Annotated in this window: 57 protein-coding genes (2 of these 57 only partly in view); 51 read left to right on the plus strand and 6 right to left on the minus strand. The window is 32.6% G+C overall.

Translation table 11 applies throughout. The annotated features are described in order from the left end of the window. From ACHRV3_RS10045 to ACHRV3_RS10280, 48 genes are all read left to right on the plus strand, one after another. A protein-coding gene (locus tag ACHRV3_RS10045; RefSeq protein WP_395434517.1) for a Wzz/FepE/Etk N-terminal domain-containing protein crosses the window boundary here: on the plus strand, positions 1-195 show its final stretch. It extends 885 nt beyond the left edge of the window; 195 of the gene's 1,080 nt are visible here — the last part of the coding sequence; its start codon lies off the left edge, out of view; it ends in the stop codon at positions 193-195. Between the two features lie 50 nt (positions 196-245). Beyond that, the gene (gene wecB / locus ACHRV3_RS10050; RefSeq protein WP_395434518.1) at positions 246-1,367 is read left to right on the plus strand and encodes a non-hydrolyzing UDP-N-acetylglucosamine 2-epimerase; all 1,122 of its coding nucleotides are present in this window, start codon (positions 246-248) and stop codon (positions 1,365-1,367) included. A gap of 2 nt (positions 1,368-1,369) precedes the next feature. After that, the gene (locus ACHRV3_RS10055; RefSeq protein ID WP_395434519.1) at positions 1,370-2,767 is read left to right on the plus strand and encodes a lipopolysaccharide biosynthesis protein; all 1,398 of its coding nucleotides are present in this window, start codon (positions 1,370-1,372) and stop codon (positions 2,765-2,767) included. After that, the gene (locus ACHRV3_RS10060) at positions 2,764-3,330 is read left to right on the plus strand and encodes an acyltransferase (RefSeq protein WP_395434520.1); all 567 of its coding nucleotides are present in this window, start codon (positions 2,764-2,766) and stop codon (positions 3,328-3,330) included. Before ACHRV3_RS10055 ends, ACHRV3_RS10060 begins: the two co-directional genes overlap by 4 nt. Positions 3,331-3,446: 116 nt before the next feature. Next, positions 3,447-5,108: an FAD-dependent oxidoreductase gene (locus ACHRV3_RS10065; RefSeq protein WP_395427713.1), complete on the plus strand. Its 1,662-nt coding sequence runs from the start codon at positions 3,447-3,449 to the stop codon at positions 5,106-5,108. A gap of 13 nt (positions 5,109-5,121) precedes the next feature. Further along, complete coding sequence (locus ACHRV3_RS10070) at positions 5,122-6,198, plus strand: polysaccharide pyruvyl transferase family protein (protein WP_395434521.1); 1,077 nt, start codon at positions 5,122-5,124, stop codon at positions 6,196-6,198. A gap of 141 nt (positions 6,199-6,339) precedes the next feature. Beyond that, the gene (locus ACHRV3_RS10075; RefSeq protein ID WP_395434522.1) at positions 6,340-7,371 is read left to right on the plus strand and encodes a hypothetical protein; all 1,032 of its coding nucleotides are present in this window, start codon (positions 6,340-6,342) and stop codon (positions 7,369-7,371) included. Positions 7,372-7,416: 45 nt separating this feature from the next. Further along, positions 7,417-8,265 carry a glycosyltransferase family 2 protein gene (locus ACHRV3_RS10080; protein WP_395434523.1) on the plus strand — a complete coding sequence of 283 codons (849 nt, stop codon included), beginning with the start codon at positions 7,417-7,419 and terminating at the stop codon, positions 8,263-8,265. Beyond that, positions 8,252-9,322 carry an EpsG family protein gene (locus ACHRV3_RS10085; RefSeq protein WP_395434524.1) on the plus strand — a complete coding sequence of 357 codons (1,071 nt, stop codon included), beginning with the start codon at positions 8,252-8,254 and terminating at the stop codon, positions 9,320-9,322. Before ACHRV3_RS10080 ends, ACHRV3_RS10085 begins: the two co-directional genes overlap by 14 nt. A gap of 10 nt (positions 9,323-9,332) precedes the next feature. Next, entirely contained in the window at positions 9,333-10,418 is a 1,086-nt protein-coding gene (locus ACHRV3_RS10090; RefSeq protein WP_395434525.1) for a right-handed parallel beta-helix repeat-containing protein, read from the plus strand. A 96-nt stretch (positions 10,419-10,514) separates the two neighbouring features. Then, the gene (locus ACHRV3_RS10095; protein ID WP_395434526.1) at positions 10,515-11,666 is read left to right on the plus strand and encodes a glycosyltransferase family 4 protein; all 1,152 of its coding nucleotides are present in this window, start codon (positions 10,515-10,517) and stop codon (positions 11,664-11,666) included. Continuing rightward, positions 11,659-12,261 (plus strand): sugar transferase, encoded by a 603-nt coding sequence (locus ACHRV3_RS10100; RefSeq protein ID WP_395434527.1) that lies wholly within the window; start codon positions 11,659-11,661, stop codon positions 12,259-12,261. Before ACHRV3_RS10095 ends, ACHRV3_RS10100 begins: the two co-directional genes overlap by 8 nt. A 1-nt stretch (position 12,262) precedes the next feature. Next, entirely contained in the window at positions 12,263-12,868 is a 606-nt protein-coding gene (locus tag ACHRV3_RS10105; protein ID WP_395427705.1) for an acetyltransferase, read from the plus strand. Continuing rightward, positions 12,861-14,000: a DegT/DnrJ/EryC1/StrS family aminotransferase gene (locus ACHRV3_RS10110; RefSeq protein WP_395434528.1), complete on the plus strand. Its 1,140-nt coding sequence runs from the start codon at positions 12,861-12,863 to the stop codon at positions 13,998-14,000. The genes ACHRV3_RS10105 and ACHRV3_RS10110 overlap by 8 nt, the downstream gene beginning before the upstream one ends. A gap of 45 nt (positions 14,001-14,045) precedes the next feature. After that, entirely contained in the window at positions 14,046-14,594 is a 549-nt protein-coding gene (rfbC, locus tag ACHRV3_RS10115) for a dTDP-4-dehydrorhamnose 3,5-epimerase (RefSeq protein WP_395434529.1), read from the plus strand. Further along, positions 14,594-15,439 (plus strand): dTDP-4-dehydrorhamnose reductase, encoded by an 846-nt coding sequence (gene rfbD, locus ACHRV3_RS10120; RefSeq protein ID WP_395434530.1) that lies wholly within the window; start codon positions 14,594-14,596, stop codon positions 15,437-15,439. Before rfbC ends, rfbD begins: the two co-directional genes overlap by 1 nt. A gap of 72 nt (positions 15,440-15,511) precedes the next feature. Then, on the plus strand, positions 15,512-16,387 hold the full coding sequence (gene rfbA / locus ACHRV3_RS10125) for a glucose-1-phosphate thymidylyltransferase RfbA (RefSeq protein ID WP_395434531.1): 876 nt from the start codon (positions 15,512-15,514) through the stop codon (positions 16,385-16,387). A 96-nt stretch (positions 16,388-16,483) separates the two neighbouring features. Continuing rightward, entirely contained in the window at positions 16,484-18,451 is a 1,968-nt protein-coding gene (locus tag ACHRV3_RS10130) for a nucleoside-diphosphate sugar epimerase/dehydratase (protein ID WP_047774232.1), read from the plus strand. 181 nt (positions 18,452-18,632) lie between these two features. Further along, a complete protein-coding gene (locus tag ACHRV3_RS10135; protein WP_047774231.1) occupies positions 18,633-19,499 on the plus strand; it encodes an ABC transporter permease in 867 nt (288 codons plus the stop codon). 36 nt (positions 19,500-19,535) lie between these two features. Next, positions 19,536-20,801 carry an ABC transporter ATP-binding protein gene (locus ACHRV3_RS10140; protein ID WP_047774230.1) on the plus strand — a complete coding sequence of 422 codons (1,266 nt, stop codon included), beginning with the start codon at positions 19,536-19,538 and terminating at the stop codon, positions 20,799-20,801. 32 nt (positions 20,802-20,833) lie between these two features. Further along, on the plus strand, positions 20,834-21,733 hold the full coding sequence (locus ACHRV3_RS10145) for a glycosyltransferase family 2 protein (protein WP_395434533.1): 900 nt from the start codon (positions 20,834-20,836) through the stop codon (positions 21,731-21,733). Continuing rightward, entirely contained in the window at positions 21,730-22,722 is a 993-nt protein-coding gene (locus ACHRV3_RS10150) for a glycosyltransferase family 2 protein (RefSeq protein ID WP_395434535.1), read from the plus strand. The genes ACHRV3_RS10145 and ACHRV3_RS10150 overlap by 4 nt, the downstream gene beginning before the upstream one ends. Beyond that, positions 22,722-23,561, plus strand: a complete 840-nt coding sequence (locus tag ACHRV3_RS10155) for a glycosyltransferase (RefSeq protein ID WP_395434536.1) — start codon at positions 22,722-22,724, stop codon at positions 23,559-23,561. The genes ACHRV3_RS10150 and ACHRV3_RS10155 overlap by 1 nt, the downstream gene beginning before the upstream one ends. Continuing rightward, positions 23,558-24,481 carry a glycosyltransferase family 2 protein gene (locus tag ACHRV3_RS10160; protein ID WP_395434538.1) on the plus strand — a complete coding sequence of 308 codons (924 nt, stop codon included), beginning with the start codon at positions 23,558-23,560 and terminating at the stop codon, positions 24,479-24,481. The genes ACHRV3_RS10155 and ACHRV3_RS10160 overlap by 4 nt, the downstream gene beginning before the upstream one ends. Further along, on the plus strand, positions 24,482-25,336 hold the full coding sequence (locus tag ACHRV3_RS10165) for a glycosyltransferase family A protein (RefSeq protein WP_230003291.1): 855 nt from the start codon (positions 24,482-24,484) through the stop codon (positions 25,334-25,336). Positions 25,337-25,352: 16 nt separating this feature from the next. Next, the gene (locus ACHRV3_RS10170; RefSeq protein ID WP_395434539.1) at positions 25,353-26,210 is read left to right on the plus strand and encodes a glycosyltransferase; all 858 of its coding nucleotides are present in this window, start codon (positions 25,353-25,355) and stop codon (positions 26,208-26,210) included. Between the two features lie 10 nt (positions 26,211-26,220). Next, positions 26,221-26,412 (plus strand): hypothetical protein, encoded by a 192-nt coding sequence (locus tag ACHRV3_RS10175; RefSeq protein ID WP_395434541.1) that lies wholly within the window; start codon positions 26,221-26,223, stop codon positions 26,410-26,412. Beyond that, positions 26,409-27,356 carry a glycosyltransferase family A protein gene (locus ACHRV3_RS10180; protein ID WP_230003286.1) on the plus strand — a complete coding sequence of 316 codons (948 nt, stop codon included), beginning with the start codon at positions 26,409-26,411 and terminating at the stop codon, positions 27,354-27,356. The genes ACHRV3_RS10175 and ACHRV3_RS10180 overlap by 4 nt, the downstream gene beginning before the upstream one ends. Before the next feature lie 13 nt (positions 27,357-27,369). Further along, positions 27,370-28,269, plus strand: coding sequence for an alpha-1,2-fucosyltransferase (locus tag ACHRV3_RS10185; protein WP_395434542.1), 900 nt, complete (start codon positions 27,370-27,372; stop codon positions 28,267-28,269). Continuing rightward, the gene (locus ACHRV3_RS10190) at positions 28,266-29,408 is read left to right on the plus strand and encodes a glycosyltransferase (protein WP_395434544.1); all 1,143 of its coding nucleotides are present in this window, start codon (positions 28,266-28,268) and stop codon (positions 29,406-29,408) included. Before ACHRV3_RS10185 ends, ACHRV3_RS10190 begins: the two co-directional genes overlap by 4 nt. Then, the gene (locus ACHRV3_RS10195; RefSeq protein WP_395434546.1) at positions 29,409-30,443 is read left to right on the plus strand and encodes a glycosyltransferase family A protein; all 1,035 of its coding nucleotides are present in this window, start codon (positions 29,409-29,411) and stop codon (positions 30,441-30,443) included. It begins immediately after the preceding gene. Next, the gene (locus ACHRV3_RS10200) at positions 30,436-31,554 is read left to right on the plus strand and encodes a glycosyltransferase family 4 protein (protein ID WP_395434547.1); all 1,119 of its coding nucleotides are present in this window, start codon (positions 30,436-30,438) and stop codon (positions 31,552-31,554) included. The genes ACHRV3_RS10195 and ACHRV3_RS10200 overlap by 8 nt, the downstream gene beginning before the upstream one ends. After that, positions 31,551-32,621 carry an acyltransferase family protein gene (locus ACHRV3_RS10205; RefSeq protein WP_395434548.1) on the plus strand — a complete coding sequence of 357 codons (1,071 nt, stop codon included), beginning with the start codon at positions 31,551-31,553 and terminating at the stop codon, positions 32,619-32,621. The genes ACHRV3_RS10200 and ACHRV3_RS10205 overlap by 4 nt, the downstream gene beginning before the upstream one ends. 107 nt (positions 32,622-32,728) lie before the next feature. Beyond that, complete coding sequence (locus ACHRV3_RS10210; protein WP_395434549.1) at positions 32,729-33,793, plus strand: acyltransferase family protein; 1,065 nt, start codon at positions 32,729-32,731, stop codon at positions 33,791-33,793. A 16-nt stretch (positions 33,794-33,809) separates the two neighbouring features. Then, positions 33,810-34,481, plus strand: coding sequence for a cytidylyltransferase domain-containing protein (locus ACHRV3_RS10215; RefSeq protein WP_395434550.1), 672 nt, complete (start codon positions 33,810-33,812; stop codon positions 34,479-34,481). 14 nt (positions 34,482-34,495) lie between these two features. After that, entirely contained in the window at positions 34,496-35,539 is a 1,044-nt protein-coding gene (gene neuB, locus ACHRV3_RS10220; RefSeq protein WP_395434551.1) for an N-acetylneuraminate synthase, read from the plus strand. A gap of 8 nt (positions 35,540-35,547) precedes the next feature. Next, positions 35,548-36,339 (plus strand): glycosyltransferase family 2 protein, encoded by a 792-nt coding sequence (locus tag ACHRV3_RS10225; protein ID WP_395434552.1) that lies wholly within the window; start codon positions 35,548-35,550, stop codon positions 36,337-36,339. Beyond that, positions 36,339-37,460 (plus strand): UDP-N-acetylglucosamine 2-epimerase, encoded by a 1,122-nt coding sequence (gene neuC / locus ACHRV3_RS10230; RefSeq protein WP_230003266.1) that lies wholly within the window; start codon positions 36,339-36,341, stop codon positions 37,458-37,460. The genes ACHRV3_RS10225 and neuC overlap by 1 nt, the downstream gene beginning before the upstream one ends. A 163-nt stretch (positions 37,461-37,623) precedes the next feature. Next, complete coding sequence (locus ACHRV3_RS10235; RefSeq protein ID WP_395434553.1) at positions 37,624-38,265, plus strand: CatB-related O-acetyltransferase; 642 nt, start codon at positions 37,624-37,626, stop codon at positions 38,263-38,265. A 53-nt stretch (positions 38,266-38,318) separates the two neighbouring features. After that, positions 38,319-39,752 (plus strand): MBOAT family O-acyltransferase, encoded by a 1,434-nt coding sequence (locus ACHRV3_RS10240; RefSeq protein WP_395434554.1) that lies wholly within the window; start codon positions 38,319-38,321, stop codon positions 39,750-39,752. Beyond that, positions 39,752-40,636: a hypothetical protein gene (locus ACHRV3_RS10245; RefSeq protein ID WP_395434555.1), complete on the plus strand. Its 885-nt coding sequence runs from the start codon at positions 39,752-39,754 to the stop codon at positions 40,634-40,636. The genes ACHRV3_RS10240 and ACHRV3_RS10245 overlap by 1 nt, the downstream gene beginning before the upstream one ends. Before the next feature lie 44 nt (positions 40,637-40,680). After that, a complete protein-coding gene (locus ACHRV3_RS10250) occupies positions 40,681-42,060 on the plus strand; it encodes a UDP-glycosyltransferase (RefSeq protein ID WP_395434556.1) in 1,380 nt (459 codons plus the stop codon). A 1-nt stretch (position 42,061) separates the two neighbouring features. Beyond that, on the plus strand, positions 42,062-43,216 hold the full coding sequence (locus tag ACHRV3_RS10255; RefSeq protein WP_395434558.1) for a glycosyltransferase family 4 protein: 1,155 nt from the start codon (positions 42,062-42,064) through the stop codon (positions 43,214-43,216). Further along, positions 43,217-44,320 (plus strand): glycosyltransferase family 4 protein, encoded by a 1,104-nt coding sequence (locus ACHRV3_RS10260; protein ID WP_395434559.1) that lies wholly within the window; start codon positions 43,217-43,219, stop codon positions 44,318-44,320. It abuts the gene before it with no gap. A 69-nt stretch (positions 44,321-44,389) separates the two neighbouring features. Beyond that, on the plus strand, positions 44,390-45,508 hold the full coding sequence (locus ACHRV3_RS10265; protein WP_395434560.1) for a glycosyltransferase family 4 protein: 1,119 nt from the start codon (positions 44,390-44,392) through the stop codon (positions 45,506-45,508). Beyond that, positions 45,505-46,605, plus strand: coding sequence for a glycosyltransferase (locus tag ACHRV3_RS10270; protein WP_395434562.1), 1,101 nt, complete (start codon positions 45,505-45,507; stop codon positions 46,603-46,605). Before ACHRV3_RS10265 ends, ACHRV3_RS10270 begins: the two co-directional genes overlap by 4 nt. A gap of 7 nt (positions 46,606-46,612) precedes the next feature. Next, positions 46,613-47,962, plus strand: coding sequence for an O-antigen ligase family protein (locus ACHRV3_RS10275; protein WP_047774198.1), 1,350 nt, complete (start codon positions 46,613-46,615; stop codon positions 47,960-47,962). Positions 47,963-48,023: 61 nt separating this feature from the next. Continuing rightward, on the plus strand, positions 48,024-49,418 hold the full coding sequence (locus ACHRV3_RS10280; protein WP_395434563.1) for an exopolysaccharide biosynthesis polyprenyl glycosylphosphotransferase: 1,395 nt from the start codon (positions 48,024-48,026) through the stop codon (positions 49,416-49,418). Between the two features lies 1 nt (position 49,419). Here ACHRV3_RS10280 and ACHRV3_RS10285 read toward each other — a convergent pair whose 3' ends face one another. Both ACHRV3_RS10285 and ACHRV3_RS10290 read right to left on the minus strand, forming a co-directional pair. Further along, positions 49,420-50,556 carry a DUF4105 domain-containing protein gene (locus ACHRV3_RS10285; protein WP_395434564.1) on the minus strand — a complete coding sequence of 379 codons (1,137 nt, stop codon included), beginning with the start codon at positions 50,554-50,556 and terminating at the stop codon, positions 49,420-49,422. Between the two features lie 37 nt (positions 50,557-50,593). Beyond that, positions 50,594-51,577 (minus strand): PorV/PorQ family protein, encoded by a 984-nt coding sequence (locus ACHRV3_RS10290; protein ID WP_395434845.1) that lies wholly within the window; start codon positions 51,575-51,577, stop codon positions 50,594-50,596. Between the two features lie 276 nt (positions 51,578-51,853). On the opposite strand from ACHRV3_RS10290, the gene ACHRV3_RS10295 reads away from it, so the two are divergent. Together ACHRV3_RS10295 and ACHRV3_RS10300 are read left to right on the plus strand one after the other, a co-directional pair. Further along, the gene (locus ACHRV3_RS10295; protein WP_395427671.1) at positions 51,854-52,564 is read left to right on the plus strand and encodes a CDP-alcohol phosphatidyltransferase family protein; all 711 of its coding nucleotides are present in this window, start codon (positions 51,854-51,856) and stop codon (positions 52,562-52,564) included. 14 nt (positions 52,565-52,578) lie between these two features. Then, entirely contained in the window at positions 52,579-53,433 is an 855-nt protein-coding gene (locus tag ACHRV3_RS10300; protein ID WP_395434565.1) for a glycoside hydrolase family 25 protein, read from the plus strand. A 67-nt stretch (positions 53,434-53,500) separates the two neighbouring features. Here ACHRV3_RS10300 and lptB read toward each other — a convergent pair whose 3' ends face one another. From lptB to ACHRV3_RS10320, 4 genes are all read right to left on the minus strand, one after another. Then, on the minus strand, positions 53,501-54,241 hold the full coding sequence (gene lptB / locus ACHRV3_RS10305) for an LPS export ABC transporter ATP-binding protein (protein ID WP_026982881.1): 741 nt from the start codon (positions 54,239-54,241) through the stop codon (positions 53,501-53,503). A gap of 237 nt (positions 54,242-54,478) precedes the next feature. Then, complete coding sequence (locus ACHRV3_RS10310; protein ID WP_047774189.1) at positions 54,479-54,829, minus strand: carboxymuconolactone decarboxylase family protein; 351 nt, start codon at positions 54,827-54,829, stop codon at positions 54,479-54,481. Beyond that, positions 54,822-55,637, minus strand: coding sequence for a twin-arginine translocase subunit TatC (gene tatC / locus ACHRV3_RS10315; protein ID WP_047774187.1), 816 nt, complete (start codon positions 55,635-55,637; stop codon positions 54,822-54,824). Before tatC ends, ACHRV3_RS10310 begins: the two co-directional genes overlap by 8 nt. After that, on the minus strand, positions 55,637-56,602 hold the full coding sequence (locus ACHRV3_RS10320) for an SIS domain-containing protein (protein ID WP_047774466.1): 966 nt from the start codon (positions 56,600-56,602) through the stop codon (positions 55,637-55,639). Before ACHRV3_RS10320 ends, tatC begins: the two co-directional genes overlap by 1 nt. Positions 56,603-56,688: 86 nt before the next feature. On the opposite strand from ACHRV3_RS10320, the gene recQ reads away from it, so the two are divergent. Further along, a protein-coding gene (recQ, locus tag ACHRV3_RS10325) for a DNA helicase RecQ (RefSeq protein ID WP_395434566.1) crosses the window boundary here: on the plus strand, positions 56,689-57,671 show its start. The gene runs 1,213 nt beyond the window's last position; the window shows 983 of its 2,196 coding nt (coding positions 1-983); the start codon lies at positions 56,689-56,691; the stop codon falls past the right edge of the window.

Raw genomic sequence — 57,671 nt, forward strand, 5'->3', positions numbered from 1 at the left:
CAATCTGAATTAGCTAAAGTAACATTAAGAAAAGAAACACCCTTAATTCAGATTATTGATAAGCCAATTTTGCCTTTGAAAAAAGACAAATTGGGTAAGTTTAAAGGGATGCTAATTGGATCTTTTCTTTTTGGATTCATTTGTGTTTTGTTCCTTATGGGCAAAAAGTATATTAGGGAATCCCTTTCTTCATAGTTGGTTGTTTAGCTATGTTTCATTTAATTTAAAGCAAGAATAGTATTAAGATGAAGATTAAAAATTTAATCATATTTGGCACAAGACCGGAAGCAATCAAAATGGCGCCTTTGGTAAAAGAATTTCAGAAAAACACTAATGATTTCGAAACTAAAGTTTGTGTAACTGCACAGCACAGGGAAATGTTAGATCAAGTATTGGAGTTTTTTAAGATTATTCCCGATTATGATTTAGATTTAATGAAAGCAAATCAAAATTTATATTCTTTAACTGCAGATATTATTACGGAGTTAAAAATTGTTTTAGAGGATTTTAAACCAGATTATGTTTATGTCCATGGAGATACAACTACTACTATGGCGGCTAGTATTGCGGCCTTTTACTCCGGGGCAAAAGTTTGTCATGTAGAAGCAGGTTTACGCACGCATAATAAACGATCTCCATTTCCTGAAGAAATTAATCGACAGGTAACCGGTCGCATTGCAGATTTTCATTTCGCTCCTACAACAGCCTCCCAAAATAATTTATTAGCAGAAAATGTTAATGCGAAAAGCATATTAGTAACAGGAAATACGGTTATAGATGCTTTATTGGAAAGCGTATCTATAGTTGACACTGTTGAGAATGAGGAAATCGACTATTTGAAAAATATTGTTGATTTTTCGAGAAAAATAATTTTAGTGACAGGTCACCGACGTGAAAATCATGGACAAGGATTTATCGATATTTGTGCAGCTTTAAAAGAAATTGCGTTGCAGCATCCAGATGTTCAAATCATTTATCCGGTACATTTGAATCCAAACGTAAAAGGGCCAGTTTATGATATTTTGTCAAATGTTTCTAATATTCAGCTGATAAACCCTTTAGCATATCCTGCTTTTGTTTGGCTAATGAAACAGTCCTATTTGATTATTACCGATTCTGGTGGTGTGCAGGAAGAAGCACCTAGTTTGGGCAAGCCCGTTTTGGTAATGCGTGACACTACAGAAAGACCGGAAGCAGTTGATGCAGGAACAGTAATTTTAGTAGGGACTAATAAAGAGAAAATTGTCTCAGAAGCAAATCAGTTATTAATAGATAATGAGCGCTATCAAAATATGAGTGCTCTGCATAACCCATATGGAGATGGTAAGGCTTGCCAAAGAATAGTAGAATTCATACGAACAAATTAAATATGAAAACTTCTTCTTCGGGCCATCTTGGAAAAAATTTGTTTCGAGAAACATTAATTTATTCTATTGGAAGTTTTGGTTCAAAAATATTATCTTTTTTATTACTTCCTTTTTATACCTTTTTACTCACTAAGAAGGATTTAGGAGAGTATGACATATTTATCACAACAATAACATTGTTTGTTCCCTTGGTTTCCTTGCAAATATCAGATGCAGTATATCGATGGTTGATTGATAAAGATAGAGAAGACGAAGTATTGAAAGCACAAATAATATCCAATACAATGATTGCATTTGGTATTGGTTTTTTGTTTTTTTCGATCTGTTTTCTAGTTTATTGCAGTTTTGAAACTTTTCAATATAAAGGATGTTTCTTTGCGCTAATGTTCTTGAATTGCTTATTACCGATTCTGCAAAGTATATTAAGAGGAGAAGGAAATACTAAAAAATTTGCTTTAAATGGTCTTATCACCACATTTTTAGTAATTGTTTTCAATGTGTTTTTTATATACATATTGCGTTTAAAAGTAGAAGGTATTTTGCTTGCTAATATTGTTGCTTATGCAATTGCCTGTCTGTTGATACTTTTTCAGATTAAGATTTTTAAATATTTTTCTTTTCGAAAATTTGATAAAAAATTATTGAAAGAAATGTGTAATTATTCGCTTCCTCTTATTCCTAATTTGATGAGTTGGTGGGTAATAGGGTCTGCAAGTAAGTTTATTATTCTTCATTATTTAGGAGCTGAAGCGAACGGTATTTATGCTATATCTTCAAGATTTCCATCGATCGTAGTAATCATAAATTCGATTTTTGTTTTACCAATTCAAGATGCTTTTCTTAAGAAGGATACTAAAATGGAAGATTTTAGTAAATTGTTAGTTTACTTCATGAAAATAGAATTTAGTATAATTGCTGTTCTAATTGCCGGTGCACCGATCTATACAAAATACGTTGTGAATAGTGAGTTTTATGAATCCTGGAAATACATGTCCTTTTTGTATCTGGGAGTTGGTTTTAATACTATTGCTGCATTAATTAGTCTTGTTTATCAAAAAAGTAGAAGTACTTTAAAGATAACTTTTACTACGGTAATTGGGGGATTAGTTTCTGTTGGTTTAGGTTTTCTACTGGTTGAACGATGGGGGTTATACGGTATATCAATTTCCTATTTTTTTGGTTTTTTTATTATATATTTATTGAGATATTTCGATTTAAAAAAAGAATTAAACCTCATAATAAATGAGTTTTATTATATATTATCTCTCGTTCTTATGGTTGCTTTGATTACTTTAATGAGTATTTTGGAATTTCAATTTCAGCTGCTTTTATTCGTTTTTGTACTAATTTTAATCTTGTTTATTAATAAAAGTTTAATATTAAAATTTTTAAAAAGATGATCATAAAAAGAATATATGAATTTTACCAGAATATTAGATTAAAGCGATTGTTACGTGGTTTGAAACATATTGGAGCTAATAATAAAATTAGTTCTTCTACATTAATTTATTATCCGGATAGAGTATCGCTAGGGAGTTACATATATATCGGACCTAATGCGGAAATTAATGGTTTAGGCGGGATAGAAATTGGGAATGGAGTGATTATAGGTCCCAATTTAGTGGTGCATTCGGCAAATCATTGTTTTAAAAATTCAAAATATATTCCTTACGATGAAACCTTTGATTTTAGAAAAGTAACAATTGAAGAGAATGTTTGGATAGGAGGGAATGTAATAATAACTCCAGGAAGTACTATTGGCGAAGGATGTATAATTGGGGCCGGAGCAGTTGTTTCCGGATCAATTCCTGCTCTTTCAATCGTTGTAGGAAACCCTTGTAAAGTTATTAAAAGTAGAGATTCAGAACATTATTATAGATTAAAGAGCGAGAATAAAATTTATCTTAAAGAAAAAATAGAAAAGAACCTAAAGCCAGATATAAATTTAAATTTTCATATATAAATTTGAATTACGCGAATAATAATTCATTTGTAGAATTAAAGTTGTATAAAAATATATTGCGCTAAAATTAATTATGAGTTTCAATTATTTAAAATTAACTTATTTACTACTATAAAATGGATTTTATAAAATTACGATTGCCAGTTTTTTTGTTATTTAGTTTCCTTTTTTGCTTTTCTTGTGCAGATGATGATTTTCAAGAGGTAAAGCCGATTTTTAATTTTGAAACTACTACGGGAGTTGAGAATGTTGACGTAGCTAAAGAATATGATGTTGTGGTTTATGGAGGAACAGCCGCAGGTATTGTAGCAGCTGCAGAGGTTGTAAAATCTGGTAAAACAGTTCTTTTAATCAAACCTTCAAATACAGCTCTTGGAGGGATGACTACTAATGGACTCGGAATTACAGATGTGGTGAATACAAATACATTAGGAGGTCTAACAAGAGATTTTTATAAATCAATAAAAGAATATTATAGTGATTCTCGAAATTGGTTTGTTGGTAATTCAGGAAATTATGCCAGATACTCATTTGATGGAGATGTAATGATTTGGTTTGAACCAAAGGCAGCCAAGTATATTCTTCGTGATTTTATTGTTAAAAATAATGTCCCGATTTTGCATAACGAAAGACTTGATTTATCTGAGGGGGTTAAGAAAAATGCACAAAATGCAATAGTTTCCATAAAGATGGAGTCTGGTTTAGTGATAAGAGGTAAAATGTTTATTGATGCAAGTTATGAAGGAGATCTAATGGCTAAGTCAGGTGTTTCTTATACTTATGGTAGAGAAAGTAACAGTCAATATAACGAAATAAATAATGGAGTGCAGAGGGTTCCTCACAATGATCGAAACCAGTTACCGGATGGAATAAAAAAGTATAGTTTGGGAGGTTCTTTGAGTTTACCTGGCAATGGAACAGGAGATAGAAAAATTCAGGCCTATTGTTATAGAATGTGCCTTACCAACGTTAGAGGTAATCGTATAGCAATCCCAAAGCCAGTTGATTATAATGAAGATGATTATAACATATTATTTGAGTATCTTAAGACTTACGAAGGGAATACTTTTTTTGATTTAATGCCGTTACCTAATGGTAAAACAGATTCAAATAATTTTGGACCAGTTTCAACGGATTATGTTGGTAAAAACTATAATTATCCGGAAGGAAATTATGAGGAAAGAGAAAGTATTATAGCAGATCATAAACGTTATCAGATTGGGTTATTGTGGACTTTAGCAAATAGCCCGAGAGTACCGGAAAGAATTCGTGATTTTTATAAAGAATGGGGTTTGCCAAAGGATGAGTTCGTTGAGAGTAATAATTGGCCAAATCAACTTTATGTTAGAGAAGGCAGGAGGATGATCGGGGAGTACGTTATGACAGAAAGAAACTGTAATGGCCAGATAAAAGCGGAAAGAAGTATTTCAGTAGGGGATTATCCAATGGACTCTCATATTGTTCAACGCCATATTGATAATAATGAAAATGTTAAAAATGAAGGTCAGCTGATGGCAAGAACACCTAAACCATATCCAATTGACTATCGCTCTATTGTTCCTAAAAGAACAGAATGTACAAATTTGTTTGTTCCCGTTTGTTTGTCAGCTACGCATATTGCATTGGGTTCTATTAGAATGGAACCGGTTTATATGTCGTTGGGTCAAGCTTCTGCGATCGCCGCTGTATTGGCTTTAAACAAAGGGACAACGGTGCAAAATTTGCCATACGAGAATTTAAGAAATGAGTTATTGGATAAAAAACTCATATTGCAATAATATATTTCTAAACATGAAAATTAATATTAGAGGAGCTTACGGAGAAACCAATTTTGGAGATGATCTCTTAATGTGTGTATTTGAAAACTATTTTTTAAAAGAGTTCGATAATGTACAATTAAATTTTGTTGGTGATGAAAATGGTTATGTTGATAAACTTCTAATTGATAGTACTTATTTAGAGCCGGATTTTTTGCCAGATTGGGAGGTATACGGTGGTGGAACACAGTTTTTTGCTTTTCAGAATAAATATGAGACATCTTTGTGGCAAAAAATTAATATTGTTTTAAAGAATCCCGGACTAATAAAAAGGAAATTAAAGAATGTTTTTGGAAAAACCACTTTAAATAATTCTAAAATCGCATTTATAGGATTTGGTATTGGACCATTTTATGAAAATCAGGAAGCAATTAGTAATGCTAAAGAAAAGATTTTAGAAGCTGATTTTGTAGGTGTAAGGGATGAAGTTTCAAGTCAATATTGCGCTGATTGGAATATTCCAGCAACCTTAGGAGCAGATGTAGTTTTCTCTTCCTATTTCATGAAAATTGACTTAAAAAAAGCAATAGATACTAGACCAAAAAAGAAAATTGGAATTATTGTTAGAGATTGGGAATGGGAAGAATCCGGAAGAAATTATATTGATAATCTAATTAAATTCTCTAAATCTTATTCAGATGTTGAAATGCAATTTATTGTTTTTGCTCCTTCGAAAGATAAAGGATGGCTTGCAAAATTAAAAAACGAAAATGCTTTAATTTGGGATCCGCAAAAATATTCAATCAATTTATTTTTAGAAGAATTAAATACATTTGATGGCTTTATAAGTGCACGATATCATGGTGCAATTATAGCAGCTTTATTACAGAAACCTGTTATATGTGTTGAAATAGAGCCAAAATTAAAAATCTTAACCGAGCAGGTAAAAGAAATAAAACTATGGCAAAAACCGTTTGATATTGAGGAATTGGTCAAACTAGTCAATCAGTTAAATTATGATGTTGATTATGCAAATTCTTTAGAAGAGAGAAAAATAAAGGCAGATCATATGTTGTTGGAATTCAAAAAAAGATATAACGAATTGTACTAGATTACCTAGTAATTGATTTTTATTCCGATGAAAAACTTTTCATCGACTTTAAAATTAGCATAAGATTTTAACTTGTAAAAATAGTAATAACGATATGGATATAATCATTATCTATTAATAAGCTATTAAAAAAAGAGATTAATGAGAGCATTTTTTTATCTGCCTGAAAGTGCCATGAATGAGGCAACAGAATACTACACTAATTTAATAATAAAAGCTTTTGAGGGGTATGAGGTAATTATCTCGCAAGAACCTTTTATCGAAGAAGATGTTGATGTTATCGTAACTATACGTGTGGCGGATCAAAATGAATTGAAGTATCAGAACAAACATAAAAAATACTTTTTTGTAAATTGGTTTCAAGGGATTGGTCCAGAAGAATATGAGTTGTTGCACAATTATACATTAAGATCAAAACTTGGTAAAGCTTATTTAAGTTATTTTGAAAAAAAGGGTCTTAAGAAAACAGATTTGTGTCTCTTTGTTTCCAAAGAAATGGAACGCTTCTACAAAAAAAAGTATGATTTAAAGTTTGAAAATAAATCACTTATTATTCCATGTTATAATAAAGCATTGGATGAAGCCTCTTTCTCGGTTGAAAAAAAATATGAAAATTTTAGTTTTGTATATGCCGGAGCATTATATGGCTGGCAATGTATAGAAGAAAGCGTGCAAATATTTAAAAAAGTTTATGAATTTGATCAATCAGCAACATTGACCTTATTAACAGGACAAAAAAGAGAAGCTGAAGAATTGATTAAGAAATATGACTTAAAAAATGTAACAGTTGGTTTTGTAAAACTGGAAAAATTGCAAGATGAACTTATGAAGTATAAGTATGGGTTTCTGTTGAGAAAGGATGATCCAATAAACAATGTGGCAACACCTACTAAAATGAATTCTTATCTCGCGGCAGGGATTATTCCTATATATACAGATGTTGTAAAGGATTTTGAAGAGCATATCAGTTTAGGAGATTATTCTCTTAAATATAGGATAGAAGAGGATACTTTACTAGAGATTGCAAATAAAATTATCGCTTTTAATACAAAGAGTATTAATGTAGAAGAGATAAAAAAGATATATAAAGAGAATTTTGATAAATATTATTCAGATCATAAATACATTAAGCTTATCCAGGATAAATTAATGATCTTATCTAATAAGGTATAGGTAATTCGTTAATTCTGCTCTTGTAAAATTCACCATAAAATAATTATGTTAGTTTCAGTCGGTATCCCAATATATAATGCAGAACAGTATCTTAAATTAGCTATTGATTCTGTGCTACAACAAACTTTTAAGGACTTTGAATTATTATTAGTTAATGATGGCTCTACAGATAATTCCTTAGAAATAATGACTTCATATAATGATTCCAGAATTAAAATTATTAATGATGGTGTTAATAAAGGGTTGATTTTTAGATTAAATGAAATGATCGAGCTTTCAGAAGGGCAATATTTTGTAAGAATGGATGCTGACGATGTGATGTTTCCAGATAGATTACAAAAACAATTGGACTTGTTGAGAGATAATCCGGAAATAGATGTTGTTCATGGAGATGCTGTGAGCATTGATAAGGATAATAGTATTTTGGGCTATAAAAAATCACAAGAAGTAAAATTGAAAAATGATATTCTCAGAGGAATTTTTCCAATACACCCTACCGTAATGGCAAAAAGAGAAGTGTTGTTGAAAAATCCGTACAAAGAAGGTTTCATACAGATGGAAGACATGGAATTGTGGTATAGGCTAATTGATAAATGTAGATTTCAAAACTTAAGTGATCCTTTGTTATTTTATAGAGAAGACAGCAGTAATAATTCTCGAAAACATTTAAAAATGATTAAAGGAAGGTTGAAATTTGCAGAAACTTATCGAACGTCAACAATTAATAAGCTAAAAATTGTATTAGAATCTTACCTCAAATACACTATATATTTGGTTTTAGAAAAAGCGAAGAAAGAGCATATTTTACTTAACAAAAGGTTTCAACAATTACCGCAAACAGCAAAAATAGATTTTAAAAAACAGTTAGATTTGATTATAAGTGGAGCAATATAAAACTATATATTACGTCATTTATTCAATAGCTGCATTGTTGGCTATTTTTACAGCTATCAATATAGATTTTAAAAAAAAGAATTATCAAAGTATAGCTAATTATATAGTTTTGGTATTAATGCTGGCCTATATTTTTTTGTTTGGTTTGCGAACAATAGATGTTGGTACAGATACAGAAATGTATCATTGGCAGTATACTCATCATAATGAAATTACTTTTGGTACAGATGCGCCTGTCGGATATATGTTTAAGTTCTTAAATATCTTTAGTGAAAATCCTCAGATTTTTCTCTTTGTAATGAGCTTTTTATTCGTAATGTTAAATTTTTACGCACTAAAGAAGTACACAAAATTTTATAAATCAAATTTTTTTCTTTCAGTATTTTCATTAATCAGCCTTTTTTTCTTTGAGTCCCTGGGTATAAATGTTATACGACAAGGATTGTCTCTGGCTTTTTTCGTACTGGCAATTATTTTTCGCGATTTTTCGCCTAAGAGAAAATTTAAATGGATTTCGTTTTTAGTATTAGCAGTTTGCTTTCATTTTACAAGTCTCATACCAGTTGTTATATATTTGTCAGTTGCTTATTTCAAGAACGTACGGATGTATTATTATTATGGGATATATATAATTTCTGTTTTTTTGTCTGCGGCCAGTATAAGTATTTTATCTTTCAAAGATTATTTTATTGGGTTTTTATTAATAGATGAAAGAAGAAGTGGTTATTTAGACGGCGATGATTCTTCTTATTTGGTAGGATTCAAGCCTCAGTTTGTTGCATTTAATACGATATTTTTAATTCTATTTATCTATTTAAACAATATTGAGAAGAATGATTTTTATACAAACTTATTGAAATATTATATTGTTATAAGTGCTATATTTTATATGATGTTTCAAATTCCTTACTCTGATAGGTGGGGAGTTATGTCTTGGTGTGTTATTCCTTTTCTATTTGCACCAATGTTTAAAGTTTACCGAAATAAGAAAAGTATGAAAGCTGTTTTCTCTATAGTATTCTTAATATTTATCTTTGTTTTTTTTCAATCTAGATAATTTCAAGCTTATGAAAATTACTCTTTTCCTTAAAACAGTATTCTTTTGTTTTTTTATTTCTAATATAGCAAATGCTCAAGACTATGTCTATGCAACTCCACCAAAGCTACTTGTAAAAAAGTATTATAAGGGCTATCAAAAGTATGTTTTTCCAAAGAACGCCTACTATCTTGAGAAAAGTCTGCCAACAAACCCGAATAAAAAAGCGACAGTTGATTATACAAACAAGCTTCAGGATGCGATTAATAAATATTCAGTGGTCGTGATGCCCAATTTTCCGATTTTAATAAACAGTAAGGGGCTTTTTATTCCTTCAAACCGTAAAATATATTTTAATCAAAATTCAATTATACTATTTAAAGGACCGGCAATAGGAAGATTAAATGATATTATAAAAATTTATAATGCTTCAAATGTAAAAGTGTATAATGCAAATATCATTGGTAGTAGAAATGAGAAAAGTGATCAGAAAGGAGAATGGAGTGCAGGTATTTGTATTTTGAATAGTTCTAATATAGAAATTAACAATTTTCAGATAAAAGATACTTGGGGGGATGGCGTTTTCGTTGGATCGGAAGACGGAAATGTAAGCAGCAACGTGGTTGTCAAAAACGGATTCATTGACCGGGCACGTAGAGATGGTATATCTATTACTTCTGCAGATAATCTACTAGTAGATTCTGTATTTATCTCTAATACGTTTGGAACTTTGCCTATGTCAGGTATACAAATTGAACCTAGTCTTCATAAAGAAACTATTAAAAATATAAACCTAAGTAATATCTATACTTATAACAATCCAGGTGGAATTGTGGTTAATTTGCAATCTTTCTCCATTAAAAAAAGTGCACAAAAGGAAGTAGCCATTAAGGTGCTAAATTATACGGACGAAGGATCTAATTATTCTTTTGGAACATCAATAAATGATGATGAATCAATCAAAAATCCAATGGGTACAATTACGATATCCAATGCAGTTTTTAAAAACCCAAAAAAGGATTTTTATTGGAGAAATTCAAGTAAATATGAAGTAAAGGTTATTTTTAATAAGATAAAGAAATATAAAAATAACGAGTTAATTAATACAAATGATTAGTTTGTGAAAACGTAATTATTGAAAATTTAAAGAGTTGCTGCTTTTTGGAATCAATATTTGAAAAAAAAGTAAAGAAGCTACTGATTAATATAAAAAATGAATAAAATTATTCGATTATCTACTGTTCCATTATCATTAAATGTTTTATTAAAGGGACAGCTAAAGTTTTTAAATAGTTATTATAATGTTTTAGGAGTTTCAGGGAAAGGATTGGATCTGGACGAGGTAGCAAAACGAGAAGGGATTACTGTCCATTCTATTGAGATGCAAAGAAAAATTGCACCATTAAAAGATCTTGTTTCTCTGGTAAGATTGTATTTTTACTTTCGAATAGAACGTCCATTTATAGTGCATTCAATTACACCAAAAGCGGGTCTGTTGAGTATGATCGCAGGAAAGTTAGCCGGCGTTCCAATTAGGATCCATACTTTTACAGGGTTAATTTTTCCATCAAAATCTGGTTTTTTTCAAAAAATTCTTATTGTAATGGATAGATTGTTGTGTCTATGCGCAACAAATGTTTATCCGGAAGGACAGGGGGTTAGTGAAGATTTAGTAAAATACAGAATTACTAAAAAACCATTGAAAGTGATTGGAAACGGAAATGTTAATGGAATAGATACAGAATATTTTGATCCGGGACTATATACTTTAGAAGACAAAATCAAGCTGCGAAAAAAAATAGGGGTTTTTGAAAATGACTTTGTATTTATTTTTGTAGGTCGTTTAGTTAAGGATAAAGGGATTAATGAACTGGTTACTGCTTTTTTAAAACTAGAAGTTAATTTTAAAGAAGTGAAATTAGTATTAGTGGGACCTTTTGAGAATGATTTAGACCCTTTAAATACAGAAACTATATCAGCTATAGAAGAATCTGATGCTATTGTAACTGTTGGTTTCCAACAAGATGTAAGACCTTATTTTGCAATGGCTGATACTTTGGTTTTTCCGAGCTATCGTGAAGGTTTTCCTAATGTCGTAATGCAGGCAGGGGCTATGGAGTTACCAAGTATTGTTACAGATATTAATGGTAGTAATGAGATTATAACAGAGAATGAAAATGGGATGATTATTCCGGTAAAAGATGTTGATGCAATTTACAATTCAATGAAAAAAATAGTGACAAATACAGAATATAGGAATAAACTTGCACACAATGCCCGTTTTAATATTGTCTCGAAATATGAACAGCAATTAGTTTGGAATGCTCTTCTGGAAGAATATAAAAATTTAGAAAAAGATGTATAATAGCTATTTGAAACGGACAATTGATTTTATCTGTGCTTTGTTTGGTATATTGTTACTAAGTCCACTATTATTATTGGTAACAATTGGTCTTTTAATAGCCAACAATGGTAAACCTTTTTTTATTCAAAGAAGACCAGGAAAGAATGGAAAAATATTCCAAATTTTAAAGTTTAAGACTATGAATGACAGGAAAGATTCAGATGGGAAGCTTTTATCGGATGCTGATAGGTTAACTAAAATTGGAAGTTTTGTACGCAAAACTTCGTTAGATGAAATTCCTCAACTTTTAAATGTAATAAAAGGTGATATGAGTCTTATTGGACCAAGACCTTTATTACCAGAATATTTGCCGTTGTATAATGATTTGCAAAAAAGAAGACATGAAGTAAAACCTGGAATTACAGGATGGGCACAAGTCAATGGGCGAAATGCTATAAGTTGGAATCAGAAATTTGAATATGATGTGTGGTATGTAGATCATATTAGTATGAAAACAGATCTAAAAATAATTTTAAAAACAATAAAAAAAGTTTTCATTTCAGAGGGAATAAGTTCAACAGATTCTGTCTCAATGAGACCTTTTACAGGCAATTAGTATGTTTTTATTTGGAGCAAGTGGGCATTGCAAAGTCATAATTGATATGTTTGATTATGGAGAGGTAAGTTTTATTATTGATGATAATCCATTAGTGGATAGTATATTTAATATACCAGTTTTCAGGACGGAAGATAAAACCATTGCATCAGATGAGAGGTGTATTATCGCAATTGGCAATAATTCAATAAGAAAAAAAATAGCAAATAATCTGAATTTAAAATTTGAATCAAAAGCACATCCAAAAGCAATAATTTCTAAATATTCAGAGATAGGAGAAGGGACAGTAGTTTTTGCCGGTGCGATTTTAAATGCCAATTCAGTGATAGGTAAACACTGTATTGTTAATACAGCTGCAGTTATTGAGCATGATTGTATTTTGGCAGATTTTGTTCATCTTAGTCCAAATGCTAGTTTGGCTGGAAATGTTATTATAGGTGAGGGAAGTCATATTGGAATTGGAGCAACAGTAATTCAGGGTGTGAAGATTGGAAAATGGGTGACAGTCGGAGCAGGGGCCGTAGTAACAAAAGATATACCAGATTATGCAGTTGCGGTTGGGATACCCGCAAGAGTTATAAAAATAAATAATAAAGAGGATGAGTAATAAAAAAATATGGCTTTCTTCTCCACATATGGGAGGAAGTGAACAAAATTTTGTAAAAGAAGCTTTTGATACGAATTGGGTAGCGCCATTGGGGCCTAATGTAAACGGCTTTGAAGCTGATTTGGAAAATTACCTCGGAAATGATTCTTTTATTGGAGCGCTAAGTTCCGGAACTGCAGCAATTCATTTAGGACTTATACTTTTAGATGTAAAGCCGGGTGATGAAGTAATTTGTCAAAGTATGACTTTTTCGGCATCTGCAAATCCAATAATGTACTTGGGAGCAACTCCAATCTTTGTTGATAGTGAAATTGAAACATGGAATCTTTGTCCAATTGCTTTAGAAAAAGCAATTGTTGATAGAATATCTAAAGGAAAAAAACCAAAAGCCATAATTGCGGTACACCTTTATGGAATGCCTTATAAGGTTGAAGAAATTAATTCAATTGCAATTAAATATGATATTCCGGTTTTAGAAGATAGTGCTGAGGCATTGGGGAGTCATTTTAAAAACCAAAAATGTGGAACTTTTGGAGAAATTGGAGTTTTATCTTTTAATGGAAATAAAATAATTACAACTTCCGGAGGTGGTGCAATAGTAGCAAAAAATAAAGCAGTAAAAGATAAAGCTGTTTTTCTGTCTACTCAGGCACGTGACAATGCTCCGCATTATCAGCATAGCGAAGTTGGATATAATTATAGAATGAGTAATATTTGTGCTGGTGTTGGTCGTGGACAAATGGAAGTGCTGGATGCTCATATTCAATTAAGAAGAGGAATGAATAGTTTTTACAGTAACTTTTTTAAGAATGTTGAAGGAGTAATTGTTTTAGCAGAGCCAAACGATAATTATTTTTCAAATCACTGGCTTTCAGCAATAACAATTGACCCTGAAAAAACTGGAGGAAAAACAAGAGAGGATTTAAGACTTGCTTTTGAAAAACAAGATATTGAGAGTAGGCCTCTTTGGAAACCAATGCATTTACAGCCAATATTTGAACAGTATCCATATTATGGAGAAAAAATAGCTGAAGGTTTGTTTGAAAATGGATTGTGCTTGCCTTCAGGATCTAATCTGACCAATGAAGACAGAGATAGAATAAAAGAAGTAATGGTTGCTTTTTTTAAATAAATTAAAAATTTATGTCAATGAATTTTAATTCATTTATCATTTTATATGGATATAGAAAAAACGTTTATAGAGGATTTAATAATTTTAACTCCATCAGTTTTTGAAGACGCTAGAGGTTCCTTTTTTGAATCTTTTAATAGTAATACGTTTAGAGATCTAGGTGTAAATTTTCAATTTGTTCAGGATAATCAGTCTTTTTCTAAAAAAGGAACTATAAGAGGTTTACATTATCAAAATCCTCCGTTCGCCCAAACAAAGTTGGTACGTGTTCTGCAGGGCCAAATTATGGATGTTGCGGTAGATTTAAGGAAGGACTCGCCTACTTATGGAAAATCATTTAGTGTTATATTATCGGATACAAATAGAAAACAATTATTGGTACCCCAAGGATTTGCACATGGATTTTCTGTTTTAAGTGATACTGCTTCGGTACTCTATAAATGTGATCAATTTTATAATAAAATAGCTGAAGGAGGTATTAAGTTCGATGACCCAAGTCTACATATAGATTGGGGAATAGATATTGAAAAAGCAATCGTTTCTGAGAAAGATAGAATTCTTCCTTTTATGGGAGAATGTAATAGTGAGTTTTGATGAGAAAAATTTTGGTTACAGGTGCAAAAGGCCAATTAGGTTCTGAACTTTACCTCTTGTCGAGTAAATATCTACAATATGAGTGGGTTTTTGCAGATAGAGATAAAGTGACCCTTGGCGATTTAGAGTTATTAGAATGTCAGTTATCTCAAATTAAGCCTGCTATAATTTTAAATTGTGGAGCTTATACAGCGGTAGATAAAGCTGAAACAGAGAAAGATTTGGCTTTTACTATTAATCATTCAGCAGTTGAGTTAATTGCAAAATATGCTCAAAAAAATGGAACTAAATTAATTCATATCTCAACGGATTATGTCTTTGACGGTAGTTCTTCTATTGCTTTAGACGAGGAAGCGGTGACTAATCCTATTAATGTTTACGGTGCAAGTAAAAGAGAAGGAGAAATTGCTTGCCTTAAGGAATGTGAAGATGCAATTATAATAAGAACTTCCTGGGTGTATAGTAAATTTGGCAATAATTTTGTGAAAACAATGCAAAGATTATTGCAGGAAAAAGAATCAATCAGTGTCGTAAATGATCAAAAAGGTTCGCCAACATATGCAGGTGACTTAGCCGAGGTTATCATGTCGATAGTTGATTCTGGTAAATGGACAGGAGGAATTTACAATTATTCGAATGAAGGTGAAATAAGCTGGTACGATTTTGCGCTAAGTATAAAAGAATTTGGGGAATATAATTGTGATATTTTAGGTGTCCCTTCCTCAGTTTATCCCTCTATAGCAAAACGTCCTGCTTTTTCGTTGTTAAATAAAAGAAAAATAAAATCTGTTTATGGGATTGAGATTCCAGAATATAAAGATAGTTTAAGGAAAATGTTTGCCTAAAAAAAGGATTTTATTATTATAAAATAAATGTTGAGAATCGACTTTGATAATGAAATTTAAAATTATAGTATTATGAAAGGAATTATTTTGGCAGGAGGTTCAGGTACCCGTTTACATCCTCTAACACTTGCAGTAAGCAAGCAAATGATGCCCGTGTATGATAAACCGATGATTTATTACCCATTATCAACGTTGATGATGGCAGGAATAAATGAAATATTAATCATTTCTACTCCTTATGATTTACCAAATTTTAAAAAATTGTTGGGAGATGGGGAGGCATTAGGTTGTAAATTTACTTATGCAGAACAAGCTGTTCCTAATGGTTTAGCCCAAGCATTTGTAATTGGTGAACAGTTTATAGGAGATGACGATGTCGCTTTGATATTAGGTGATAATATATTTTTCGGGTCAAACATGCAAGAGCTTTTAAAATCTAATACGAAACCAAACGGAGGTGTAGTTTTTGCGTACCATGTTTCAGATCCAAAACGATATGGAGTAGTTGAATTTGACATAAATCTAAAAGCGATCTCAATTGAAGAAAAGCCTGAAAAACCTAAATCGAGTTATGCTGTTCCCGGATTGTATTTTTATGACAATTCTGTAGTTGAAATTGCCAAGAATATAAAACCAAGCGCTAGAGGCGAATATGAAATAACAGATGTCAATAAAGTATATCTTGAAAAAGGTAATTTAAAGGTAGGCATTTTAAGCAGAGGTACAGCTTGGTTAGATACAGGGACATTTAACAGTTTAATGCAAGCGGGTCAATTCGTGCAGGTTCTGGAAGAACGTCAAGGCCTAAAAGTAGGGTGCATTGAGGAAATAGCATGGAGACAAGGTTTCATAACTTCAGAACAATTAAAAAAACTGGCAGAGCCATTAAATAAATCAGGTTACGGGGAGTACTTGATAAATCTTTTAAATTCTGATATAAAAGACTAAAGCTATTATTTTTAATTGAAATGAATTTTTAATATCTTTAAATTTGTATTTTTGTAGAAATTACATATTAAGATTTTCAAAGCAAATCAAACCAAATTGAATACAGATAAACCAACCAGAATCACGGATTTCTTACATAGTTATTTTTCGCCAAGAAATCTAAGAGCCAATATTAATAACTTAAGTTACTTACCTAGGTGGATTATTGTTGGTATAGACGTAATGGTATTAGTCTTTTCCTTTACTTTTACTTATATGTTGTTTGAAGGAACAGCATTGGGATACATTGTTACTTCACATCATTTTTACTTTGTAACCAGTTTAATTTTTATTAATATCTTTTTCTTTTGGTTATTTAGGACTTATTCAGGAATTATTAGACACTCGTCTTATATTGACGCTATAAAACTGTTGTTTTCACAAATGTCAGTTTTGGTATTCTTTTTGTTTTTTAACCTGGTATTTGAGTTGTATTTCGGGCACAAAGCGTTTTTAAATACAGCATTGTTTATAAATTTAGTTTTATCTTTTTGCGGTTTGTTTTTATACCGTGTAATAGTCAAACAAACTTTCGAATTGTATTTTTCTGAGAAAACCAGTTCTAAGTTAATCAGAACCGTTATTTATGGTACCGATGCTAATGCTATTTCGGTAGCCAATGCATTAAAATTTGAATCTCCTTCCAGATTTAAAATCGTTGGTTTTGTAGATAAAAACAATCAAAATGCATCTAAACGAATGTTAGATCTACCGATTTTGATTTTAAGAAAAAAATTACCGGCATTAATGCGTTCTGTTGCTGCAGAAGGCGTAATTATAGCGGATAAAAGTTTGTCGAAAGAAGAACAATTGATTATCGTTGATCAGTGTTTAGAGTTTAATTACAGGGTTTATACAGTACCTCTTATTTCTGACTGGGAGAATCAAAAAGAGATTTCACAGAAAGTAAAAAATATTCAAATTGAAGATCTATTAGAGCGAAAACCTATCGTTTTGGATAGTAAATCAATTTCGAAACAGCTAAAAGACAAGACAATTCTTATTAGTGGTGCAGCAGGGTCAATAGGGAGTGAGATAGTAAGACAAGTATTAGGGTTTAACCCTAAAAGAATCATTATTTTGGACAATGCCGAAACTCCCCTTCATAATTTATGCTTAGAAACTTTAAGTATGAACAGTGAAACAAAAATAGTTGCTGTAATTGCTGACGTAAGGAGTAAAAAAGCATTAGAAAAGGTTTTTAAAACCTATAATCCGCATGTTGTCTATCATGCTGCGGCATATAAACATGTACCATTAATGGAAGAGAATCCGTCTCAGGCAATTTTAACAAACATTAAAGGGACTAAGAATTTAGCCGATTTATCCTGTAAGTATAACATCAAAAAATTTGTTATGGTTTCTACGGATAAAGCCGTTAATCCTAGCAACGTGATGGGGGCTAGTAAAAGAATTGCGGAGAAATACGTGCAGTCTTTATTTTTGAAAAATCAAAGAGAAGAGAATCAAACCGCAACAAAGTTTATTACGACTCGTTTCGGAAATGTTCTGGGATCAAATGGGTCTGTTGTGCCTTTGTTCACCAAACAAATTGCTGAAGGCGGACCGGTAACGATTACGCATCAGGATATCATTCGTTATTTTATGACTATTCCCGAAGCATGTCAGTTGGTGTTAGAAGCCGGAGCGATGGGTAACGGTGGAGAGATTTATATCTTCGACATGGGTAAACCGGTAAAAATTATCGATTTAGCGAAAAAAATGATTAAACTGGCAGGTTTTATTCCTGACAAAGAGATAAAAATAAAAATTGTTGGATTAAGACCGGGAGAAAAACTATACGAAGAATTATTAAATGATACTTCTAAAACATTACCCACTTATCACAATAAAATCATGATAGCGCAGGAGATACAGGATGAATATGAAAATTTACATACAGAGATCGAAGAGCTTATCGGTATTGCAGATTTTTATGATAATGACGATATTGTTACTAAAATGAAAAAAATAGTTCCGGAATTTAAAAGTATGAATTCGACTTTTGAAGTTTTGGATAACTAGTTTTGGTAAATTAAATTTTGATTATAAGAGGTATATTAAAAGGTGTTTTTTAAAAAAACGCCTTTTTGCTTTTTAAATAATTTTTAAGGAAGCAAAAATCTTGTTAATTGAATATACCGATAAAAAAGCAGGCCCCAATTTTAAATAATACTATTGCAATTTTATTGTGATATAAGTAAAAATGAACAATACAAATACTACTAATGACTGGCTGTTTGAAATAACACCAAAAAACAGATTCTTCTCACTAAATCTTAAAGAGATTTGGCAATATCGGGATTTACTGTTTCTTTTTGTAAAGCGCGATGTTATTACGGTTTACAAGCAAACTGTTTTAGGACCGCTTTGGTACTTGATTCAACCGCTGTTTACGTCAATAACTTTTACTATAATATTTAATAATGTTGCCGGAATTAATACCGGTACTGTTCCTCCGTTTTTATTTAATTTGGCCGGAATAACTGTATGGAACTATTTTACAGCCTGCCTTAACGGAACATCAGATACTTTTAAAGCAAATGCCGGAATCTTTGGTAAAGTCTATTTTCCCAGAATCATAACACCACTTTCAGTTGTGATTTCTAATTTAATCAAGTTCGGAATACAATTTTTTATTTTTATTGCTTTCTATTGTTATTATGCTATTCAAGGAAGAGACTTAAGTTTTAATAGTCTTGTATTGTTTTTCCCTGTTCTTATTCTCATCATGGGAATTTTAGGATTGGGACTAGGAATGTTGATTTCCTCAATGGTAACAAAATACCGTGATTTTAGCTACTTAATTGGTTTTGGAATACAGTTACTAATGTATTTGTCTGCCGTAATGTATCCAATGGATTTGATTAAACAAAAACTGCCGGATTACGGTTGGATTGTAACGTATAATCCTTTGGCTTATATTATAGAAACTTCCAGATACATGCTTTTAAATGTTGGTGAAATATCGATTTTAGGGTTATGTTATACCGTCACGATTACTATTGTAGTATTTTTTATTGGACTTTTAGTTTTTAACAAGACTGAAAAAAGTTTTATTGATACCGTTTAGTTTAAAATTTTAAAAGAGTCAACTTATAATTTACCATTGGAAAAAGATATCATATTAAAAGCCGAAAATATTTCTAAACAATATCGTTTAGGTCAGGTTGGTACAGGAACCATAAGCCATGATTTAAACAGATGGTGGCATCAATTGCTAGGAAAAGAAAATCCTTATCTGAAAATCGGAGATACAAATGATCGTTCTACCAAAGGAACTTCAGACTATGTTTGGGCCCTTCAGGATATTAATTTTGAAGTTGAACGTGGAGAGGTGTTGGGAATTATCGGTAAAAACGGAGCTGGGAAATCTACACTGTTAAAAATATTATCAAAGGTAACGGCGCCAACAACGGGCAGTATAAAATCACGCGGTCGTATTGCTTCACTTCTTGAGGTAGGTACAGGTTTTCATGGTGAAATGACCGGTCGTGAGAATATTTTCTTGAACGGTGCCATTCTGGGTATGACCAAAAAAGAAATCGCTTCAAAACTGGATGAAATTATTGAATTCTCAGGTTGTGAACGTTATATTGACACCCCCGTAAAAAGATACAGCTCCGGAATGACGGTTCGTTTGGCTTTTGCAGTTGCAGCTTTTTTAGAACCCGAAATTTTGGTAATTGACGAGGTTTTAGCTGTTGGAGATGCCGAGTTTCAGAAAAAGGCAATTGGTAAAATGCAGGATATTTCTAAAGGAGAAGGGCGTACAGTTTTGTTTGTGAGTCACAATATGGCAGCAGTGAAGAGTTTGTGTACCAAAGGGATTATTTTAGAAAATGGTAAAGTTGTTTTTGAAGGCGAAATAGAAAATGCAGTAAGTTATTATCTTGGTGGTGGTGCTGAAGCAATGAATTTGAAAACATTTGGAAAAGAGTATGACCTTCCGATTTTCAAATTAAACGAAATTTCTTTACATAATTTAGGAAGAAGTTCTGATACTGTATTACTGGAGAATGAATTAATTATTCTGAATACAAAAATAGATATAAAAGTAAATGATGCACAGAGATATCATATAACCTATCACTTGTTTAACGAAATGGGCGAGGCAATGTTCTCGTTCTCTAATGCAGGATCATTTTCTTTAAAGGGTGGAGTAAATAGGATCACATGTAATTTTCCGGCGTCTTTTTTCCAGTCGGGGCAATATTTTCTGTCGCTTTTTATAGTCGAAGATTCAAAACAACCCATTTTTGTTGAAAATGATATTATTTCTTTTACGGTTGTAGATTCCGGAAGGGAATTAGGAACTTATATGGGGAGGGAGCCCGGTTATATAAAACCACAATTTGAATGGAGCATAGCGTAAATAGTCAGATTAAATTTTTAATAGCGTAACGAATGCCGAAAAATCTAAAAGTCAGTGTATGCATGATTACCTATGGGCATGAATCATTTATTGAAGAAGCAATCAATGGTGTCCTTATGCAGGAGGTTGATTTTGACTTTGAATTGATCATTTCCAATGACGCATCTCCTGATAACACTGATGAAATCGTAAGGTCAATTATCAAAAATCACGCTAGAGGAAATAGGATTAGATATATAAAACACGAGACGAATATTGGAATGATGCCAAATTCTCTTTTTATTTTAGAAGCTAGTAAAGGAGAATTTATTGCCGTTTGTGAAGGGGATGACTATTGGACTGATCCATTGAAACTGAAAAAACAAATTAGTTTCTTAGAATCAAACCCGGATTATGTAATGTGTTTTCATCGTTGTCAATTTCTTACACTTGAAAACGGAAAGAATAAATTTGTTGATCAGGATCTTGAGGTAATTGATTACGAATATAACTTATATGGTTTACTGTATCACTGGAATATTCCGACAGCATCGATTTGTTTTAGGAATGTTTTTCTGGAGGAAGAGAATGTTTTTCCATATGATTTTTTAAATGTTCAAAGTGGAGACATCGCTCTTGCGTCTTATCTGTTTCAGTTTGGGAAATTCTTTCTTTTTAAGGAAATTATGAGTGTTTACAGGGTTTTTGGTTTAGGAGTATCTGTAACGCATAAAGATTTGAGAATGATACATTACAGAGCAAATTTATATTACAGAATTAATGAATATTATAGCTTCAAATATGAAACAGAAATTTATCAGGCATTGCATGATGTAATGAACAGATACGCTCCGGTTTTATGTATTGAAAAAAATGCAGTAAATAATTACTCTTCAAGAAAATTAATATATATACTTTTTCGCAGGCTGAAAAGAAAAATTACAAGAAGATGAATCCCCTTGTTTCTGTAATTGTACCCAATTTTAATCATGCTGTTTTTCTGGAAAGAAGATTAGAAAGTATATTCAACCAGAGTTATTATAATATTGAAGTAATTTTATTAGATGATTGTAGTACAGATAATAGTCGTCAAATTCTTTCAAACTACGCTAAAAATCCAAAGGTAAGTCACTGTATTTTTAATGAAATTAATTCAGGAAATACATTCATACAATGGCATAAGGGTATACAATTAGCAAAAGGAGATTTTATTTGGATTGCTGAATCAGATGATCATTGCGAACCCAATTTTATAGAGGAGTTAATTAAACCTTTGATTGAAGATGTAAGTATTGTTTTATCTTATTCTCAATCAAATAAAATGAATGAGTTAGACGAAATTACAGGAAGTTGGTTAGATTATACTTTAAATTTGGATGATTCAGCGTTTGACAAAAAAATTGTAATGGATGGTAATATATTTGTAGAAAAATTTTTAATTTATAAAAATGTCATCCCAAACGCAAGTGCTGTTATTTTTAGATTTAAGAATAATTTTCAAGCCGAGTATATTACAACAGACAAAGAGTTACGATATTGTGGCGATTGGATTTTTTATTTTAAAGTATTACTGAACAATAAAGTAGCATTTACTCCAAAAAAATTAAATAATTTTCGCTACCACAACAAAAGTGTAATTGCAAAAGCACTCAAAGCGGATGATAAGATGAAATTGTTGAACTTAGATCTTGTTATGCGTTCTAATATGAATGATTTTTTATACTCGAAGAAACCTTTTAATTATCTGAATATTGCGGCGGTGAATACTAAAATTATTAGAGAGATCAAGTACAATAAAGCACTACTATTATTTGAAAGTAAAGAATATTCGAAGTGGTTTGGATACCTTATAATGATTCCAGGTACATTTATTACTAAAAATAAATATTTTAGAAGGTTTAAGAGAAGATTGTTTTTGTATTTAAAGCTCAATGATAAGTGATGATTTCTATTATTATATGCTCGCGTAAAGATAAAATCGATCCAAAATTTGAAGATAATATTCGAAATACAGTTGGAACTAATTTTGAACTTGTACTAATTGATAATTCTACTAATAAATATTCGATTTTTCAGGCATATAACCTGGGTATTCAGAAAAGTAGAGGAGATATATTGTGTTTTATTCATGATGATATCTTATTCCATACTAAAAATTGGGGACTGCTTTTAAAATCAGAATTTAACAATTATCCTGATTTTGCTCTTATTGGAATTGCTGGTGCAAAAGTCAAAACCCAATTTCCGACAGGTTGGTGGGATTGTGAAGATAAGTACAAAGTAATAAACATCATTCAACATGAAAAGGGAAATGTTACAAAGGAAAATTTTGGATTTGAAGATGGTGATCTAAGCGAAGTTTATGTTATTGATGGTGTATTTATGGCTTTAAAAAAAGGTCTAAATATAGAATTTGAGACAAGCTTGGGGGGATTTCATGGTTATGATTTAAATTTATCGTATGAAGTAATTGGAAAAAACAAAAAAATAGGAGTAACAAATAAAATTCTTATAGAACATCTCTCTATTGGGAGATTAGATAAAACATGGCTTTTTTCAATGATGCTTTTTCATAAAAAGTACCAGAAGAAATTAAAAAAGTATAAATATAGTTACGAGCAGGAGTTTTTTGCCGGTAAGGCGTATATAGATCATTGTCTGCGTATTTTAGGCAAAAAAGAAGGATTGATTTATCTTTTTTCAATTTTTCAGTTTAGCTCTTCAATAAAAATAATTTTTTCTTTAGAAAAGTACTTCTATATTAAGTTAAAAAAATCATGAAAATAAGTGTAGTCATAGTTACTTTCAACGGTATGAAATGGATCGAAGATTGTATAAAATCTATCTTGGAAAGTGCATTGTTACCAGAAATAATAATTGTAGATAATTGTAGTACCGATAATACAGCTGCGTTTTTAAAGCATAACTATTCTCAAAAAATTAAGCTCATCGAATCTAAAGAAAATTTAGGATTTGGACGAGCGAACAATAAAGGCATTTTACTAGCACTTGAATTAAACAGTGATTTTGTTTTTTTATTAAATCAAGATACCGTTATAGAAAAAAAGACTATCGAGAAACTCTTGGAGGTCGCAAATAATAATACGGATTTTGGCATAATCAGTCCGATACACTCAGATGGGAAAGGCGTTTCGTTAGACGTAAGTTTTTTGTATTACATAAATCGTCAATGTTCAGATTTAATTTCTGATTCAATTTTAAATAATACATTAAAGGAAATTTATTCAGTAGAAATGATAAATGCTGCTGCCTGGTTTTTACCAAAAAAGACATTTGAGGTTGTGGGAGGTTTTGATCCTATGTTTTTCTTGTATGGTGAAGACGATAATTTTTGTCAAAGAGTGCTTTATCATAATTTAAAAATAGGAATTACACCTTCAACGGTTATAAAACATGATAGTGATAACAATTATACTGTCAATTTTTCCAAAGGTTCTGAAAAATATTACAATAGATTTTTAAATAGAATAAGAGTTAAGTACGCTGATGTAAATTCAGAAGAGTATAAAAAAATTGATAGAATAAAAACATATTTTTTTAAAGAAGCAGTTGTGAGTTTATTAAAACTTGATTTTAAAGGATATTTAGTAAATAAGACCAAATGCAGATTGATAGATAAAAAAAGCATTAAAAATAGTGTTTTGCAAAATAGAGAAACTGGTAAAAAATATTTAGTGTAAATGATGCAATCAAATGTAAATAATCTTGTATCTGTAATAATTCCTTGTTATAATGACCAGAATTATATTCAGCAAGCAATAAATTCGATTAATAATCAAACGCATAAAAATGTTGAGATTATTATTGTAGATGATGGCTCAGACTTTGCCACAAAAGAAGTTCTTAAAGGGATAAGACAGGAAAAACTCATCATTTTATCTCAAGAAAATGCAGGGCCGAGTGCTGCGAGGAATAATGGAATAAAACAAGCTAAAGGAGATTTTATTTTAACGCTGGATGCAGATGATTATTTTGAGAAAGATTTTATTTCAAAGGCTTTAAATTGTCTCATGCTAAATGATAAGTTGGGTTTGATTAGCTGTTGGATAAATGTTTTTAGTGACAAAAAAGGTGTTTTAGAAAAATTTAAGCCTGAAGGAGGAGATTTAAAAATATTAATTCTTGGTAACGGAGCATCAGCAGGAAGTGTTCTTTTTAGAAAGCAATGTTGGATTGATGCAGGTGGTTATGATGAAAAAATGAGAAAAGGATATGAAGATTGGGAATTTAATATTTCAGTTGCCAAGGCTGGTTGGAAGATTAATATAATAGAAGAATATCTTTTTTATTACAGGAAAAAAGAGGAATCGAGAAATTCTCAGGCAGATAAATTTCATAAATATGAGTTATGGAAATATATTTATATCAAACATAATGACTTATGGAATGCAAACCATGAGTTAATGATAAATAATATTTTTTCTCAGATGGAAAGAATTGAAATAGGGTCGCATAATCTTCGGAAATCGATGGATTATAAGATTGGGAGAATGTTTTTAAAGCCTTTTCGTTTTATTAAAGGTTTTTTTGTTTAAATAAAAAATAGATAAAGTGGAATATTCAAAATTGGTTTCAATCGTCATTCCGTGTTATAATGATAAAGATTATATTGAAGAAAGCGTCAATTCGGCTTTAAGTCAAACCTACCAAAATACCGAAATTATTATTGTAGATGATGGATCAAATGAAGCAACAAAAAGGATTTTATCGAGTTTCAATCATAAAAAAGTAAAAATAATTACTCAAGAAAACAAAGGACTAAGTGCGGCTAGAAATATAGGAATTATAAACTCCAACGGTGACTATATTGTAACCTTAGATGCCGATGATATTTTTGAAAATTCTTTTTTAGAAAAAGCAGTCCCCATTTTAAATTTAAAACCAGATATTGGTGTTGTGGGTTGTTTCTCGAACTATTTTATAAAACGAGATAAAATAATAGGTAAAAACTGTCCCACAGGAGGGAATATAGACAGTTTCTTATTTCGTAATAACACAATGGCCAGTTCTTTATTTAGAAAAAAATGCTGGTATGATGCTGGCGGTTTTGACGAAAAAATGAAAAAAGGTTATGAAGACTGGGAATTTTGGATTTCAGTTACCAAACAAAATTGGGAGGTATTCGTTATTGAAGAATTTCTTTTTAACTACAGAAAAAAGGAAAATTCGATGCTTCAGATCACTAATCTTTTATACGAAGAAGAAAATTACTACTATGTATTAAACAAGCACAAAGAACTTTATACAAGAGATTTTGATAAAACTATTGATTTTCTACAAAGAAGAACATTAAGATACAAATCAAATGAATTAAAAAGATTAAGTTCTGTCGATTATAGATTGGGAAATATGGTTTTAAGACCATTGAGGTTTTTTAAAAAATGTATTTCTTCGCTATTTGCAAATTAAATTATTAACAATGAAAAGAGCTATTTATAAATTGCTTTCAAAATGGAGTGCGATAATTAAAAATGAAAAACAAAAGAAGGAAACAACTCGTTTTTTATTTAGATATGATTTTATAAAAGATTTAGTAGTTAAAGCACTTTTATTTATTCAGTATTTATCCTGTAATGTGCGAACGAGTAATGCGGTTAAGAATAAGAGATGAATCAGCCACTAATTTCTATAATTATACCAGCTTATAATCGAGGACATTTAATAGATGAAACTTTAGATAGTATTTTGGCTCAGACTTATTCAAATTGGGAATGTATTGTTGTTGATGATGATTCAACAGATAATACAGAGGCTGTTGTTGAGGAATATGTAAAAAAAGACAGTCGTTTTTATTTTCATAAAAGGCCTAAGAGTAAAGTAAAAGGAGCTAATTCTTGCAGGAATTTTGGTTTCGAAGTAAGTAAGGGAGAATGGATAAAGTGGCTCGACAGTGATGATATTATGTATACAGAGGGTTTATCTTCAGAATCAAAACTGATAAATGAATATTCAAAAGTTATACTCTCTCCTTTGGTACTTTATGATTTTGATCTAAAAAAAGAAATTAAAAAAAGTACTGTTTTTTCAGTTAATTTAGTTCATGATTATTTTACAGCTAAAGTAGCATTATATGTATCGGGGCCTTTGTGGAAGAGGAGTTTTCTAAATAAGCAGGATTATCTTTTTGATGAAAAAATATCAAATGTAGATGATTGGGATTTTAATATGAGAATGTTATATGAAAAACCAATTATTGAATTTAATGAAAAGCCGATAATTCTTTACAGAATACATTTGGATTCTTTGTCGCATGAGGTGGTAAAAGGGAATAAAACTGAAATAATTTCAGTTTTAAATGCTTTAGAAAAGCATTTAAAACTAATTAAAGTAAATAAAATAACAACATACAAGCCTTTATTAAAATACACTCATATTTATTATAAAAGAGCAATTTATAATGCATTATCCTCTAATCAGGATTATACATTCTATTTATATTTGAGAATATTCAAAATTCATTTTTATAATTGGTATGATTTGGCAGGGCTTATTAAAGTTAGTTTTGGGTTTTTAGTATATAAGTTCTTTAATAAGGGATATGTTTTTTTTAAATAAATGATAAGTTACTATGTTGGTATTTAATAGCTTGGGTAGAAAAGGGAATTTAGGAAACCAATTGTTTCAAATTGCTGCAACTGTGGGGCTGGCTATAAAACACAAAAAAGAGTTTTCATTTCCGGAATGGGAATATTCGAAATATTTTGAATACAAATTACCAAAACAGGATAAAAATAAAAAGTTGATTCAAGTTGTTGAAAAGAGCTATGAATTTCATAATTGGGAAATTGGTACTCATGATTATGATATAAATGGAGCTTTACAATCAGAGAAATATTTTGATATTGAAAAGACCAGAGAGATATTTAAATTTAAGGATGATTTTTTGGAAGGATTATTAGATAAGTATAATTATCTGTTTAAGAACAAACCTATTTTTATATCTGTAAGAAGAGGTGATTTTGTAAATCACCCGGATTATTATCAGTTGCCATATTGGTACTATTTTTTGGCTTTAAAAAAAAATTTCCCCGATTGGCAGGAGCGAGATTTGATTTTCATGAGTGATAACATAGAATATTGTAAGTATCATTTTAAGTTTTTAAAGAATGCTTTTTTTTTAGAAAATTTGTCAGGGATAGAACAATTAGCTTTAGGTGTGCAAGGAGAGGATTTTATAATAAGTAACTCTACTTTTTCTTGGTGGCTAGGCTGGTTGGGAGAAAAAGAAAACAGTAAAATCATCAGACCTGTTCACAATTTTAGAGGGCAACTGGGGAAGCAAAATAATGACAAAGATTATTTTCCTGAAAGATGGATTTTATTTGATTACAAAAAACATTGTTTAGGGGGTAAAAATTACAAATTTTTTATTCAGGAAATTTATTTTCAATTACAAGATTTTATTAAATTAAAGATGGACAAAGTTTGTAGCATAGTAGACAGAATAAAAAAGAAAATTTTTAAATGAGAATCCTTTTTATATCAATGCCATCCATCCATGTTATTCGCTGGATTGAAAATCTAAAAGATACTTCTTTTGAATTGTATTGGTATGACATTCTTGGAAGAGGAAAGTTGGAGACTTTAGAAAATGTCCGACAATTGCTAGAAACTTCAAAAAGAAAAATTCCGCACATAAAGGGGGAATTTTTTCTTTCTAAAAAAATGCCCGGATTTTATTCGTGTATTCGCCCTTTTCTTGAGGTTACGGAAAATGAAGCCCTCGAAAAAATTATCAGAGAGATAAGTCCAGATATAATTCACAGTTTTGAGATGCAGTCCTGTTCTTATCCAATAGTCAAAACGATGAATAAGTTTCCAAATAGCAAATGGATTTATTCGTGTTGGGGCAATGATTTGTTTTATTTTCAAAAGGATAAGAAACATAATGCAAAAATAAGAAGTGCGCTTTCAAGAATAGATTTTATACATACAGATTGTCTTAGAGATTATCAGATTGCCAAAGAATTAGGGTTTAAAGGGAAACACTTGGGTGTAATTCCGGGCGGAACAGGTTACAAATTAGAAGCGTTGGATAAGTTAAAAATCCCTTTCGAAGAAAGGAGAATAATTCTTGTGAAAGGGTACCAACATAAATTTGGAAGAGCCCTTAATGTAGTGAAAGCATTGCAGAAAAAATTACCCAATTTGAGTCAATATGAGGTAATTATTTTTGGAGCACATCCTCAGGTCATAACCTACGTAAAACAGAATAATCTTCCCTTTACGGTATTTGACAGAGATGAATTATCGCAAAATCAGGTAATGGAATTGATGGGAAAAGCGCTTTTGTATATTGGAAACAACATTTCAGACGGTATGGCAAATACAATGCTTGAAGGAATAGTTATGGGAGCCTTTCCGATTCAATCTAATCCAGGTAACGTTTCGGCCGAAATTATTGAACATGGTATTAATGGTTTTTTAATTCAGGATCCTGAAAATGTTGAAGTTATTGCAGCGTTAATTATTCAAGCAATTGAGAATAAAGAAATGTTGGTTAATGCGAATAAATTAAATGAAAAAATTGCTCTGGAAAAATTAGATTATACCCTTAATCAGCGAAAAGTAATAGCTTTATACCAAAATATTGAAATAAATTTCTAAATGCGAATAGGCTTTAATCCGAATAAAGATAAACCACAGGAATCAAATGATTTTTTTCATCAGATTGTAATTCCTGTTTATATTCCCGATCAGGAAGGATATTTTAAGGAAAGTTTTAAAATTTTGCAATATTGTCTGGAATCAGTATTCAAGACTATTCATCAGAAAACGTACATTACGGTTGTAAATAATGGGAGCCATGATGATGTGGTTGAATACTTAAACGAGCTTCAAAAAGACGGAAAAATACAAGAAGTAATTCACTCTACAAATATCGGAAAGCTAAATGCTATTGTGAAAGGTATTTCAGGACATGATTTTACGTTTATTACTGTTGCTGATTGCGATGTTTTGTTGTTAAAAGGCTGGCAAAAAGAAACTTACGCTGTTTTTGAGAGGTTTCCAAAAACGGGGACAGTTTGTCCAACTCCATCTTCGAGGTCTTTAAAAAGTTATACCTTTAATATATGGTTTGAACTGCTGTTTTCAAAATCACTTCGTTTTAGAAAAGTTAAGAATCCCGAGGCATTAAAGGCTTTTGCGGCAAGTGTCGGAAAACCTAATATGTATAGTAGTTTGCATCTCGAAAAATATCTGACGGTTGCAAATGGTAATTTTAAAGCTGTTCCCGGAGCAGGTCACTTTTTAGCAACATATAGAAAAGAAGTTTTTGAAAAAATGGAGATTAAACACTCCGCCTTTATGCTTGGAGGAGATAGTGAAGAAAAATTTCTTGATCTTCCGGTAGTGAAGAATGGAATGTGGCGACTTTCAACCGAGGATAATTTTGCTTACCATTTAGGAAATGTAGAAGAGAAATGGATGCTGGAAACCTTAGAACAAATAAAACCGAATGATTTTTTTCCTGTTGAACCTCCTGTTTTAAGAAAAATAAAATCATCGGAAATTGCATTTTTATTAAAATATAAAGTATTCTCAAGGATCATTACACAAAAAAGGATATGGCAATATTGTCTAAAGCTAAAAGGACTTTCCCGAGAAGAAGTACTCCAATATACCCGGAAATATGAATAATCCGGCGCAAGTAATTCTGATTTCTCAAACCTCTCTTCCTTATAGTAAGATTGGGAGTTGGACGACTCTGTATAAAAATTACCTCGAGAATAATCATAAAATCGATTATATCATATGTCCGAAACCGCAAAAATTGTTTGATGGAATACAATACCATTTTGCAAAACTTACGTTCTGGCACAAATTGCAACGTAAATTTCTGAAGCGTAAAAATCTGGAATATTTTGTGGCTCTTGATAAAATAATTGTCCCCAAGCAAAAATATATCATCCAGGTTGTTGATAATTATGGAATGGTTAAGTCACTTAGAAAACATCTTGTTTCAAAAGGAATTGAGAAACAATGTTACATCCAGTTTTTTTACCACGGTTTTTCACCCTATACAAAATCAGGTTCTGGACAGGATTTTTACGAAATTATTGATGAAATGATCTTGTTAACGATGGACAGTTATAAAGCGCATCAAAAAAACAATATTATACTTTCAAGCCATTTTTCAATTTTAAATAACGGAATTGATACAAAGAAGTTTAAGAAAGTTTCTGAAACCGAAAAAATAAAATTAAAAGAAGAATTAGGCTTTGGCAATAAAAAAACCTTCGTTTGGTGTTCGCAAGACCGACCAAAAAAAGGACTGGACTTAATTTTAGAGGTTTGGAGAAAAATCTATTCCGTTGAAAAGAAAATACAATTAGTTGTGATTGGTTGCGATCCAAGACAAAAAATGGAGGGAGTGGTTTTTCTGGGGAAAATTCCAAACGAAGAACTTCCAAAATATTATCAGGCTTCTGATTGTTATCTTTTCCCTACTTTATGTCAGGAAGGTTTTGGGCTTAGCCTGATAGAAGCTTTGCATTGTGGGAATTATTGCATTGCATCTGCTTTTGGGGGTGTTCCGGAAGTGCTGCACTACGGGAAACTTGGAAAGCTAATCGAAAATCCTCATTTTATTTCAGAATGGGAAACGGCAATAAATGCATTTTTAGAGGGAAATATTGAGCTTCCTGAATTTTCAAATGAATTGTATGCTATGGAGAATTGGAATATAAAAATGAACCAGATTATTGATCAGGCAAAATGCAGACTGGCAAACAGTCAAATAGCATTATGAGAATAGAGCAGTTAACCTTTACCAGATTTCTGGCTGCAGTTTCAGTTGTTGTTTTTCATTACGGTGGAAAAAGCTTCCCTTTCTACAATGAGAATATTGCTTTTATATTTCGCAATGCTGACGTATGTGTTAGTTATTTTTTTATTTTATCAGGTTTTGTAATGATACTGGCCTATGGAAATAAAGCTTTTATTTCAGCGGGAGATTATTTAAAAAACAGGCTGGCCAGGATTTACCCACTCTATTTTTTGGCTATACTGATTATACTTTTACTGCAATTCAGAGAAAAAAACATAGACTACTGGGGTTTGTTCTTAAATGTTTTTATGATTCAGGCCTGGATTCCAGACAAAGTTTTATCTGTTAATCCGCCAGGATGGTCGCTGTCTGTTGAATTACTTTTTTATGCCATCTTTCCTTTTGTATTCAATAGATTCCTCAAAAAAATGACCTTGGAAAGAATTACGGTCGTTATTGTTTTGTTTTGGGTTTTGAGCCAGATCATCTTTCAGCTGTATTTTTTCAGGTACGAAGAAAATCAATTAGGCATTATCAAGGATGTTTTGAAATACAATCCGTTACTGCATCTGAATGAATTTCTTGTCGGGAACCTCGCCGGACTTTTTTTTATTAGAAATTTAAAAGAGAAAAAAGGCAACTATGATTTCATCCTTCTGATATTGGTCGCTTTATTAATTTTGGCATTAAAATTTCCACTAGGCTTAAATTTTCATAATGGATTATTAGCAGTACTTTTCATTCCGATGCTGTTTTTTATTTCGTTAAACAATGGAATCATAACAAAGCTGTTCAGAAATAGAGTCTTTGTATTCTTGGGAGAAATTAGTTTTGGAATTTATATTTTACAACATCCGATTTATGCTTTAATAAGTGCTTATAGTGTTAACAAATACCTGCATATTAGTGATCCAACAATTGTCTTTTTTCTAAGGCTTTTTATCTTGATAGTCTTTTCTTCAGTAGCTTATATTTATTTGGAGAAACCAATTCAAAGCAAAATAAGAATTCGAAATAAGGCTGCCCTTCAGATAAAAAATACCTCTTGACAGCTCTGTCCTTGAGGTTAGAGTGTTTTTTTGATCTTGGAAGAGATTTTAAAAGAGATAAAATTAAGTAATAGATAAAATTTAATGAAAGTACCAGTAAGTATAATATGAGAATAGACCAATTAACCTTTACCAGATTTCTGGCTGCGACTTCGATTTTTATCTTCCATTACGGTGGAGGAAGTGTTTTTATCGAGAACGAGCACTTGTCATTTATTTTTCAAAATGGCATTGGGGTAAGCTATTTTTTTATTCTGTCCGGTTTTGTAATGATTATTGCCTATGGGAACAGCCCTTTGGTGTCCTTTGTTGAGTATTATAGAAACAGGTTTGCACGAATCTACCCGTTATATTTTTTCGCCATAATTTTGGTGATTTTTGTACAGTTGATAGATCGAATGTTTGATTTTTCAGGTTTTTTTTTTAATGTTTTCATGATTCAGGCCTGGATTCCCGGAAAGGCTCTTTCGTTTAATTTTCCAGCTTGGTCTTTGTCAGTAGAAGCCTTATTCTATGCTGTTTTTCCTTTTGTGTTTAATAAAGTGTATCAAAAAATAACGATTAAACGACTGGCCATTTATGTTGCTTTATTTTGGATTATTATTCAGATCGTAACTAATGTACTGTATGCGTCTTTTGGAAAAAGTGATTCCGTGTACATTGGTGAGTTTTTACGTTACAATCCATTATTACACCTTCATCAGTTTTTGGTTGGGAATCTCGCGGGATTACTTTTTATAAAATTCCTGCAGGATAAAAGAAGGAATTATGATTTGCTAATTATCGTATTCTTTGGTTTGATGATTTTAGCCTTAAAATTTCCATTTCAATTAAACCTAAATAGTGCCTCAGCATTGCTTTTAATACCGATAATAATTTTAGTTTCCCTCAACACGGGGTTAATCACGAGGTTTTTTGAGAAGAAAGTATTTGTGTTTTTAGGAGAGATCAGTTTTGGAATTTATATTCTTCAATACCCGGTTTGTTTTTTTATTAGTAACTACAGGATCAAAAAATACTTTCATATTGAGGATTTGACAATTGCGCTCCTGATTAGATTCGGTATGCTGATTTTGGTTTCTTCCATAACTTATATTTATCTTGAGAAACCAATTTTAAACCAATTGAAATCAAAGAAAAAAAGGCTGGAACTTTCTGAAAATGCAGTTTGATAAAAACAGAAAAATTATGAAAACTATAGCTATTATTCCCGCTCGGGGAGGTTCAAAGAGAATTCCGGATAAAAACATTCAGATTTTTGGAACATTGCCATTAGTAGTACATTCTATTTTATATGCCCAGCAAAACGGTAGCATAATTGATGAAATTTATGTTTCGACTGATAATGCCGAAATAAAAAAAATAGCCCTACAGTTTGGAGCAAAGGTAATTGATCGACCTGCCGCAATTTCAGGTGATTTAGAGCCCACTGTTTCAGCATTAAAACATGTTTTAGAATCTATTGAAAGTAATGACGTTGAAAACGTAATTTTACTGCAAGCCACTAATCCGTTACGACCGGAGAATTTGTTAGCAGAAACTTTCGAAGCCTATCAAAAAGAAAACGTTGACAGTCTATTTACAGTGACCAGAAATCATCAGAAATTTGGAAAAATCACTAATAAAAAGTTTACTCCGTTTAATTATACTATTGGACAACGGAGTCAGGATTTAGAGCCTCTTTTCTTCGAAAATGGATTGTTATACATCACAAAAGCATCTTTAATTTTGAATGATATTATTATTTCAGAAAATGCATTTCCGTTCGAAGTAAATCATATTTTTGCACAAGTTGATATTGATACTCCGGAAGATTTGGATTATGCGGAATATCTGTTTCAAAAACGATTACAACAATAAAAACAATTCATTTTATGAATCCATACATAGAAATTGCCGGTAGAAAAATCGGAACGGATTTTCCACCTTTAGTTATTGCCGAAATCGGAATTAATCACGAAGGATCTCTTGAGGTTGCCAAAGAAATGGTTGATGCAGCATATAGAGCAGGAGTTGAGGTTGTAAAACACCAGACGCATATTGTTGCAGATGAAATGAGTGGTGCTGCCAAAAAAGTAATTCCCGGTAATGCAGATGTTTCTATTTATGAAATCATGGAGCGTTGTTCCTTAAATGAAGAAGAGGAACTGGAACTTAAAAATTACGTTGAAAGTAAAGGCATGATCTTTATTTCAACACCTTTTTCACGGGCAGCAGCAGAAAGATTAAAGAAATTTGACATACCGGCTTATAAAATTGGTTCAGGAGAATGTAACAATTATCCCCTACTGGAACATATTGCTTCTTTTGGGAAACCGGTTATTTTGAGCACAGGTATGAATACGATTGAAAGTATTCAAAAAGCGGTGGCTATTTTTGATAAACATGCGATTCCCGTTGCTTTGTTGCATACGACTAACCTATATCCAACACCAATTCATTTGGTTCGTTATGGAGCCATGACCGAATTGCATGAGGCATTTCCTGATAAAGTTTTCGGATTGAGTGATCATACCTTAAATAATAATGCCTGTTTGGGAGCTGTTGCTCTTGGAGCCAGTATTTTAGAACGCCATTTTACAGATCATATGCAACGCACAGGTCCGGATATTGTTTGCAGTATGGATGAAAAAGCTTGTGGTGAATTAATTGTTTCGAGTGCCGAAATTGCTTTAATGCGCGGGGGAACAAAAAAACCGGTACTAGAGGAGCAGGTAACTATAGATTTTGCTTTTGCAACAGTTTGCGCGATTGCACCAATTAAAAAAGGAGAAAAATTATCAAAAGAGAATATCTGGGTAAAACGTCCCGGTACAGGAAAAATTCTGGCAGAACATTTTAATGATCTAATTGGAAAAGTGGCAACAAGAGATATAGAAAACGATGAGCAGTTAGATTTTTCTGATTTTCAACACTAAAAAAAGCTATGATATCTATTGTTATTAGAAATAAAAATGAGGCAAAAGCTCTTGAGAATATTTTGTCTATTATTACAAATGTATATTCCGGAGACTATAAAGAAATTATAATTGTAGATAATTATTCGACAGACAATAGCGTAGAGATAGCCTTAAAATACAATTGCAGGGTGGTAAATCTAAAAGACTTTACCTACGGCAGAGCAATAAATGTGGGGATCGAAGCTGCGGCAACCAAATATGTTTTATTGTTAAGTGCCCATGCGATTCCGGTTGGCACGAGTTTCTTTAAAAATACATTAGCTGCTTTAACTGCCAATGAAAATATAGCAGGAATAAGATATATTAATAGTATAGAGAATTATAAGCGAGCAGTAATAAATAATTTTAAAGTACTAGAACCTCTTGATAGTGGTTTAATGGCCGCCTGTGCTTTAATAAATAAAGAAGTGTGGGCGCAGTTTAAGTTTAATGAAGAGCTCGTTGCGATTGAAGATAAAGAATGGTCCGACCGGGTAGTTAAGAACGACTTTCAAATAATAGATTTGAACGAAACTTATTTTTATTTCATAAAAAGGACGGTAAAAGGAAATATTGCGAGATATAAAAACGAAACCATTGCCTCGAATGTATTACGACAAAAAGAGTTTCTCAGTACAACCGTTATTTGGGGTTCGTTTTTAAAGAATATACTATTTGCCAATACCAAAAAATATTTTGAATCAATGAATCACGAATTCTTGCTTTTGAAAGCCAAAATTGAAATTCAAAAACAGTCCAAAAAGAAAGCTTCGAATTAATGAAAAAAATCCTTTTCCTAACCGGAACCCGAGCCGATTTTGGTAAAATAAAGTCGCTGATTTCAATTCTGGAAGCACAACCGGAATTTGAAGTTTATGTCTTTGTGACCGGAATGCATCTGCAGGAAATTTATGGGTATACCTTAATCGAAATTGAGCGCTGTAATTTTAAGAATGTATTTACTTTCGAAAATCACACGCACGAAACCACAATGGATTTAACTTTGGCCAAAACAATCGAAGGTTTATCCAATTACTGTAAAAAGATCAACCCCGATATGATTGTGGTGCATGGTGATCGCGTGGAGACACTTGCAGGAGCTATCGTTGGGTCTTTAAATAATATTTTGGTCGCTCATATTGAAGGTGGAGAAGTCTCAGGAACCGTTGATGAATTAATCCGTCATAGTGTTAGTAAATTAAGTCACATTCATTTTGTGTCGAATAAAGAGGCTAAGAGAAGATTAATTCAAATGGGAGAAATAAAAGAATCTGTTTTTGCTATAGGTTCGCCCGATATTGATATTATGTTCTCTGATACACTACCCGATTTAGAGATCACCAAGAAATATTATGAAATTCCGTTTCAGGAATTCGCCATTGTGATGTTTCACCCCGTAACGACGGAATTTCAATCCATGAAAGAATATGCAGCTACTTTTGTCGATTGTTTACTGGCGGATGATCATAATTATATTGTCATTTTTCCAAATAATGATTTAGGGAGTCAATTTATTTTAGATTCCTATGAAAAGTTAAAACAAAATACAAGATTCAGAATTTTCCCATCTCTTCGTTTTGAATACTTTCTAACCTTGCTAAAAAACAGCCAGTTTATTATAGGCAACAGCAGCGCCGGAATTCGAGAAGCTCCTTATTATGGAATTCCAATCATTAATATCGGAACCCGTCAGCAGAATAGGGCTGTTCATGCCGATATTATCAATACAGATTATGCTTCCGAAAGTATAAAGGAAGCACTTTCGGTTATAGATTCTCACGAAGTTCAGGCTTCTACTACTGATTTTGGACAAGGAAATAGCAGCAAATTGTTTTTGGATTCACTAAAGAAAAACGATATTTGGCAGCTGAATCACCAAAAGCAGTTTAAAGATTTTTAATGAGAAACAATAAGGTTTTTAGTTTAGGATACGCGGGGATTGGCTTTCGAAATTTTGCGTCTGCCCTTTTTTGTGAATTTGGTTTTGAAAATAACAGTGTTGTTTCGTTTTGGAATACGAGTGCCTTTCAATTAAATGAACTATCAAGCTAAGGAAAAGTAAAATGAAACAGTTTTTTCGAAAAATAGCGTGGACAATTCTGGGAAAGGGATATTTTGACTTTTTAAAAGGTCAAAATAAAACCTATTTGCATAAGGCTAAAAATGTTTCTATTGGCTATAAAACCTATCATAATGGAGCATTTGTCTGGCAATGGCACCAAAATTCGGCATTAGAAATTGGAAAATACTGTTCTATAGCCAATGATGTAAACTTCATATTAGATTCAGGACATCATACGATGAGTGAGGTCACAAGTTATCCGCACTTCAATCACCTTGTCAATAAAGAGTTACCGATCGGTAACAGTACCCAGTCTGATTTTAAAAGAAATATTAGAACAGAGGAAAGTAAAACCATAGTCGGCAATGATGTGTGGATTGGAATGAATGCCATAATTTTGCCCAATGTAAAAATTGGAGACGGAGTTACAATCTTGGCAGGTACAGTGGTTACAAAAGATGTTCCGGATTACGCAATTGTTGGAGGAATTCCCGGAGCAATTGTAAAAATGAAATATGATCTCGATACCATCGACAAAATGAAAAAAATACAATGGTGGAATTGGAGCCCCGATAAAGTAGAAGAGAACGTAGGAGATTTTTATATTTCGATTCATGATTTCACTACCAAGTGGTTTAAGTAATTCATTGTAGCCATAAATAAATAGCATTTGCATTTTAATAATTAATTCAATTTATGTTTTTTAACTCCTTAGCGTTTGCTATTTTTTTACCAATCGTCTTTTTTCTATATTGGTTTGTTTTCAATAAAACCAAAAGCACCCAAAATGCCTTATTGATCGTAGCGAGTTATTACTTCTATTCCTGTTGGGACTGGAGATTCTTGTTTTTACTGGTTTTCTCTACATTTTTGGATTATTATACCGGTATTCAGATCGAAAAAGGGAAGTCTGAAAAAAGCCGAAAATTCTGGTTTTGGCTTAGTATTTTAGTAAATTTAGGATTTCTGGGAATTTTTAAATATTACAACTTTTTTGCAGCTTCTTTCGCAGAATTATTAAGTTCAGCAGGAGTTAAGGCAAGTCCGATTCTATTAGAGGTTATACTTCCGGTAGGAATTTCATTTTACACTTTTCACGGACTATCTTATGTTATTGATATTTATTACAAACGAATAAAAGCAGAATACAATTTTGTAGATTATTCTCTTTTTGTAAGCTATTTTCCTCTTTTAGTGGCAGGACCAATAGAGCGAGCCACACACTTATTGCCACAGGTAAAAGTAAAAAGAGAGTTTAATTTTCAACTGGCAAAAGAAGGCGTTTATCAAATCATTTGGGGTCTGGTAAAAAAAGTAGTTATTGCAGATACCTGTGCAACCTATGCCAATGCTATTTTTGATAATTATACAGGAATGAATTCGTTCTCTCTTATTTTGGGAGCCGTATATTTTGCATTTCAAATTTATGGAGATTTTTCAGGCTATTCCGATATTGCATTGGGGGTTTCGAAATTGTTTGGTTTAGACTTGTTACGAAATTTTAATTATCCTTATTTTTCCAGAGATATTGCCGAGTTCTGGCGTCGCTGGCATATTTCGTTATCGTCTTGGTTTCGCGATTACTTATACATCCCATTGGGAGGAAGCAAAGGTGGCCTTGGGATGAAAATCAGAAATACATTCATCATTTTTGTGGTCAGTGGATTTTGGCACGGCGCCAATTGGACTTATGTGGTCTGGGGATTTATAAACGCCGTGTATTTCCTGCCTTTACTTTTGTCAAACAGCAACCGCAATAATATGGATGCAATTGAGCTGAAATTTAATTTCGATTCCGTAAAAGTACTACTGAGTATTCTTTATACGTTTTTGCTGACGTGTGTTGCCTGGGTTTTTTTTAGAGCCAGATCTATTACAGATGCTGTTTCTTATTTAAAAAGGATAGTTACAAACAGAGATTTCAGCTTTCAATATTTAGATAACGAACGTTACAGCTACGAATTGTTAGTAATGATTGGTTTGTTTGTTTTGGTTGAATGGAATAACAGAAACAAAATTGAACCGCTTTCAGGAAAAAGAAGCATGCTTAAATTGGCATTGGCCATCGTGGCTATACTAGCTTTCGGAACCTATTCAGATTATAAAGAATTTATATATTTTCAGTTTTAATGAAGAAATTTTTAATTTATACAGTCAAAATTATATTCGTAACAGCTCTTGTGGCAGTTATACTAGACGGATTGTATACCGTTGTTTTTATGCAATCAAAAAACCGTGGTAAGGTCGAAACGGTAGTAAATTCTGAAGCGAAAAAATACGACGTCGTAATCCTAGGCTCTTCTCGTGCCAATAACCATTTTGTCCCACAAATGTTTGAGGATAAAGGATTGAAGACATTTAATTACGGAATGAGCGGGGGGCATCTTTTCGAAGCTTCATTGATGTTAAAGTTAATGATCGAAAGAAAATATGTGATTAAGAATGTAATCTTAGAAGCCGATTTAAATCTTTCCGGCGAGGAGAAGTCCGAGGGGATTTCGGCCCTGTTTTTACCCTACATTCACAATTCTGAAACGATAAAAAAACATTTTGAAAACGAAAAAGATTTCAATGAGTTGTATTACCTGCCTTTTTATCGCTATATAAAGTACGATGGCAAAATTGGATTTAGAGAGGCTTTTTTTACCGCAATTCATAAAAAAACATCTATGTTGGATAATTTAGGATATTACCCTTTGTTCAAAACAAAAAACGGGAATATGAAAAACAATATTGTTAATCTGAATCCACTGCCTCATAATAAATACTACCAAGAGATTAAGGATATCTGCAAAGCCAATGGCATTAATTTTATAGTGGTAATGACACCAATGTGCGAGAATGTTAAAGGAATGAACTATTTCGACAAAGTAAAAAAGGCCTATCCTGAAATTCATAATTATGAAAATGTAGTAGTCGAAGACAAGTATTTCTCATCCTGTGGACACATGAACGATTCCGGAGCAAAGATTTTTACGGCGAGAATTATAAATGATTTTTTTGGTAAAAAGTAACCAGACCAGTTTTAAGAATTATAAGTTAATGATTGAATTTTTGAATGGAGAAGGATAAAATTTTATTGCTCTTTCCCGATGGAGTCGGAATTAGAAATTATCTGTATTCTAATGTCTTTAAAGATATGGAAGAGGATTTAGTATTGTTTCATAATTTTGATCCTGAAACGGTAAATGCGATTAAAGATAATGTAGCAATTGATGACGAAATTACTATTCCGGCTTACAAAGAATCTGCTAAAGAGAAATTTTTAAGAGAATTAATTTGCCTTTCCAGACTCTATTATAATACTCAAAAAGTAAAAAACACTTCCTTATTGACCAATTGGAATTGGAATCAAAAGACATTTTCGAAAAAGGTTTTTTATAAACTAATTGAGATGGCAGCTCCTTTTTTTAAAGAATACTCCAATATTCTCAAATTAGAAGAAAAATACCAAAAAGCAATCCGTCAGAATATTTTTTACGATGAGGTAAAAAATATACTAAAAGAGGTACAGCCAAAAACTGTTTTTTGCTCGCACCAACGTGCGCTGAAAGTAGCCACTATATTTGCCGCTGCGACCGATCTGGGAATTAAGACAGCAACTGTAATTTATTCCTGGGATAATTTGCCAAAGGCAAGAATGGCGTTAAGAGCAGATAATTATTTGGTATGGTCCGCTTACATGAAAAAAGAATTAGAGCTGTATTATCCTGAAATTCCATCAGAAAAGATTGCTATTACTGGAACTTCTCAATTTGAGTTTTACGAAGAGAAAAAAAACAGTATTGACAAAGAGACTTTTTACAAGAGCTATAATTTAGATTTAAATAAAAAAATCATTTGCTTTTCCGGTGATGATACAAAGACATCTCCCGATGATCCGGTGTACTTGAATGATATTGCCGAAGAATTGATAAAAGCTAATTTACAGGATGAATATCAAATTTTGTTCAGAAGATGTCCGGTAGATTTTTCAGGCAGATATGATGCTGTTGTACATAAATATAAAGATTTGATAAAAGAAGCCACTCCTTTATGGTATTTTAATACTACAAACGAATGGAGTACAGTGTATCCATCGGTTGACGATGTGAAGTTGTTGGTCAGCACTGCTTTTTACTCGGATATAGTGGTGAATGTTGGATCGACTATGGCTTTTGATTTTGCCATGTTCAGCAAACCTTGTGTCTTTATTAATTACGATCAGCCAATTAAAAATGTGAGGGATTGGTCGGTAAAAACGATTTATCAATTTCAGCATTTCAAAAGTATGCCTAATAAAGATGCCGTAATTTGGCTGAACAATAAAGCGGAAATTGTAGAAAAGCTAACGCTTCAAAAGAGTTGTAGTTCGCAAATGATCGAATGGAAAAGAATTGTTCTTGAAGATTATGAAAACGCCTCAATGAGAATAAGGGAAATCATTAAAGCCAATTAAAATGCACATCTGTTTTTTAACAAATGAATATCCAAAAGAAGGATTTCCTCATGGCGGGATAGGTAGTTTTGTAAAGACTCTGGCTGTAGCATTGGTCAAAAGAGGAATTCATGTTTCGGTAATCGGGATTAATTATACTTTAAATGACGAGACCGAAATTGTAGACGGTGTGCATGTCTATCGTTTAAAAAGAAGTACTTTAAAAATGATTTCCTGGTATTTTAATTTTAAAGCAATTAACAAAAAGATAAAAGAAATTCACCAAGGCAATCCGATCAATATAGTGGAGTCTTCTGAGTTAGGTCTTGCTTTTATCAGCAAAATAAAGACTATAAAATACATCATACGACTTCACGGAGGTCATCATTTTTTTGCGGAAAGTGAAAATAGAAAAATCAATAAATGGAAAGGATTTCAAGAGAACCGATCGTTTAGAAACAGTGATGCTTTTATTGCTGTTTCTCAATATGTAAAAACGCACACCGAAAAATATTTAAGTTATAACGGGAAAGCTGTTGCCAATATTAAAAACCCGATAAACACAACATTGTTTCAGCCAATGGTAAAAGAAGTTCCTGAATCGAAAATTGTCTTTGTAGGTACGGTTTGCGAGAAGAAGGGAATTCGTCAGTTAATACAAGCTTTTCCATTGGTGAAAAAAGAATACCCTGAGGCAACATTAGAAATATATGGCAGAGATTGGTTTTTCCCTGAAGGTAGTTCTTACCTGCAGTTATTGAAAGAAAAAGAGTTGTCGCAATTAGGAGAGTTTGTAAAAGACATTCATTTTCATGGTGCAATTCCATATACAAATATACCAGTAGTGTATTCAGAAGCTACAGTTTGTGTATTCCCGTCTCATATGGAAACACAGGGACTAGTCGCACCGGAGGCGATGGCTATGGAAAAAGTCGTTGTCTTTACCAAATTAGGCCCCGGGCCGGAGACAATAGAAAATTATAAAACAGGCTTGTTATGTGACCCACATAACCCTGCAGATATAGCCCAAAAGATTATTTGGACTTTTGATAACAAGGAAAAATCAATTGTAATGGGTAAAAAGGCGAGAGAAGTTGTACTTGAAAAATATGGTTTAGAGAATATTGTTCTTCAGAATATTGATTTTTATAAGATGGGAATTTTAGGTAACGAATAAATGAAAACAATTTTAATAGCACATAATTATACCGAAAGTTCATTTTCTTTTATGAGTTATTATTTAGCTCGTGATTTAACACGTGCGGGCAATAATGTTGTATTTATTTCGCACAACCCTTTTTTTAACAAACCCTTCAAAGAAAATATCGGAGAAGGAGAACTTTCCGTTTATTCCTGGCCAACAGCAAACAGACCTGTAAAATTTAAGGATGCGCTTTGGTTCGCTAAACTCTATTGGAGATACAGGCCAACTGTACTAATAAGCCATTTTGTAAATGTTAACATCACTACCATAGTATCTAAAATACTTTCACTGGGTAAGATTAAAACATTTCCCTATTATCATACATTGTCTACTCAGATTCAGCAAGATGTTTCGAGTTCCTCTTTGAAAAGGAATTTCAAAAAATACAGAAAGAAACTGCTTTATAATTGGTTTGCAGATCAGGTTATTTGTCCTTCGGACTTAGCCAAAGAAGATCTGGAAAACTATTTTGGTTGCACAAAAGGAATAAAAGTTGTGAATCCGATGAAAGACAGATTTAATGGAAAAAGTACTTTAAATTCAGACTCTATTGTAGTATCTTATTTAGGGCGGCTCGAACCATCAAAAGGAGTTATTGATTTAATTCATGCTTTTTTAGTTTATAAAGAGAAATTTAAGACATCAAAAATTATTTTGAATATTGCAGGCAGCGGTAGTCAGCACAAGCAAATTGAGGAATTAATAGGTAACGATGTCAAGATTAATTTTGTTGGGGCCTTAACTTATAATGAAATTGATAAATATCTCAATGAAAGTCATTATACTATTATACCTTCCAAATTTGATAATTTACCAACAGTGGGTTTAGAATCGATGATGAATCAGACTCCTTTGCTAATTTCAAATACCACAGGACTTTCTACAGAACTGGAAGAGGGGATAGATTGCTTTAAATTTAATCCTACTAAAGAAGAAATGGTTTTGCTTTTTGAAAGAGTAGAAAACAGTGCTGAAAATCAATATGAGATGGGGATTAAGGCAAGGAAAACATTTGTAGAAAAATTTGGTATTGAAACCTATAGCGCGATGATGAAAAAAATAATCGAAAGAAAGTAAGGGAAATCCAATTGCATCCGGAATACTATTTAAAAGAACCCTTTCTTTCACAGAAAAAGCTCAGAATCTATGAATTTTACAATCATCACCCATGTTCTCCATAAAAAGGAAGAGACTCATTTGTACGGCTATGGGCCGTATGTCTGGGAGATGAATATCTGGTTTAAATATGTAGATCAGGTCAGTATTGTCGCTCCTTTACTTAAAGATAAAGTCGGCAACATTGATTTGGCTTATCAACACCCCGAGCTTAATTTTCAGGAAGTTCCTGCTTTGGCATTAACTACGCCTGTTGGTATTTTAAGGAGTCTTCTTTTTTTGCCCTTGGTATCGTGGAGGATTTATAAAGCAATGCAAACTGCAGATCACATTCATTTGCGTTGTCCGGGAAATATGGGTTTGTTGGGATGTCTGGTGCAGATTTTATTTCCGAATAAAACAAAAACAGCCAAATATGCAGGTAATTGGGATCCAAAAAGCAAACAACCGTTGGCGTATCGGATACAAAAATATATTTTAAGCAATACTTTTTTGACCAAAAATATGCAGGTTTTGGTTTACGGAGATTGGGAAAACCAATCTAAAAATATAAAACCCTTTTTTACAGCGACCTATTCAGTATCTGAGAAGGAAAGCATAGAAAAACCAAGCCTTGATCCGGTAATAGAATTGATTTTCGTCGGAAGCTTAGTTAAAGGTAAAAATCCGATGTACGCAATACGACTGGCGGAGAAACTGATTAAAAAAGGTAAAAACGTCGTTTTGAATATCTATGGAGAAGGAGTTGAAAAAGAGATTTTACGGGACTATATTAAAGTAAATCAATTAGAAAACCATGTTTTATTGCACGGTAACCAAAACCAGGATATCATAAAAAAAGCATATAAAAAAAGTCATTTTGTAGTACTGCCATCTAAAAGTGAAGGCTGGCCTAAAGCAATAGCCGAAGGTATGTTTTGGGGATGCGTACCTGTTGCAACCAAAGTTTCGTGCGTTCCTTTTATGCTCGATTATGGAAACAGAGGGATCTTGTTGGATATGGATTTAGAGAAAGATGTAATTCAACTGGAAGAAATACTGGAGAATGAAAAAGCTTTTTTTTCCAAAAGCAAGCTGGCACTGGAATGGTCACAGAATTATACAACAACTGTTTTTGAAACGGAGATTAAAAAGATACTCACAGAATGAGAATTGTACAGCTTATAGACTCTTTAGAAACGGGTGGAGCAGAGAGAATGGCAGTAAATTATGCTAATGCTCTGGCTAAGAAAATTACTTTTTCGGGATTAATTGCAACCCGGAAAGAAGGGCTGCTTTTAAGTCAGATAGACGAAAAAGTGTCTTATTTATTTTTAAAGAGAAAAAAGAGTGTAGATTTTAAAGCTGTTTTTCAGCTGAGAAAGTATCTGAAGAATAATAAAATTGATATTATTCATGCGCATAGTTCTTCTTTTTTTATTGCTGTTTTAGCTAAAATAACGCTTCCGAGAGTAAAAATTATCTGGCACGATCATTATGGGATCTCACAGGATCTAACTTTAAGAAAGAGCTTAAGTCTTAAATTTGGCTCTGTTTTTTTTAAGGGTATTATCTCAGTGAATGCCGCATTAGAAAAGTGGGCAGCATCATATTTGTTCTGTCCTGATATTATATTTCTTCCTAATTTTATTGAGAAGTCAGTAATTTTAAATGAAAAAATATCCTTATTTGGATCCGAGGGAAAGAGAATTATTTGTGTTGCGAACTTGCGTCCCCAAAAGAATTATGAATTACTGTTAAATGTAGCCCGTTCAATAAAAGATAAATTTCCGGACTGGAGTTTTCATCTGTTCGGCAAAGATTTTAAAGATTTATATGCGGACCGATTAAATAAAATGGTAGCCGAATTTAAACTTCAGGATACCGTCTTTTTTTACGGTGCTGTAAAAAATGTGGGCAGTGCTTTAGAGCAATGTGATATTGCGGTCCTGCCTTCTTTTTCTGAAGGGCTTCCTTTAGCCGTTCTGGAATATGGATTGTACAAATTACCGGTTGTTGCAACAAATGTAGGCGAGATTTCCAAAGTGATTACTTCTGAAAAGGAAGGACAGATTATTGAATCTAATAATAGCGATCAATTTATTGAAGCCATTCAAATCTTGATAGAACAACCAAATTTAAGAACAGAAATGGGGTTGAATTTGAATAAAAGAATCCTGTCAGATTATAGTGAAGATGCAATAATAAAAGAATATATTTTTTGGTTGCAATCTTCAACTAATTTTGTGGTGAAAAATACCAATTAAAATACCAATGAAAAACCCGAAACTAATATACATATACCTTCTCGTCATTCATGCAGCAATTGCTGTGTTGGTTTTTATTTTGCCGTTTACCTCAAAGATATACGCTTTGTCGATCTGCGCTTTTGGACTTATTTACATAGTGAAAAATAAAAACAAAAATAATGAAGTTCTGATAATGTCGGCATATGTTATTACAGTTGAGGTGTTTTTAAGGATGACAAACGGTGCTATTTTAAATGAATTTGGTAAATATGCTGTTATACTCTTTATGTTTATTGGGATCATCTATTCCGGTTTTTCGAACCGGGCATTTATCTACTGGATCTTTTTTATTTTACTTATTCCAAGTGTGATTTTATCTGTTTTTTCCTTAAATATGGATACAGACATCAGGAAAGCAATTGTTTTTAATATTTCAGGACCAGTTTGTTTAGGGATTTCGTCTATTTACTGTTTTCAGAGAAGAATAACTTTCGACAGATTAAAGGTGGTGATAACGGCCTTGGCTCTGCCCCTGGTTTCTATTGCTGCTTATCTTTTTATGTATTCTCCAAGTGTGAAGGATGTTGTAAGAGGAACAGATTCTAATTTTGCAACTTCAGGTGGATTTGGCCCCAATCAGGTATCAACTATTTTAGGCTTAGGAATTTTTGTGTTTTTCGTACAACTATTATTGAACTCTAAAAGTAAGTTGCTCATAGCGGTTAACGGTTTTCTAGTCCTCGTTTTTGCTTTTAGGGGAATTGTTACTTTTTCAAGAGGAGGGGTAATGACCGGTATTGTAATGATTGTTTTGCTTCTAATTGTCTTGTACAAACAAGGAAATGCAAAGTCTAAGGCGAAAGTTGGTTTAGTAATCATCCTTACATTTCTGGCAGGAGTAGGGGTCTGGGGATACTCGTCAATGCAAACCAGTGGATTGATTAATAAAAGATATGCAAATCAGGATGCAGCAGGAAGAGAGAAAAAGAGTAAATTATCGGGTAGAGAAGTTCTTATCGCTTCCGAATTTCAAATGTTTCTTGATAATCCTATTTTGGGAGTAGGGGTAGGAAAGAATAAAGAAATCAGAGAAGAAGAAACAGGTATTGAAGCGGCTTCTCATAACGAAATAACCAGGATGATGGCTGAACACGGGACTTTAGGCATAATAGATTTGCTGATTTTATTGTTTACTCCGTTATTGTTTTTTGTAAATAACCGCCAAAATGTATTTGTCCTTTCATTTTGGGCGTTTTGGCTATTAACAATTAATCACGCGGCTATGCGATTGGCAGCCCCGGCCTTTATATATGCTTTAGCGCTGCTTTCTGTTCAAATTAACATTCCTGAAAAACCTGAACATTCACTGGATTAAATCCTTTTTTTTATAATACATTTGTTGCGAGTTAATTACCCCAAATTAAACTATAGAATAAATGTTTTTAAATAATAAAATTCATTTCGAAATATCGGAACGGAAAGTACTACTTCATATTTTAGATGCTATTTCTGTCTTAAGTGCACTTTTTTTGTTGAGTGTTACTTTTGATTTTAAGTATTTTGAGTTTTCAAGCGCAAATTATTACTGGGAAATTGTATTGATTTTTTACATCTACATGTTCGGCTCTATCTTCGAAATGTATAATTTACAGGTCGCAAGCAACCAGCTTCAGATTCTTAAGAGTACTATATTTACTACCAGTACAACCGTAATTGTGTATTTACTGACTCCGATTTTATCGCCGGAATTACCCAAACACAGAATCGCAATTGTGGTATTTTATTTTGCAATTCTCTTTTCATTATTAGCCTGGAGATACCTGTATGTTTATTTTTTGGCTTCTCACAGATTTGTACAGAACGTAGTTTTAATATGCAATCAGAATCAGGTCGAAGAATTGGTTTTAGGGCTTGAAAATGTTGATCCTCATTATAAAATTGTGGGTTTCGTAAACTCAGATTCGATAGTTCAGGAGGATCTGGGTTTTCACTACGTAAAAAAAATCAAAAGAGAAGATCTGGAAGATTTTGTTTCTAAACACAATATCTCAGAGATTGTGATAGCCTCCCAGAATACGGATGGAATAACGACTGAGTTGTACCAGAAGCTACTCCATTTATTAGAAGGCGGAAACATAATTCGGGAGTATACACAAGTTTACGAAAGCAAAACGCAGCGTATTCCGGTGCATTATATTTCAAGAGATTTTTATCGGTTTTTCCCTTTTAGCCGAAGTAATAATAATAAGTTGTATTTGTTTCAGGTTCGTTTTTTCGAATTCTTTTTTTCATTCGTGGGTCTGATAATCTGCTGTATTTTTATTCCTTTCATTTTTATCGGAAATTTGATCGGGAATAAAGGGAGTTTGTTCTATACGCAGGAAAGAGTAGGTAAAAATGGAGTTGTTTTTAAAATATACAAATTTAGAACAATGGTCGAAAACTCAGAATCTGATGGAGTGGCTTTTGCAACTTCAGGGGATAGACGTGTTACTCCGTTTGGAAAATTTATGCGCAAATCCAGAATAGACGAATTACCACAGTTTTTCAATGTTATTATAGGAGATATGGCCGTAATTGGACCAAGACCCGAACGTCCGTTTTTTGTAGATGAAATTGCCCAGAGAATGCCTTTTTATGAAACAAGACACGTTATAAAACCCGGCCTTACCGGTTGGGCACAAGTCAATTATTCTTACGGTGAATCGATAGAAGAAAGTCTGATAAAATTACAATATGACTTGTATTACATCAAACACAGAAGCGTTTTTCTGGATTTGAGTATTACGTTTAAAACCATTACTACAATTGTGTTTTATCGCGGACAGTAATTTAGATGATAATAGGAATTCGTTTTTTGTTTCGGATTGCTACTCGTACTAAAACAAAGCCACTCGTTAGTATCATTGGCAAAACAATAAAGAAATGTGCTTTATTGATCATGAAGATGGTATAAACGATTAGAAAAAGCAGATGTAAAACTGTAAATCGATAAGTCCATTTTTTGTTTTTGATTATAGAAAGAAATAGTAGAATCAGCAAAAGCGGACTGAATAAAAGCACATTATAATTCATCGATAGTTCCAGATGAAAAGAATAAAATCCAACAGAAACAAAAAAGATTCCCATTAACGACAAAATTAAAAGATAGATTTTGTCTACTATTCTGTTGTGTACTAAAATTACAAAGGCGAGTACAATAAGGTAAGTGTAAATGTTGTTCCACCAAGATGTTGGTGTTTCTTTTTCAAAACTCAAAAGTGTTTTACTTGCACTGGCCAAGGGACGATTTTGAAAAGTAGTTTTTTCTAAACTGTTTTTCAATTCAAACGGTAAAAAGATACGGGTTCCTAATTGGTCCACTTTGGTTCCGAAAATAATGCTCGTTCCTAACTTTTCATAAAAATGCCCGTCAAAATAAGGATACAGTATAGATCTGTATGTGATATCAGTGTCGCCTTTTTTGGTAATCGTGTTTTTTCCTAAAATGGTATTGATTACATCTACAACCATCGAAGTACAGTTTTTATCAATAAATTTATAAGTATAAAAACGATCTTCAGAAAGCAGTGTTGTATTTAGTTTGTCAAAAAGTTTTTGTTTCAAATCCGGTGAAATAAGTAATTCCTGCTCGTAAACACTTCGTTTTTCATAGTTATAGTTGTCAATAAATTCAGCATAGGAGTGGGCAATAACAAAATACTGTAAATCTCCTTTTGTGAATTTTGCAACAAAATTAGGAGTGCTGAAATCAAAAGCACCATAATTATAAACAACATCAATATTGGTCAAAGGATCGGAAACGCGAATGGCAGTGTGTCCAAAATATGAATAAGTTTCGTTGCCAAGACCGCAAGTAATAACGCTTACTTTAGCTTCTTTTGACAAGGGTACATTTTGGCTAAAACCAATAGTAGAACTTAATAATAATAAAGTAAAAAACGTTATTTTAAAAATGACTTTCTTCATGATTTAAAATTTTAAGAAGTTTAAAGGTTTGTAATTATTATCTAAAGATACCTAAATCTACTTTTATCGAAAAAATATTAGAGTACAAAGCAGTACTTTGATTACCCAAATCGGTCAAAGCATAATCTACCTGAATACCTTTATATTTAAATCCTAATCCTATATTCGGTTGAAAACTTAGTTTTTCGGTGTTGTCCAATTGTGTAACATTCTGAAAATTTCCGGCTCCGGCTCTTAAGAAAACCAAGTCTGTATAGCCGAATTCAAAACCTACTGCCGGATCGATACTTACAATTTTGGAGGAAATAATATCATGTGTTTGCTCAAAACGCATATTAAGATTGGTAGCAATTAAAAGGCTGTAGTCGTAATGAAAATCTATTTTTCTGGACACGCCCAATTGTGCTTTTGGCAACGTGATTTCGGTACTTTCGGGCAAGGTATTATTCTCTCCCGGAATTGCGTCTGAGATTTTTTTATATTCTTCCTCGTCAATATTCCAGACATTATAAGTAGTAGTGATGTCTCGCAGCATTAAACCAAATTTCCAGTCGTTTCTTTCAAACTGAAGTCCAAAATCGAAACCAAATCCCCACGAGTTCGCAAATTTTCCAATAATACGACGAATCACTTTTGCATTTACCCCATATTGAAATCCCTCTATAGGCAATTTTCGGGCGTATGAAAAGGTAAAACCATAATCTGCTGTTGAGAATAAGCGTATTCGGTTGTAATCAATATTTCCCTGATTGTCGATTAGTTCGGTCGTGTCCATAATATCATCAACACCAAAACGAATCATCGAAATTCCCCAGGCACTTCTGTCATCAATTGGACTCGCATAACCAATATAATCGTATTGCGCAATGTTGGCAAAATAATTGGCGTGCATTAAGGAGACCTGGTGATCTTCAAGATGGGTCAGACCGGCAGGATTCCAGTAAACGGAGTTTACATCATTTGTAGAGGATACAACAGCGCTTGACATCCCAAGTGCAGCAGCGTCAACGCCGATATTCATAAACTCATTCGAGTATTTTCGAATCGTTTGTGCATAGTGCATAGTAGAGCTCCAAAATAGTAAAAGCGCGAAAAGTTTCTTCAACGGATATTTTTTTTGTAAACCGGGGTCTGTTTTAAATTTTATCAAAAATATAATATTTTAATCATCTAATTTGTTGATTTTGATAAATATTACAAAACTCAAAATTTTAGACAAAAAACTCCTTAAAAAACGTGTTTTGGATGCAGTTATTGTACTAAATTTGTTGCTCACTATTATCAAAATTTAGTACAGATGAATATTAAAAAACACATTCCTAATTTAATTACATTAATCAATCTTTTCTGCGGTTGCATAGCAGTTGTTTATGTTTCAGAGGCCAACTATCTAATGGCTTTTTACATGGTTTGTTTAGGAATATTTTTTGATTTTTTCGATGGCTTTTTTGCCAGATTATTTAAAGTTTCCAGTCCGCTTGGCTTGCAATTAGACTCTTTGGCCGATATGGTGACCAGTGGAGTTGTGCCGGGTTATGTTATGTTTACTTTATTTACCAATAGTGCACACGATTTAGGGACAAATGCCTTTATTCCGTTTTTAGGATTTATAGTGACATTAGGTTCTTGTTACAGATTGGCTAATTTTAATATAGATACACGTCAGACAGATTCTTTCATTGGTTTGCCAACACCCGCTAATGCTTTGTTTATTTTGAGTTTGCCTTTGGTGTTGAAATTTTCAGATTCTTTGATAGTACTGGAAATTCTGACTAATCAATGGGTTTTGTTAGTGATCGCCTTATGTAGTGCTTATATTATGAATGCCGAAATACCATTGTTTTCTTTAAAAGTAAAGAAAATGAGCTTAAAAGAGAATGCGCTTCAAATCGTGTTTTTGTCCATTTGTCTTGTGCTGTTGTTTTTACTTCAGTATAGTGCGATTCCGGTAATTATACTTTTTTATGTACTACTATCAGTGGTAAACAATACTTTTTTGAAAAAGTAGTTAGTTTTTATTGAATGAAAAGAAAACCGGCCAAAAGGACAAATTACAATCGAAAATCAAATTCAGGTTCTTCGATCGGTAGATTGTTTCGTTACCTGACTATTTTTGCTTTTGTTGGACTTTTTCTGACGGCGGCCTATCATTATCGCCGAGGATTGGCCTACTATTTAGGGTTTAAATCACATAAGGTTTCAGAAAAAGAAATCGAGGACAAACGACTTTCGGATGTCCGGAACTTTCAGGTTCTGGCCAAACGGGAAGGAAAATCAGTTGGTGTGGACGTATCTGAATACCAGGGAAAAATAAGCTGGTCTTACGTAGATACTTTAGAGCAAAAATACCCGATAGATTTTGTGTTTATCAGAGCAACTGTGGGCCGAGACAGAAAAGATTTCCAGTTCAAACGAAATTGGATCGGAGCCAAAGAAAACAAAATGATCCGAGGAGCCTATCATTACTATCGTCCCAATGAAAATTCAATAGAACAGGCAAATCTCTTTATTAAAACCGTAAAATTAGAAAAAGGCGACTTGCCTCCGGTTTTAGACATTGAAAAACTTCCTAAAAACCAATCTCTGGACAGTCTGAAAAAAGGCTTGAGACGTTGGTTGCTCAAAGTAGAAGAACATTATAAAGTTCGTCCGATTATTTATAGCGGTGAAAGGTATTATGCTGATTTTTTGAAAGAAGAATTCAGCGAGTATTTGTTTTGGATTGCCAATTATAATTTCTACCGTGAAAGAATAGAGGAAGACTGGCTCTTCTGGCAATTTACAGAGAAAGCAACTGTACCAGGTATAAAAACCACAGTTGACGTTAATATCTATAATGGAGACTTACAACAATTGCAGTTTATTACAGTGGATTAGTTTTTAGTCTCAGTATTCAGTCTCAGTATTCAGTCTCAGTTTTCAGTAACTGCGACTGAATACTAAATTAAAACTCCAGCTTCTTCTTACGTAACTCGAAGTTTTGTCCGAGATAAACACGACGAACCATTTCATCTTCTACCAGTTCTTCCGGTATTCCGGCTTTTAGGATTCCTCCTTCAAACATTAAGTACGTTTTATCGGTGATGGCCAAGGTTTCTTGTACATTGTGATCGGTGATTAGAATTCCGATATTTTTATTTTTTAATTGCGCTACAATTCTTTGGATATCCTCCACGGCAACCGGGTCAACACCTGCAAAGGGTTCATCTAGCAGAATAAACTTAGGATCTGTTGCCAGCGCGCGCGCGATTTCTGTACGACGACGTTCCCCTCCCGAAAGTAAGTCACCTCGGTTGGTACGAATGTGTTCCAGACTAAATTCTTCAATTAAACTTTCCATTTTTGCAATTTGCTCTTCTTTAGAAAGTTTAGTCAATTGTAAAACACTTAGAATGTTATCCTCAATACTTAATTTTCTAAAAACAGAGGCTTCCTGCGCCAAATAACCAATTCCCTGCTGTGCACGCTTGTACATCGGATAATCGGTAATGTTCAGATCATCAAGATAAATATTGCCCTGATTTGGTTTTACCAATCCTACAATCATGTAAAAAGAGGTTGTTTTTCCGGCACCATTTGGTCCCAAAAGTCCAACAATTTCCCCTTGATTAACTTCAACGGAAATTCCTTTAACAACACTTCGGCCTTTGTAAGTTTTGATTAAATTATCGGCTCTTAGCTTCATTTTTTTTAATTAGATAATGTGAAAATTAGATCGCGAGGTAATTCTAAAAACTAGCTCAATCTATTTTAAAAATTTGATTTGAAAGGACAAAATAAAAACAAAATAATCAATCAGATAAATCAATTAACAAATTATTGCATTTTTGAAATTATCGAAAGTATATGCTAAAAGTACATAATTAGACCATTTATAAAATTATCTCATGATCTAATTAGCACATTTTCTAATTATCGTTTTCTATTTGCCGCTCTCTTCAAGTGCTTCCCAGAATTCATAAGCTCTTCTTAAATGAGGGATTACAATTGTTCCTCCAACTAACGTGGCGATTCCCATTGCTTCCATCATTTCTTCTTTTGTAATTCCTTCTTTATAGCTGGTTTCTAAGTGGTATTTTACACAATCATCACAACGTAAAACAGCTGACGCAACTAATCCTAATAACTCTTTTGTTTTTACATCAAGAGCTCCCGGAGCGTATGCGTTGGTATCAAGGTTAAAAATTCTTTTTACAATTTTGTTGTTATCTGCAAGCAGTTTCTCGTTCATTTTAGAACGGTAGTCGTTAAATTCTTGAATAATATCAGACATTTTCTTTCATTTTATTTCGATAAACAATTCGGGATATAAGGATACTTACCTCATAAATAAGTAACATTGGTATGGCAACAATTGTTTGGCTAACCACATCCGGCGGAGTTACAATTGCGGCAACAATCAAAATGATGATTACGGCATATTTCCAATATTTTCTTAAAAAATCAGGGGTAACTAAACCTAATTTCGTTAGGAAATAAATTAAGATCGGTAATTCAAAAAACAAGCCACTCGCAAGTATACTTGTTTTGACCATTCCCATATAAGAATCTAAGGTAAATTGATTTTTTACGACATCACTCACCGAGAATGTAGCCACGAAATTGACTGACATTGGGATAACCACATAATAGCCGAACAATACGCCTAAAAAGAAAAGTAAGGAAGAGGTGAAAATGAAAACTTTAGCATTTTTTCTTTCTTTCTCGTACAATGCCGGACTGATAAATTTCCAAAGTTCCCATAAGATGTAAGGAAAACTTAGTACAAAACCAGCCAGAAGACACATCCATACAAAGATGTTTACCTGACCTTCCATTTCGGTGTTCTGAATAATGAAATTCAATTCCGTAATACAGATGCTTTCAGCAAAACCCAATTGATGTGATAATTGACAAAAATACTGGTAGGTAAAAAAGGTTGGTCGGGTAGGCCCTAAAAGAACACTGTCGAATAAATAATCACTCACAAAGTAAGTCACAATCCCCATTACAACTACTGCTATAGTACTTCTTACTAATAACCATCTTAATTCTTCAAGATGATCTAAAAACGACATTTCGTTAAGATTTTTCTTTGCCATTATACGATTCCTTCTTTTAAAATATCATGTAAATGTAAAACACCTTTATAAGTTCCATTATCCGAAACAATCAATTGCGTTATCGAAAAATCTTCTAAAATATTTAAAGCATCTACTGCCATCGTATCGGAGGATACTAATTTTGGGTTTTTAGTCATAATATCTTTAGCGGTTAATTCGGCAAATGTATCGCGGTCGTTCAGCATTCTTCTGATATCTCCGTCCGTAATAATTCCGATTATTTTATCGTTTTCTATTACTGCCGTTACTCCTAATCTCTTTTCAGATATTTCAAATATAACCTTTTTAACTGAGGTATCAGGTGTGACCATTGGTTTTAGTGAATGCTCAATCATATCTTTTACGCGAAGTAATAGTTTTTTTCCTAGAGCGCCACCTGGATGGTATACTGCAAAATCTTCGGGTTTAAAGTCGCGCATTTCCATTAGGCAAACCGCAAGAGCGTCTCCCATGACAAGTTGTGCCGTGGTGCTGTTTGTTGGTGCCAAATTGATAGGGCAAGCTTCCATGTCGACCGTAGTATTCAAAACATAATCAGAACCTTTTGCTAAAAAAGAGGTTATGTTTCCTGTAATTCCGATTAAAATGTTTCCGAAACGTTTTAATAACGGAACTAAAACTTTTATTTCAGGACTATTCCCACTTTTCGAAATGCAAATAATAATGTCTTCCTTTTGAATCATTCCTAAGTCCCCGTGAATCGCTTCTGAGGCGTGTAAGAACATTGATGGCGTCCCTGTGGAGTTAAAAGTGGCCACCATTTTTTGAGCAATGATCGCGCTTTTTCCGATGCCTGTAACGATTAGTCGGCCTTTAGTTTCGTATATGCGTTGGGTTGCTTCGTAGAAATTTTCGTCGAGAAAATCAATTAGCTTTGTAATTGCTTCACTTTCAGATAGTATGGTTTTTTTTGCTATTGCTAATATATTTTCTTTTGTGATCAAAACAGAATATTTAAAATTTGTATGTGTAAAAGAAAGTTGTATCTTTATGTGTTGCAAATTTATACAAAATACCATTAATATAAAGAATGAATTCAAACGAAATTGAAATACACAAAGAATTAAAGAAGTATTTCGGGTTTAGCCAATTTAAAGGCTTGCAGGAGCAAGTCATTACAAGTATCCTCGGTAAAAAGAATACTTTTGTGATTATGCCTACTGGTGGTGGAAAGTCTCTTTGTTATCAATTACCCGCTTTAATTCAGGAGGGAACGGCTATCGTTGTTTCTCCTTTAATTGCTCTGATGAAAAATCAGGTCGACGCGATTCGAAGTCTTTCTTCGGAAAACGGAATTGCGCACGTATTAAACTCCTCGCTCACTAAAACAGAAATCACACAGGTCAAAAAAGACATTACTTCTGGATTGACCAAGCTATTGTATGTCGCACCGGAATCTTTGACAAAAGAAGAATATGTGGCGTTTTTGCAAAGTGTGCCCATTTCATTTGTTGCCATTGATGAAGCGCATTGTATTTCAGAATGGGGTCATGATTTTAGACCGGAATACCGAAATCTGAAAAATATTATCAAACAATTGGGTAAAGTGCCTATTATAGGTCTTACGGCTACCGCAACGCCAAAAGTTCAGGAAGATATTCTGAAGAACCTTGAGATGTCTGATGCCAATACTTTTAAAGCATCATTCAACAGACCTAATTTATACTACGAAGTTCGTACAAAAACAAAAAATATAGAATCGGATATTATTCGGTTTATCAAACAACATAAAGGGAAGTCAGGAATTATTTATTGCCTGAGCCGCAAAAAAGTAGAGTCAGTAGCCGAAGTTTTACAAGTAAATGGCATTAGTGCTGTTCCGTATCACGCAGGTTTAGATGCTAAAACAAGAGCCAAACATCAGGATATGTTTTTGATGGAAGATGTAGATGTGGTCGTAGCAACAATCGCTTTCGGAATGGGAATTGACAAACCGGACGTTCGTTTTGTTATTCACCATGACATTCCAAAATCATTAGAAAGTTATTATCAGGAAACCGGACGTGCCGGACG

The sequence above is a fragment of the Flavobacterium sp. FlaQc-49 genome (genome assembly GCF_044005985.1).
In the GTDB taxonomy this organism is placed as follows: domain Bacteria; phylum Bacteroidota; class Bacteroidia; order Flavobacteriales; family Flavobacteriaceae; genus Flavobacterium; species Flavobacterium cupriresistens.

Coding starts and splice junctions, on each gene's coding strand:
- ACHRV3_RS10075 (WP_395434522.1), top strand. CDS start 6,340: ATGAGAGCATTTTTTTATCTGCCTGAAAGTGCCATGAATGAGGCAACA.
- ACHRV3_RS10265 (WP_395434560.1), top strand. CDS start 44,390: ATGAATTTTACAATCATCACCCATGTTCTCCATAAAAAGGAAGAGACT.
- ACHRV3_RS10185 (WP_395434542.1), top strand. CDS start 27,370: ATGTTGGTATTTAATAGCTTGGGTAGAAAAGGGAATTTAGGAAACCAA.
- ACHRV3_RS10135 (WP_047774231.1), top strand. CDS start 18,633: ATGAACAATACAAATACTACTAATGACTGGCTGTTTGAAATAACACCA.
- rfbA (WP_395434531.1), top strand. CDS start 15,512: ATGAAAGGAATTATTTTGGCAGGAGGTTCAGGTACCCGTTTACATCCT.
- ACHRV3_RS10310 (WP_047774189.1), bottom strand. CDS start 54,829: ATGTCTGATATTATTCAAGAATTTAACGACTACCGTTCTAAAATGAAC.
- ACHRV3_RS10295 (WP_395427671.1), top strand. CDS start 51,854: ATGAATATTAAAAAACACATTCCTAATTTAATTACATTAATCAATCTT.
- ACHRV3_RS10095 (WP_395434526.1), top strand. CDS start 10,515: ATGAATAAAATTATTCGATTATCTACTGTTCCATTATCATTAAATGTT.
- ACHRV3_RS10100 (WP_395434527.1), top strand. CDS start 11,659: ATGTATAATAGCTATTTGAAACGGACAATTGATTTTATCTGTGCTTTG.
- ACHRV3_RS10190 (WP_395434544.1), top strand. CDS start 28,266: ATGAGAATCCTTTTTATATCAATGCCATCCATCCATGTTATTCGCTGG.
- ACHRV3_RS10065 (WP_395427713.1), top strand. CDS start 3,447: ATGGATTTTATAAAATTACGATTGCCAGTTTTTTTGTTATTTAGTTTC.
- ACHRV3_RS10255 (WP_395434558.1), top strand. CDS start 42,062: ATGCACATCTGTTTTTTAACAAATGAATATCCAAAAGAAGGATTTCCT.
- ACHRV3_RS10175 (WP_395434541.1), top strand. CDS start 26,221: ATGAAAAGAGCTATTTATAAATTGCTTTCAAAATGGAGTGCGATAATT.
- ACHRV3_RS10110 (WP_395434528.1), top strand. CDS start 12,861: ATGAGTAATAAAAAAATATGGCTTTCTTCTCCACATATGGGAGGAAGT.
- rfbD (WP_395434530.1), top strand. CDS start 14,594: ATGAGAAAAATTTTGGTTACAGGTGCAAAAGGCCAATTAGGTTCTGAA.
- ACHRV3_RS10285 (WP_395434564.1), bottom strand. CDS start 50,556: ATGAAGAAAGTCATTTTTAAAATAACGTTTTTTACTTTATTATTATTA.
- ACHRV3_RS10145 (WP_395434533.1), top strand. CDS start 20,834: ATGCCGAAAAATCTAAAAGTCAGTGTATGCATGATTACCTATGGGCAT.
- ACHRV3_RS10200 (WP_395434547.1), top strand. CDS start 30,436: ATGAATAATCCGGCGCAAGTAATTCTGATTTCTCAAACCTCTCTTCCT.
- ACHRV3_RS10260 (WP_395434559.1), top strand. CDS start 43,217: ATGAAAACAATTTTAATAGCACATAATTATACCGAAAGTTCATTTTCT.
- ACHRV3_RS10150 (WP_395434535.1), top strand. CDS start 21,730: ATGAATCCCCTTGTTTCTGTAATTGTACCCAATTTTAATCATGCTGTT.
- ACHRV3_RS10055 (WP_395434519.1), top strand. CDS start 1,370: ATGAAAACTTCTTCTTCGGGCCATCTTGGAAAAAATTTGTTTCGAGAA.
- ACHRV3_RS10210 (WP_395434549.1), top strand. CDS start 32,729: ATGAGAATAGACCAATTAACCTTTACCAGATTTCTGGCTGCGACTTCG.
- ACHRV3_RS10060 (WP_395434520.1), top strand. CDS start 2,764: ATGATCATAAAAAGAATATATGAATTTTACCAGAATATTAGATTAAAG.
- neuC (WP_230003266.1), top strand. CDS start 36,339: ATGAAAAAAATCCTTTTCCTAACCGGAACCCGAGCCGATTTTGGTAAA.
- wecB (WP_395434518.1), top strand. CDS start 246: ATGAAGATTAAAAATTTAATCATATTTGGCACAAGACCGGAAGCAATC.
- ACHRV3_RS10235 (WP_395434553.1), top strand. CDS start 37,624: ATGAAACAGTTTTTTCGAAAAATAGCGTGGACAATTCTGGGAAAGGGA.
- ACHRV3_RS10240 (WP_395434554.1), top strand. CDS start 38,319: ATGTTTTTTAACTCCTTAGCGTTTGCTATTTTTTTACCAATCGTCTTT.
- ACHRV3_RS10270 (WP_395434562.1), top strand. CDS start 45,505: ATGAGAATTGTACAGCTTATAGACTCTTTAGAAACGGGTGGAGCAGAG.
- ACHRV3_RS10280 (WP_395434563.1), top strand. CDS start 48,024: ATGTTTTTAAATAATAAAATTCATTTCGAAATATCGGAACGGAAAGTA.
- ACHRV3_RS10245 (WP_395434555.1), top strand. CDS start 39,752: ATGAAGAAATTTTTAATTTATACAGTCAAAATTATATTCGTAACAGCT.
- ACHRV3_RS10155 (WP_395434536.1), top strand. CDS start 22,722: ATGATTTCTATTATTATATGCTCGCGTAAAGATAAAATCGATCCAAAA.
- ACHRV3_RS10225 (WP_395434552.1), top strand. CDS start 35,548: ATGATATCTATTGTTATTAGAAATAAAAATGAGGCAAAAGCTCTTGAG.
- rfbC (WP_395434529.1), top strand. CDS start 14,046: ATGGATATAGAAAAAACGTTTATAGAGGATTTAATAATTTTAACTCCA.
- ACHRV3_RS10195 (WP_395434546.1), top strand. CDS start 29,409: ATGCGAATAGGCTTTAATCCGAATAAAGATAAACCACAGGAATCAAAT.
- ACHRV3_RS10080 (WP_395434523.1), top strand. CDS start 7,417: ATGTTAGTTTCAGTCGGTATCCCAATATATAATGCAGAACAGTATCTT.
- ACHRV3_RS10165 (WP_230003291.1), top strand. CDS start 24,482: ATGATGCAATCAAATGTAAATAATCTTGTATCTGTAATAATTCCTTGT.
- ACHRV3_RS10180 (WP_230003286.1), top strand. CDS start 26,409: ATGAATCAGCCACTAATTTCTATAATTATACCAGCTTATAATCGAGGA.
- tatC (WP_047774187.1), bottom strand. CDS start 55,637: ATGGCAAAGAAAAATCTTAACGAAATGTCGTTTTTAGATCATCTTGAA.
- lptB (WP_026982881.1), bottom strand. CDS start 54,241: ATGAAGCTAAGAGCCGATAATTTAATCAAAACTTACAAAGGCCGAAGT.
- ACHRV3_RS10070 (WP_395434521.1), top strand. CDS start 5,122: ATGAAAATTAATATTAGAGGAGCTTACGGAGAAACCAATTTTGGAGAT.
- ACHRV3_RS10290 (WP_395434845.1), bottom strand. CDS start 51,577: ATGAATATCGGCGTTGACGCTGCTGCACTTGGGATGTCAAGCGCTGTT.
- ACHRV3_RS10160 (WP_395434538.1), top strand. CDS start 23,558: ATGAAAATAAGTGTAGTCATAGTTACTTTCAACGGTATGAAATGGATC.
- neuB (WP_395434551.1), top strand. CDS start 34,496: ATGAATCCATACATAGAAATTGCCGGTAGAAAAATCGGAACGGATTTT.
- ACHRV3_RS10215 (WP_395434550.1), top strand. CDS start 33,810: ATGAAAACTATAGCTATTATTCCCGCTCGGGGAGGTTCAAAGAGAATT.
- ACHRV3_RS10250 (WP_395434556.1), top strand. CDS start 40,681: ATGGAGAAGGATAAAATTTTATTGCTCTTTCCCGATGGAGTCGGAATT.
- ACHRV3_RS10090 (WP_395434525.1), top strand. CDS start 9,333: ATGAAAATTACTCTTTTCCTTAAAACAGTATTCTTTTGTTTTTTTATT.
- ACHRV3_RS10275 (WP_047774198.1), top strand. CDS start 46,613: ATGAAAAACCCGAAACTAATATACATATACCTTCTCGTCATTCATGCA.
- ACHRV3_RS10105 (WP_395427705.1), top strand. CDS start 12,263: ATGTTTTTATTTGGAGCAAGTGGGCATTGCAAAGTCATAATTGATATG.
- ACHRV3_RS10205 (WP_395434548.1), top strand. CDS start 31,551: ATGAGAATAGAGCAGTTAACCTTTACCAGATTTCTGGCTGCAGTTTCA.
- ACHRV3_RS10300 (WP_395434565.1), top strand. CDS start 52,579: ATGAAAAGAAAACCGGCCAAAAGGACAAATTACAATCGAAAATCAAAT.